This is a genomic window from Thalassotalea sediminis, assembly GCF_030295915.1.
Taxonomy (GTDB): Bacteria; Pseudomonadota; Gammaproteobacteria; order Enterobacterales; family Alteromonadaceae; genus Thalassotalea_C; species Thalassotalea_C sediminis.
Genome location: NZ_AP027361.1, coordinates 2,998,922 through 3,056,592, shown reverse-complemented (window position 1 = coordinate 3,056,592; position 57,671 = coordinate 2,998,922). Strand labels below are relative to the sequence as shown.

Below are 57,671 nucleotides of genomic sequence, written 5' to 3'. Positions count from 1 at the left end.
TTTTGTAGTATGAAACAGGGCGAATAACATCATGTGTGTAGCGCTTAGATACGTCGTCGTTGTTTACATCAGGGTCCGCAATCATTGGCTCTGAGATCGCATCTAAATCGACTGTAACTTCAGCATAGTATTTGGCATTGTCATCCGGTGATAATGCAGGTTGAACACCAGATTTAATCTCTTCAATACGTTTGTCAGCTAGCTTGATCAAGCCTGCTAGCATGTTAGCTTCGTTATCCATACCTTTGTTTATCATGATTTGGATACGGCTCTTCGCTAACTCAATTGACTTAATCAACGTTTCATCATTTGAGATACAGATAGAAGCTTTCGCTTTCATTTCTGCTGTCCAGTCAGTAAATGTAAACGCTTGGTCAGCCATAAGTGTGCCAATGTGTACTTCAATAATACGACCTTGGAATACGTTTTCACCGCCAAACTGTTTAAGCATTTGCGCTTGCGTAGCGTGAACAACATCACGGAAGTCCATGTGTGACTTCATATGACCTTTAAATACTACTTTAACAGAGTCAGGAATTGGCATAGCAGATTCACCAGTAGCAAGTGCGATAGCAACCGTACCTGAATCAGCACCGAAGGCGACACCTTTAGACATACGAGTATGTGAATCACCACCAATAATGATTGCACGATCATCTACCGTGATGTCATTCAATACTTTATGAATAACATCAGTCATCGCATGATAAACACCTTTTGGATCACGCGCGGTGATAAGGCCAAAGTTATTCATGAAGCTCATTAACTTAGGAATGTTTGCTTGTGCCTTACTATCCCATACTGACGCTGTGTGACAACCAGACTGGTATGCACCGTCTACTAATGGTGAAATGGTCGACGCGGCCATTGCTTCTAGTTCCTGACAGGTCATTGGCCCTGTTGTATCTTGAGAACCAACAATATTCACTTTAACACGAACGTTAGAACCAGCGTGAAGTGGTGTATCAGATGCTACACCAACCGCATTACGGTTAAAGATTTTTTCTACGGCTGTTAAGCCTTGACCTTCATGTGAAATTTCTTTCGATGGTGCGTACACTTGTGGTGCATCAATACCTAATGTTTCAGCAGCAAGCGTTTGAAGCTTCTTACCAAATGTAACCGCATAAGAACCACCAGCTTTCATGAATTCCATTTTTTGCGGTGTAAATGCAGAAGATACATCCACTAATTCTTCATCTCCTTTATAAAGCTTCTTCGCTTTTGTATCGATAGTTAGTATGGTGCCAGTTGCCACTGAGTATGCTTCTTCAAGTATTGGGTCACCATTTTTGTCAGTGACTGTATTACCATCTGCATCTACTTTCTTCACCCAGTTTTTAAGGTCTAGACCAATACCGCCTGTTACATCAACGGTTGTTAAGAAAATAGGCGCGATACCGTTGGTACCTGCAACAACTGGTGCAATATTAATGAATGGAACGTACGGAGATGCTTGCTCGCCTGCCCATAGCGCTACGTTATTAACACCTGACATACGTGAAGAACCAACACCCATTGTACCTTTTTCGGCAATAAGCATAACTTTTGCACCAGGATGTTTAGCTTGTAACGCTTTAATTTCATCTTGCGCTTCTGGTGTGATCATACATTTGCCGTGTAATTCACGGTCAGCACGTGAGTGAGCTTGGTGACCAGGAGAAAGTAAATCAGTTGATATATCACCTTCACCAGCGATATATGTTACTACTTCAATTTTTTCGTCAATATCTGGTAGTTTTGTAAAAAACTCTGCTTTTGCATAGCTTTCTAGGATGTCTTTTGCAACAGCGTTACCAGCTTTATAGGCAGCTTGTAAGCGTGAAGTGTCAGCTTCATAGAGGAATACTTGGCTTTTTAATACGGCAGCAGCAGGTGCAGAAACCGATGGATCATCACTCAATGCCAAATCAAGTAATACTTCAATTGAAGGGCCACCTTTCATATGAGAAAGTAATTCAAACGCAAATTCCGGTGTAATTTCGCTAACCGATTCTTGGCCGAGTATAATCTCTTTTAAGAATTTTGCTTTTACACCAGCAGCGCTAGTTGTGCCTGGCAATGTGTTGTAAATGAAGAACTTTAATGAGTCTTCACGATGCTCATGGTTTTGATCTTTAATTTGTGCGATGATTTCTGATAACAATTCTGCACTATCGATAGGCTTAGGTGCCAGCCCTAAATCGGCCTTACGGCTTTCAATTTCTTTGATATATTCTAAATAAAGACTCATTTAATACTCTCTTTAGCTTTTTAATTTGCCAATAACGTGTAATCAGCAGACAATTAATTGCCTATAGTTTACCTGATTTTTGCCTTACTTCGAATCCCTTGTGGCAATAAACACCATTCATCACATTTATAGTTAATAGAAACTCTAATTATAATGGTGATATTATCCACAATACATTGCAACTCATACGACCTAAACAGCGTCATCACGTGCGCTTATTATTAAGTCACTTAAATTTAGAACAATTCATTATTTTTTCCACTTGAGTTTTTGAAATGCAGGGTTGCTGCATTGTGAGCGTATTCGTGGCCTGATATTCAGTGTTATAATAGTTACTCTGTTAAGTGACTAACCTTTTTAAGAGATGTTCATGAATCATCAGTCGAACAATCCATTACACGGCAAAACGCTAGAAGCTATTTTAAATGAATTAGTCGAGAAAATAGGGTGGAAAGCGATGGGAGAAAACGTTGATATTCGTTGCTTTAACAATGACCCTTCAATTAAGTCTAGTTTAAAGTTTCTTCGTAGAACACCATGGGCGAGAACAAAAGTTGAAGCTATGTATTTAAATGTTTTTCATGGTTTTCGTTGGCCTGATACCAATTCGCATAAGTAATTAATTTCTTAGCAAGTGTTTAACGGCTTAGTGTCGAAACATTGATTTTAATTCGTAGTTTAGGGGATGTTTTCTTGCATTCACTAATAAGCTACATGCAAGTAGCGTCATTGTTAAAATCGTAATTCATTTTAAACGCTTTATGCGTATATTGTTTATAAAATACAAACTGTATAGGTTTTATTTTTAGTTTTTTGTATATGTTAGATTGTCAGGTGTTGGTTTATTGTATGACCTAATGTTAACCACCGCTGGATTTGAGAATGGAATTACTCGCACTTGCTCTTTTTGTTATATCGTCATCAGGTACGCCTGGCCCAAATAATGTGATGTTACTTACCTCAGGCGTAAATCACGGTTTTCGTAAAAGCTTACCTCATGTCTTGGGGATCAATATTGGCTTTCCTGTTATGGTTATTGGCGTTGGCTTTGGCTTAGTGGCGTTATTTAAGCAATATCCGCAGTTATATATCTTAATTAAAAGTATTGGTATTTTGTACTTACTGTTTTTAGCATATAAAATTGCCACACTTTCTACTCAACTTTCTGCACAAGAAAAGAAAAGACCTTTTACGTTCATGCAAGCGGCGTTATTTCAGTGGTTTAACCCGAAGGCTTGGGTTATGGCAGTAAGCGCTGTTATTGCTTTTTCTTCAGTATCTAACAGTGCTAGCTCAGACGTATTTTCAATTGCTGCCGCGTTTTTGATTTTTGGGTTGCCTTGCTCATTTTTCTGGTTAAGTGTAGGGCTAGGGATGCAGTCGATATTGAATAAACCGAGAATGGTAACTTGGTTTAATCGATTAATGGCATTAGTTTTAGTTTTGTCTATTATCCCAATGATAGAGTCGACATTATATACGTAAGTTGTTTGCATTATCTGCACGAAGGGCGTACAGATAATGCAATGTTCTAACGCTACTGCTTATCCGCCTACAGTAAGCTTACCACCTTTACCTAAACCACCTTCTACTTGTTGTGCTTTGTAGTTACGTAGTGATTTAACCATGTGGTTATATGAATCTGCAAACGCAGCAGTAATTACCTTACCTTCAGGTGTATCACTGTAGCCACCAGCACCTACTAGTGCTCCAAAGAAACCAAGACCAAATGCTTTGAAGTCCCAGTTTTGAGCATTACCTACTGATGAAGAAACCTGTACGCCTGAGCGGTTATCAACTAAAAGTAATGTTGTTGCTGCCTCATTGCTCTTCGCACCACCAAGCAAGAAACCGCCTATGCCACCAACAAGGCCGCCTAAACCACCAGTTCCTTTTTCGCTAAATTGAATAGAAGGTTGCATGGTATAATCAGCTGCAACTAATTGACCTTTACCAAAGTTGCTATTAGTGCGAAGCTCACCAGAGTTCATTAATTCACGTTCTTTCGTCATTGAACTCATCGCTTTACCGCGTTCAACTAGCACAAAACAGTTTGATTGCTGAATCATCGTGCGCAGAACAGGAATGGTACTACCAAGGTTTGGATAATGACGTCGATAATACCCCCACCAATCTTCATGAGTGTCTTCAAATATTGATAATGTACCTAGCGTTTCAGTACAGTTTTCTAACGCACTGTTTTGACCCGATGCAGAGCCACCAGCAGCACCTCCAGATACTGTATTGCCTGATGAACCACCCATAGTAGGTCCTGTACTCATACAACCTGATAGTCCAGCACCCATTGCTAGTGATAACATCATTGTACTAAGAATTTTTTTCATAATAGCTCCGTTAATTATTCTTCCTATAGCTTTCGGGGGCTTTCGCTGAACAACAATGAACGCGCCCAATTCTACTGCGTCTATATTAGCCTTATTAACCACTTAATCGCCAGTATTTTTTTTAGCAAAATTTATGATAATAAATCGTAGTAAAACAAGGTTATAAAGTCATTTTTTATAGGGAAACTATTTGGAACATCATTGGAAAGTATTTTCTTTATTCCCGCTTAGTATTTATCGAATCGACAAAAGTATCTTTACCATCAAGCGGAAACTTTTCAATAACGTTATTAAGCGATTATAAGTGTATTGAGAAGGTTAGTAATTTTACTTCCCCATTTTCTTTTTCAGCTTTTTCATGTGTGATTTAAATGCCTTGTCGAATTCTGAGGGACCACAATTAAAGCCCTCCCGTGACGTTAAGCCATCCATGCCGATAGACGTTAGATCGCGTTCGACAAAACAAGTGCCGTTGTCTCCTTTTATCATTTTTATGCCGCCGCCAAGTGTTTGCGTAGCATTTTTACGTTTCTCATCTTCACTCATTACCGCGGTAGAGTGGGGAACAAGTGTAGGCTTAGGGTTAAAAATGGAGCCCTTTGCATTGCCGGTATCTTGTTGTGTAAGACTATCGAACATTGCTTGGTCACGCTTTTTATTGATTGCATCAATGGCAGTAAATGTTTTTGTGCTTAGCGCACTCTCTAATACTTTTTTATTGGATAGTAAGTTTGATTCTTTACTGTCGGTTACGGCTTTAACATTTGTCGTTGAAGGTTTTTGCTCGATTGTTTCGACTGGTTTGTTAACTTGTTGGGATATTTCTTCGCCAATTTTTTTCTTTGTATTAACAGTATAATCTGGATCAACTGGTAATGTTTTATGCACTGGTTCTTTGTTTAATTCTGCATTACTTACTTGTTCTGCAACAGGAGCTTGGTATAAAAAGCTTTTAATCGGTGTTGTTTTTGTTTGAACATTTGATGTCGAAATCTTCGTTTGATTCAACATTACAAGTAATGCGATATGTACAACGATTGAAAGCCATAAAGCGGGGGAAATTCCTTTTAACACAATTACAGTATTCTCTAATGAAGACTCTTCAATAGACCCTTAATGCCTCGTTTTGTTCCACCTGAAGTAATAATAAGTTATTAACTGTCTATAAAATAGTCGGTTAGACTTTAACTACTGCCTTTTACGGTTAAATTGGTTAAAATACTACACGCTTTACAGCAAGTGACGGAAAGCAAAATAACGCGATTGTGTTGGTTTTCTTCTATACTTATATTAATTCTTTCAACGTGTGAGTTGGCAATGGAATACGAGTTTATTGATGATCCTATTACGGGTCAGGCGAGAGCCAAGTTTTCATTAGAACATCAACTATTAGGGCCATGGCTTGAAACAGAAATTGGCCATGACATTGATAAACTATCTAGCGTGTTGGCTGCTGTAGATGCGGTATCAAATGGTGTGGAACAAGAGCTTATTGTAACCGGGAATGAGTATTCGTTGACGATTAACCGAGATGACGCCATTGTAAATATGAATGTTATGCTAAATGGTGAAATTGTTATGCCCGATAACCTGACTGCAGATGCCTTACAGTTTGATTTTCAAGACGGGGTGAGTTGTGGAGTTGACGATTTTCGTCACTTATTATTGTCTTGGGCAAAATTTACCAAAGTTACTTAACCTTTTCTAATGTACATTTTGTAATTATCTTCTTAAATTAATTGATATTTTCACTCCTCAAGCGAATAATAAGCAGAGTTAAATTATTCCTAATATTAGAGTGTTTTATGTCTACTGAGCCTAAAACTCCGCAACGTGCGCCTCGTACGGTGCGATTACGTTATGTGTTATTACCTATTGCTATTATTCTAGCGGGTTTGTTTTTTCTGATCTTAATGGCCGTTCTGGCTCCTAAACCTGCGAAGAAACCCGTCGAAGTAAAACCACCACTCGTTCAGGTACAGGCCTTAAAAAAAGAAGATGTTATTTTCAATATTCACTCTCAAGGTAATGTTTTACCTCGCACGCAAAGTAATCTTGTTTCCGAAGTGAGTGGGCAAATTATTGATGTATCTAGTAAATTTAATGTTGGCGGTTTTTTTAAAAAAGGAGAGCAAATACTTGCTATTGATGACATTAGTTATCGAGTGGCGTTGATACAGGCGAGGTCTCGTTTAGATACAGCACATGCAAGCTTGCTAGAAGAGCAAGCTCGCGTTGAACAAGCTAAAGAAGAGTGGTTATTATCAGGTAAATCGCTAGATAAGGCGCCTGTTATTGCATTGAGAACACCACAGCTGAAAAAAGCGAAAGCTGAATTGGCAGCAGCGAAAGCGAATGTTGAGCAAGCGGAATATCAATTAGCGAAAACAAAAATTATTGCGCCATATGACTTGCTTATCGATAAAAAGCAGGCGGATATTGGCCAGTATGTGTCTATGGGCAGTATGTTAGCAAATGCTTTTGCTGTTGATTATGCGGAAGTTAGGTTGCCTATAAAGCTTCAAGATGCATTGTTTTTAGCGCTACCCAAAGTAGGTGAAACGGCAACAGAAGGTGCAGAAGTAACATTGACTACGAAGATTGGTGAGCACTCACTTATATGGAAAAGTTCGATTACTAGGGGAGAAGGGGTCGTTAATAGGCAAAATCGTGTGCAGTATGTTATTGCGCAGGTAAATGATCCTTATGCTATTGATACCGACACTTCACATAAAGTACTGCGCATTGGTACCTTTGTTGAAGCTGAAATTAAAGGTAAAATGCAACACGATATAATTACGATACCAAGATCAGCTATTAACGGCGCAAATACGGTTTATTTAGTGAGCGAAGACAATAAGCTGCATATTCAACCAATCAATGTACTGTATTCAGATGTCAATAATAGCTATACGCAAGACGATATTGATTTGTCGATGAGATTGATAACAACTAAATTGTCGTCGCCTATTGAAGGGATGACATTGCGTATTGATGAGATTGAAGCTGCGGGAGGCGAATAATGTCTCAGGAGCAAAAATATCACACTGGCACTATTGCTTGGTTTGCACGTAATGGTGTTGCCGCTAATTTATTGATGGCGTTTATTTTGATTGCAGGATTTTTCTCTTATCAATCCATCAATAAGAAAATGTTTCCTGACTTTAATCCAAATAGTATTCAAGTGATGGTGCCACATTTAGGCGCATCGCCTGAAGAGGTTGAAGAGGCTGTTGTATTAAAAATAGAAGAGTCTTTGGAAGATATTGACGGTATAAAACGTATTACTGCACGAGCTCAAGAAGGCATTGCTATTGTAACCATCGAGTTGCAATCGGGTGTATCTATGTCTGAGAAACTCGATGAAGTGCAAATGCAAGTCGATGCAATTACGACGCTTCCTGAACAAACTGAAAAACCAATTATCACTAAACAAGAGTTTAAAGGCCAAGTAATGTGGCTTTCTGTCAGTGGCAGTATGTCGCGTCGTGCGAGGCAAAACTTGGCGCAAGATATACGTGAAGAAATTATGTTGTTGCCTAATGTGAATAATGCACAAGTTGTCGGCAGCCGTGATTATGAAATTAGTATTGAATTGTCTGAATTACAGTTACAACAATATGATTTAACGTTTGATCAAGTGACACAAGCGATTAGAAAAGCTTCAATTGATTTACCCGGTGGACGAATTCGCTCTGAAGGTGGCGACATCTTATTACGCACTAAAGGTCAAGCGTACACAGGTAAAGAGTTCGCAGAAATTGTATTGAAAACAAATACCGATGGAACGCGCGTTAAAGTCTCTGATGTTGCGAATATTGTTGATGGTTTTGTAGAAATTGAAGATTTTGCTACCTTCGACGGTGAAAACACCACTAGTATTATGGTGCAATCTACTGGCGATCAAAACGACTTAGCAATAGCGGCAGAAGTTAAAAGCTATGTTGTTGAGAAAAATAAACAATTACCGCAAGGAGCACATCTAACGGTTTGGGGAGATACGTCTTATTACCTGTCAGAGCGACTTGATATGATGATATCCAATCTCATGTTAGGGGCCTTGCTCGTTTTTTGTGTATTAACCCTATTTTTACGCATAAAAATTGCATTTTGGGTAATGCTAGGTATTCCCATTAGCTTTTTAGGGGCCTTTTTATTAATGCCTTTAATGGGAGATTGGTCGGTCTCAATTAACATGCTGAGTCTCTTCGCATTTATTATGGTACTTGGTATTGTTGTTGATGACGCTATCGTAATTGGCGAAAGTGCCTATTCAGAAATACAACGATATGGACATTCAACGGATAATGTTATTCGCGGCACATTACGGGTCGCTATGCCGGCAACATTTGGTGTGCTTACAACCATTGCAGCCTTTGCACCTTTATTAATGATTGATGCGACATTTGCCGCTTTCTTTAGAGCTATCGCATTAGTTGTTACCTTTTGTTTAATTTTTTCATTAATAGAGTCAAAGTGGATACTGCCGTCACATTTGGCACATATGAAATACACTCCTCTTGATGAAAAAACAGCGAATAGATTTGAACGCTTTCAAATACGCTTTAAAGAAAAGTTAGAACATTTTATTCACCATATTTATCAACCAAGATTACGTAAAGCATTACAATATCGCTATAACACCATGGCGTCGTTCGTTGCTTTGTTACTGGTTTCGGTGTCGTTGATCGTAGGGTCATGGGTGAAGCTCGAAGTCTTTCCAAATATTCCGAGTGATTTTATTCAAGGCAATATCACCATGGTAGATGGAACTCCAGCGGCAGAGCGTAATAAAGCCATTGAACGTATTGTAAACGCTATAGAAACGTTATCTGAGCAACACAAAGTAGACGGTGTTAGTTTTCTTAAACATACCATGGTGTTTACCCAAGGAAATACTCAAGCGACGTTTGTATTGGAGTTAGTAAAGGCCGAAAAGAGAAACTTGGATGCTTATGAAGTTGAACGCATGTGGCGTGAAGAAATTGGCGAAATTGCAGGAACTAAGGAACTAAGGTTTTTTGCCGGTACAAATGTTGGTGGTGGTGCGGCGATTGAATTTCAATTGACAGGTAAAAACGATGCACAACTCGAAGCTGCTGCGCTTGAAATTCAAGATAAGTTGTCTGGCTATGATGGTGTATTTGATATCCGCAATTCATTTAGTCGTGGTAGCCAAGAAATACAACTGAGCATTAAACCTGAAGCACAAGTGTTGGGCATTACATTATCAGATCTTGCTAGACAAGTTCGTCAGGCCTTTTATGGTGATGAAGCCCAACGAATTCAGCGTGGGCGAGATGAACTCAAGGTGATGGTACGATACCCGAAAGAAGATCGGTTATCTATTAGTGATCTTGAAAATATGTGGATCAGAACGCCAAGTGGTGAGCTTGTTCCGTTTTTCCAAGTTGCTGATGTTGCAATGGGAAGAGGCTTTTCTTCAATCACAAGAATTAACCAAAAACGTTCAATAACTGTATCAGCAGATATAGACCCAGAAAAAGTTGAATCTAGAAAAGTTATCGCCGAAATGAACGGTAAGTTTATTCCCGACATATTATCTCATTATCCAAGTGTGCAATACGGCGTGGAGGGAGCGAGCAAAGAGCAACAGGATTTTCTTAGACAACTTGGTTTTGCTGCCATTGGTGCATTGTTTCTAATCTATGTGCTTATTGCCATTCCGACAAAATCATATACTCAGCCAATTGTGATAATGTCAGTTATTCCTTTTGGCATTATTGGTGCGATTATTGGGCATTGGATTTTGGGTAAAAGCATTAACATGATGTCACTGTATGGCCTTATCGCTTTAACGGGCGTAGTGGTTAATGATAGTTTGATTATGGTTGATTTTATCAATAAAGCGAAAGCATCAGGAATGAAGATGATCGATGTCGTTTGCCAAGCAGGCACGCAACGATTTAGAGCGATATTATTGACATCACTTACAACATTTTTTGGGATATTCCCGTTGTATTTTGAAACCAGCCTTCAAGCGCAATTCATTATTCCTATGGCGATCTCACTAGGTTTTGGTATTGTATTTGCCACAGTAATAACGCTATTTTTAATACCAGCGTTATACTTGATTAAAGAAGATATTAGGCATGTATTTAATAAAAATGCAGAAACTACGTCAACTAAGGTAACAAGCTAATGTCAGGTAAATTAGCATTGCTAACCAGTTTATTATTCTCGTTATTGATAGTAGGCCAGGCCAGCGCGTTTGACTCACACCCACTTGATGTTGACAAGTATGCAGGTAAATTTTCAACGTCACCTGTGGCTTCTGGTATCAACGTACCTTGGTCAATGGTGCAGTTGCCATCGGGGCAGTTGCTCGTTACCGAAAGGGCAGGTTTATTATATTTGGTGGATGTAGAAACAGGTAAAAAAAGCGAAATTTCTGGTTTGCCTGTTATTGATGCCAACGGGCAAGGTGGATTGCTCGATATCGCTTTATCACCAACGTTTGACCAACAACCATGGCTGTATTTGACTTATGCAAGCCCCGAAGGAAAAAGGCAGGGTAGCCATACCGCGTTAGCAAGAGCTAAGCTAAATTTGAATGCAAAAGCATTGGAAGAACTTGAAGTCTTGTATAAAGGCGAGAAAAATTCTGTACGCGGTCAACACTACGGCAGTAGAATAGCCTTTGATGATCAAGGATACGTGTACTTTTCAATAGGTGACCGTGGTGCTAGAGATATAAACCCTCAAAATATTGCCCTTGATGGTGGCAAAATATATCGACTACATTTAGATGGTCGTATCCCTAAAGACAACCCTTTTGTTCATGTCGATAACGCAAAAACAGCTGTTTATTCATTAGGACACAGAAACCCACAAGGCTTGTATTTTCATCAAGCAACAAAGCAACTTTGGTCACATGAACATGGACCACGTGGTGGAGATGAATTAAACCTGATCCAAAAAGGTCAAAACTATGGTTGGCCAATCGTTAGTTTCGGCGTGAATTACAATGGTTCTATTTTTACGCAATTAACCGAAAAAAAAGGGATGGTGCAGCCAACTTTATATTGGAAGCCGTCGATTGCACCTTCAGATCTAATTTTTGTTTCTAATGATAAGTATCCTAGACTGAAAGGGCAATTACTACTGGGATCATTGAAATTTGGTTACATTGTTGTTGTCGATGTTTTAACCAGTGCTAAGGTTAAACAATACAAACTTTTATCGAATTTAGGACGCGTAAGAAGTTTACTTGAAGGTATTGACGGTACAATCTATCTAGGTTTAGATGGTAAAGGTATATATAAACTCACCCTTAACGAATAACATTAGGACGTGGTCGTGGATGAATTGTCGTTAATACGAAAAGTAAGTCGACGTAATATTATTGCATTATGCGTTTTGGCATTGTTAGCAACTTCCTCCTATATTGTTATAAGTAAAATGATTGAACAGCAACAATATGATGCGCGCGTCATAAATATTGCTGGCATGCAACGTATGCTTTCGCAAAAGATAACCCTGCGAGTTCACCAATACATCAATGCTATTGAAAAGCAACAAGATCCCAGCTTCATTCTTGAGTCTCTGCGTTTAGCTTCTGAAAAAATTACTGATAATCAGCAGTACTTGACCAATACAATGTTAGCAAACGAAGCTTTATTTTCCTCGCAATTGCGAGCTATGTATTTCGAACCACCGATTGATTTAAATAAACGCATTGCTCAATTTACAGAGCATGCTGAACTTGTTGCTAACATCAAAAATAGTGAAGAAATTGAAAGGTTTATCAAGTTAAATTTTGCACCGTTAGCTGTTGAAGAGCTACTTAGTGATTTAGATCATGCGGTATCCATAGTAGAGCAACAAGCGCAACAACGCGTGAATACTGCCACAACCTTTGAAACAATTACTTGGTTCATCTCTATTATTGTTTTGATCATTGCCTATTTTATATTGTTTAAGCCTATTCAAGCGATTATTCAACGCAATTATATCGCGTTGTTGCGGGCAAAAAATGAAAGTGCTGAATTTCAATTTGCTATTGACCAGCATGCGGTGGTTTACCGCGTTGATTTAACGGGAAAATTGACTTATGTGAATAATAATTTCATCAACGTTTATGGTTATGATGCACGTGAAGCCAGCGGATTAGATGTACGTACTATTTGTGACAAGAGTTACACTGAACAAGAGTTTTCAGACATCTTTAACACCTGTAGGCGAGATAACTATTGGCATGATGAGTCGATCAACCTAGACAGCAAAGGACGAACCTTATGGTTTGATACAACGATAGTTGCGCTTAAAGATGCACAAGAGCAAATTATTGATTTTATTGTTATTCAAAATGATATTGCAGAGCAAAAACAAACTGAATTAGCCTTGAGCGAGCTACACAGAATCACCGCTAATACCGAATTATCTTTTAGAGAAAAAATCGACGAATTACTAACCTTAGGAACGCGATTATTTAACTTACCTATTGGTATCGTCAGTGAAATTGAAGATGAACAGTACACGGTTCTTCATTGCACCTCGCCAGGTGATGAATTAATTCCTGGCACAAAATTTACCTTTGCAGATACTTACTGTTGGCATACTTATTTAGCCAATACCCCGAAAGCTTTCCACCACGTGGGTACAAGTGAAATTCGTCATCACCCTTGCTATGAAAACTTTTCATTGGAAAGTTATATTGGTGTTCCTATTTATGTGGAAGGTAAGCGTTTTGGTACTTTAAATTTTTCAAGTCCAGATGCTTCGGCAAAACCGTTTAGTACGCGCGAATTAGAGCTCATTCAGTTAATCGGTAATTGGCTTGGCGCAGAGTATACAAGACAAAGACAACAAAAGCGTATGCTTGTTCAGCAAAGTACGATGGAACAAATGGCACAGCAAGCAAAAATTGGTGCCTGGGAAGTAGACTTATTGAACAACACTTTGCATTGGTCATCGATGACAAAAGCAATTCATGAAGTAGATGACAATTATCGCCCCAGTTTAAAAGCTGCGTTGCAATTTTATAAAGTAGGGGAGAGCCGAAATAGTATTGAAAAAGCGATGCAACAAGCGATATCTGAAGGCGGATCATTTAGTGTTGAATGTCAGCTTGTTACGGCTATGGGTAATGAAATATGGGTTGCCGCTAGAGGAACTGCTGAATTAGAAAATGGTACTTGTACTAAGGTTTTTGGCTCTATTCAAGATATCACAGAGCGCATAGGAGCTGCTGAAGAGATAAAACGCTATAACCAACGAATGACACTTGCTGCAGATTCGGCGGGTATTGGCGTTTGGGAATACAACATCACTTCTGAAGAGCTCAAGTGGGACGATTGGATGTACAAGCTCTATGATGTAAAACGTTCAGAATTCTCAGGTAATGTTAGTTCTTGGCGAGAGCGTGTACACCCTGACGATCTCGAACAAGCAAATAATGCCTTAGCATATGCGCTCGAAAACGGTAATCGATTTGATGTTCAATTTAGAATCGTATTAAAAAATAAAGAAATTCGCCATATTAAGGCCGCAGCAATTGCAGTGTATGACGATAGTGGCGCCCCTTCTTCATTGATTGGTGTTAATTATGATATTACAGAACGTGTAAAAAATGAGAATGCGTTGAAGCAAGCTAAACTTCAAGCAGAGCAAGGCGCAAAAGCCAAAAGTGAATTTCTGGCAAGTATGAGCCATGAAATTCGAACTCCAATGAATGGTATAATTGGTATGCTCGACCTATTACAAGACACCCCTCTTGCAGATGACCAATATCAACGTTTATCAATAGCGCAAGAAAGTGCACATTCATTGCTTACGCTAATAAATGATATTCTCGATTTTTCAAAAATTGACGCCGGTAAATTAGAGTTGGAACATATTGAATTCAACATTATTGATACGGTGAGTAGTTTTGTACAATCGATGTCTTTGCAAGCACAACAGAAAGGACTAGAACTGATTCTTGATGCAACAGGTGTTGAGCAATGCTTGGTGATGGGTGACCCAAATCGCATCCGACAAATTCTTATCAACCTTGTAGCTAATGCAATCAAATTTACAGATGATGGAGAAGTTATACTAACCGTGACATTAAACGACGTTTCTGTGCATCACTGGCAAGTATTTCTTTCTGTTAAAGATTCAGGTATTGGCATACCTAAAGCAAGGCAAGGAAGATTGTTTGATGTCTTTGAGCAACTTGATGCTTCTACAACGAGACAATACGGCGGTACTGGATTAGGTCTAGCTATCGTCAAGCGGTTGTGTGAGCAGATGAATGGAAATATTCGCGTTGTCAGTGAACAAGGTGAGGGCAGCGAGTTTATTTGTGAGCTTCAATTATCTAAAGCCAAAGAGATAAAACCAGTAAAGCCTGAATTAGAGCAACCTTTATTTGTACTAGTGGTAGATAATAACCGTTCAAATGGTGAAATGATTTGCCGCCAATTTGCAAAGTGGAGCATTGAAGCTGAATTTGTAAATAACGCTGAACAAGCAATGCTGAAATGTAATCAACGTATTGCAGCAGATAAAGCGCTTTTTGATATTATGTTGATTGATATTGAAATACCGCAGATTGATGAACATCACCTTGTTGAATTAATTGACGCTGATAGTCGATTTGATCAAATCAAACTAGTTGTTATGACGCCGATAAATATGCCAAGCAGTGTTATTTCACTGATGGCGTTAAACCTTCACAAACAGGTAACAAGACCGATCACGCCAAAAACGTTATTGTCGATTATTAGTAGCGAGGAAACGGTAACTGATGGAGGCTTTGAAAGTGAGTTATTACAGCTTAGTGACGAAGGTACAATTGAGGAAGTTGCGAATAAGTCTCCGATTCTGCTTGTTGAAGATAATCGAATTAATCAAGCTGTTGCAAAGGGCGTATTAACAAAGCTAGGCTATAAGAGTGAAGTTGCTAAACATGGCATTGAAGCGCTAGAAATGTTAAATAATCAAGAGATAAAATTCGGATTAATTTTAATGGACTGTCAAATGCCTGAAATGGATGGCTATCAAACTACTGAAGCTATACGCTCTGGTGAAGCGGGCGTGGACTATCAAAAAATCCCCATTGTAGCTATGACGGCAAATGCCATGGTGGGTGATAGAGAAAAGTGTTTAGCGGCAGGTATGGATGACTATATTGCTAAACCTATTAATCAAGAAAAAGTACAATTAGTACTAAATCGTTTTCTTACCTAAATAGGTTACCTCATTGCGTCTAAGCACTTTCTTGTAACGATAAGCTGTCTTCAAGTAAATCGATATACTGATCTTCTTCAAAGTCTAAACAAGCTAAGACGTCATTTTTAAGATAAGCCCAATCTGTTGTATCACGAAAATGCTTTTGCTGATAAATAATGTTTTCTGCCATTTTTAGTATAGAAAAATAAACCTGAGCGCAACGTTTATTATTGGACAATAAAAACGTGCGATCATGATGACATAAGATTAATTGGCATAGGTCTTTGGGTAAACGCCACGACGACGCGACATAATACCCTAACGTCGCATGGTTAACTTGATATAGCGAGTCTTCAATGTCCGTTAATGTTTCACTTGGTGTGTTATGGGCATATTGATATATCTCTGAGTAATTTTGGTACTTCATTGCCATGACAGGAATACCGCAGTCATGAAACAGCCCTAAAGAAAACAACTTATCTGTTGATATAGCCAATTTAATGTTTTTACCAATAAGTACAGACATATTGGCAATGTGTTGCGCGTTATCCCAGAACTCTTCTAACGCTATACTGGAGTCGCATTGGTTAAAGCATTTTCTCATGAGAATGCCTGTAACGAGCGTAGAAATACCCGTAATCCCAATATATTTTGCTGCTCGGTTAATGTCTGCTATTGATCGTGATAAACCATAAACCGGTGAATTTACGGTTTTTATAATGGTTGAAGAAACGGCTACATCTTGAGAGATAAGGGCTGAAATTTCATTAATATCTGGCTCCTCTTGGCTCATTAATTCTTGTAGGCGCAGTAATAGATCTGGTTGTGGCGGAACTGAAAAACCACGTTTTATGTCCATTAGTATTTTTTCATCAACTTGAAGCATAATGTTATTCTTTTGAATTGTTCTTGTTTTTAATATGCTTTTCCCCTCATTATGTCATGCATAATTGGAAAAACGCCTGTCTGTACAAAAAATCAACGTTTTACTATCGCTTATTATTTGTTTTGAGACAATTAAAAATTGGTGTTTTCTTATAAAAAAAAGTAGATAAAAGTAGCTAAAATATGAAAAAAAGTACCGAAAAACATAAACTTTATAATACGCTTACATGCTTAATAATGACGTTAGCACTAGTTTTTCCTGCCTATGGCGGTGACTACGATTGGCAGGTAAATACTTTAGCTAAAACTCCTTCGTTACGCGGTAGCGCATTAGTTGACGGTAAGATGTGGGTAACCGGCAGTAAAGGGAGCATATACACGAGTGAAGACGGTGGCCTAACGTGGTTAGACAAGTCTGTTGCACAGCACTCAGCGCTAGATTTCAGAGATATTGAAGTATTTGATCAAGATACTGCGATTATTATGAGCGTTGGTTCTGGCGATTCGTCTAAGTTATTTAAAACGCAAAATGGTGGCGATAGTTGGCAGTTGCTCTATCAAAATAAAGAAGCGGAAGGCTTTTTTGATTCGATTGATTTTTGGAATAAACAAGTAGGCTTATTACTTGGGGATCCTGTTGATGGCTTTTATGTAGTTAAGAAAACAGAAGATGGTGGTAAAACGTGGCGACGTATTACCATAAATAAGTTACCGGAACTTCGAGAAAAAGAAGCGGCATTTGCTGCAAGTGGTAATACGCTGCTTGTGGGTAATAATGGTAAGGCTTGGATCACAACAGGCGGATTTTCTGCATCAGTTTATGTGTCAAATGACTGGGGCGAGTCTTGGCAACGACAACCCGTTCCACTTTATCAAGAAACGCAAACGGCCGGTGGTTATGGGCTTGCTATTAATGCAAAGCAAGAATTATTTGTACTGGGGGGCGATTATCAACAACGACCCGCATCATATTTAAACATAGCGAGATTTAATAAAATTTGGCAACCGGTTGACGCAGGAAAGCGGGGCTTGAGAACAGCGATGAGCTGCTCGTCAAGTGTTTGTATTGCTACTGGCAAAACAGGCAGTGACTTATCATTTGATCAAGGGGCTAGCTGGCAGACATTTGACAATAAAACCGCTGAGAGCGGCGATCAAGGGTTCTATACCATTGCCAATGAAGGCGACATATTTATTGCAGCTGGTGCCAATGGTAAGGTCGCAGTAGCAGCATTTAAATGACCTCGTTTTAATTTATAAGTAGCTGCAATTAAGCTAGGGTCTGTTGACCTTTTGAGATTAAATTTTGTTCGAACTAAACGCTTTTTGTTCAAGGCGTGAGCAATGTCGCATGGTTATTCCATGTAAATTGCGAACAACGATGAAGAAATAGCGTTTAGCTGAACCCAAAGGGCAGCGTTTTTTGTTATTTATACGTCGTTATTGCTTTTTCATGTGGAATAACCACATATTAATTGCAATGCCTTGTCTAGATACCAATAAATTGTTGCAAAAATAAACGCGAAAGATCAACAGACCCTAACGTGAATCATGGTTAAATTGATTCACGTTTTCTTCGCCCTAATAGCTCAAGTACTAAGGACAGCAAGCTACAGATTAAAATTGCCAAATATAAATGTGGTTTATTCGGTATTTGCTCCGAGTCGTTTATGTAGAAGCTCACCGTGCGCTGCGCAGTTTCTTGGGCACTATTTTCAACTAACAATGAGAATGATATTGATGTCTTTTCAGCAAGAGAAGGGGCTTTGAACTTCAGGCGGTTATTCGTTGCTTGAAATTTTACACGAGGGCCTGATGTTTGTTGCCAAGTATAGCTAAGCGTTTGATGTTTGCTATTGTTTACCTCTGCAACAACCGTAACCGTTTGCTCCGTAAATGCATTATAAGCCTTGATTGAATGGATTGTTGGAATACTCTCTTCGCTGATGGCTAACGGTTTTTGACTATTGGTCTTAACGCGCTCTACCAGTAAACTTGCGACTGCTAATGTTAAAAAGCTAATTAATAAAATGCCAAATATACGTGTAAGATGATATTGGTAAAAGTTAGTTAACGTGTTTATTTTGTTCATAAATTTAGTTACTTTCTTTTGGTTAGTGTGTTTTGTTTTTTACAAGCTCAATTAAAAGGGGCCAGTAGTGTTCTTTGGATCGTGCCAATACGAATGCCAGATACTATTTCCATGTAAATAGTAAATATCATTTTGATGAAATATTGCGCGGTCATCCCAAGATGATGTATAGCGATGATGAGGTTTATTTGTGTTATTGCTAGGATAAATGCTGCCAATAACATTCAATTGTGCATTTGTGTCCTTACCCGTAATCTCAAAAAGAGATAAGTAGTTTTCTGGTGCCCAAATATCGATGCTTTCATTTTCTGTTGTTGTACTGGTCACATGCCACCTCTCAATCGGGATGCCAAACCGAAAACTGTTATCTTCACCATGTGTTAGCATGGTTAACGCATGATAATTGAATTCTACCGGCGTATAAGCGTTGGCATGAATAATTGAGTTTATTTCGATAGGTGCGTTAATATTACTGACGTCAAATAAGCTAATTTTTGCGCCTTCAATGACAGGTGTCTTATCAATATCGGTGTCGTTCTCTAAGCGGCTTGGATCGATATTTTGGCCAATACCAAGCAGTAGGTTCTCTGATAAAGGGTGCAAATATGATGAGTACCCAGGAACTTCAAGCTCTCCGCTGATGTACGGTGCATTCGGGTCAGTTAAATTTAGGACATATAAAGGGTCTGTTTCCAAAAAAGTGACAACGTAAGCAATATTGTCAACAAAGCGTACTGCCTTAATGTTTTCTTGCACAATACCGTTATCGTTAACCTTGCCAATTCTTTTTGGCGTCGTGTCGTTGGGTAATTGGGAAATGATTGTCAGCTCATTGTTATGCTTTTTTAAATCTTCAAGAATGAATAATGTGTGTTCAAACCCTTGTTGTGTATCACCTTGCGTTGTTATTACGCGTAACATCGATTGATATTCACTAAAACGTAAATTAGTCAGGTTTTGACCAAAACTACCAGGGAGCTCTTTAGAAGCTTGATAGTTAAATTGGTTATTATCAATTGAAAACTTATGGACGACAGATACATAGTCATTATGGGTGCTTGATGATTCTGGCGAGAATGTCGTTCCGTATAAATAAATTGCATTGGGCGATGCATAGAGCCCTTGGATATCGCTGTTTACACAAACAGAAGTTATATCGTTTGGTTGCGTAATATCAATAACGGTAAGCGTTACTAAACCATCAAAACCATCACTCCTTTCAGCCGATGCTGGAATGTAACATTGCTCCGTACTGACTAATGACTGACTGATCCCTTGACTATTGGTTATTTTGGGCAGTAATGCTTCAATAGGTGTTGATAATACTTTTCGGTAATTTTCTAGCTGTTGATCATTAGTTTCTGCATAAGGCAACCCCGGAATGTAGGGTGAATAGCTACTTACAAAATACAGTTTATTGCCTATTTGACGGCTATCAATGACGCGTCCATCAATAGTAAAACGATGCGTTAACTGAACGTTATTTAGGTTTGACGTATTTAATAACGACAACGTGAATGTTTGTTCGACAGGAAAAAATGACTCTTTAGCAAATAAATTCTCCGTTGTATAGATAGAATAATGCAGGCTATTAGCGAAGGCCGCTAAGTGATTATCATGTAAATAAATGCTATCAACGGTTGCATCTTTAAGCTTCAATGAAACATTAGCTTCGGGTGTAATATCACCTTGTGAGTTTCGTGTAAATACGCGAATTTGAGGAGAACTATTGGTTGTTGATTCTTCGCTATAATAGGGGTTAGTAGCAATAAAAAGTCGTTCACCGTCGTATTTTATTCTATCGCCTTCTTCAACTCCTTCTTCTTGAAAAAGAGTTGTCGAGTAATTTACATCTGTTCTTGAATGACTATCAGCACTTAGTGATTCTAAAGGGTATTGCTGACGACTTATACTACGCAGATAAATGCCATGGCGAAGATGTCTTTGAAAAAATCGATTGTCTACTTTTTTTAAAGGCGATGTTGCCATTTTGATTTCATTTAGCGTAGGTACTTTGTCTACATATTGCGTTACTTCAACTTGTGCTTTGTCGGTATCACAACCGGTAATAACGCTAATACTGATGATAAGTAGTAGTTGTTTAACCATGATGTTGTTCCTTGCTAACAGAATAAGAGTAACTTCTATCGTGCTACTATGACGTAAGTTACAATTTTCTACTGTTGCCAATTGCTAATAAATGTAATCAGGTGTAATCCACGCTAGTATTTATTAGCGCCTATGATAAATTGAGCAAAAATTTGGGGAGTTTGTCGTTGAAGTACCTGGCATTTCTAATTTGCTTATTTTCATTTTCTTCTGTCGCTGATTGTCAGCCAAACAGAGAATCTTGTGTGCCTGTTTCACAATGGCAGTTTTCATTAGCTATTGGTGGTGGTGTTCATACAAATCCGTTAAATGGCGGCGACAATATTCCGCTAGTTATTGTTCCCTCTTTGAGCTATTACGGTGAATCCGTATTTTTTGATAATGGTGTTTTAGGGTATGCCATCATTGAAAATGAGCACGTAGCTATTAGTGCTATTACCCAGTTTAATCAAGAAAAAGCTTATTTTACGCGTTGGCATCCGAAAAATATTTTCGTGACAAGTGCAATCAGTAATACATTCTACGGTGCAACTAAAGAAGCGATAGACATTGATCAAGTTGATAAACGTGACTGGGCACTCGATGCTGGCGCACAGTTAAATTGGTTTATTGCTGAGCACACTGATGTTGTTGCAAAATTATTGTGGGACGTAACAGGCGTTTATCAAGGGTATAACGCGTATATCAGTGTTAATCATCAAATAAAATTACCCTTGAACAGTTTTGCATCATTTGGTTTAGGCGCTCAAGTAAATAGCGCAGATCTGGTAAATTATTATTATGGTATCAAACAACGTGATGCCTTTTTTACCCAAGTAACCTTTAAAGGCAAAACCAGTATTAATCCGATATTTCGTGTTAAATTGACTAAAGTGTTGTCAGAACAGTGGCGTTTATCTTTCTATTGGAAACGTAAATTGCTTGATGCAAATACAGCCAATAGTCCACTTATTAATACTAAACAAGTTGATACTGTGTTTCTAGGGATGGAATATGAATTCTAAGCGCTGCTACAGCGTGTGCTGTTTCGTGGTTCTTCATATATTATTAATAGGCTTTGCTCGTGCACAACAGGTACAGTTATCTATTTCTCCTACGGTGTGTATTGTTAACAAAATGGGGCAGCCCTGCGCCATGAATGTCAAGGTAGCGTGGCGTACATCTCGCGTAGGTGACTATTGCCTGTTTCGGGATGAACAGCAATTAAAGTGTTGGCGTAACGCAGATAATGTGACGACGAACTTTGAAATAAGTTTGCAAGAAAACATGTTATTTACACTGCGAGATAAAGAAACCTTATTAGCGCAAAAGCAAATTAAAGTAAATGCGAGTGCCCCAAAAGCATATCGACGAAGGCTACGTGCAGACTGGAGTGTTTTTTAATGGCTAATATTTTATTGGTTGAAGATGATGAACGTTTAGCGAAATTAATTAAAGACTTTTTAAAGCAAAATGGTTTTGATGTTACGGTACTTCATCAAGGTGATCATGCGATTGATTATATTAAGAAAAGTCCGCCTGATTTAGCCATTTTGGACGTTATGCTTCCGAAAGTAGATGGTTTTTCAATATGTAAAGCAGTACGAACGACCTACCACCAACCGATATTATTTCTTACCGCGAAAGATAGCGATTTTGATCACGTGTTAGGGTTGGAAATAGGCGCGGATGATTATTTAATTAAACCGATTGAACCGCATGTATTGCTTGCAAGAATTAATACCCGGTTAAGACGGCAATCTTTGCCAGAACAACCCATTGAAAGTTTATCTTTTGGTGAATTGTTTATTGATAAAACCGCCAGAAAAGTGATGCTGGCTGAGCAAGATATCGAGTTAACGAGTCATGAATTTGAATTATTGTGGTTACTTGCAGAGCATGCGGGAGAGCCTCAAAGTCGTGATTTTATCCATCAAAAAATGATTGGTCGCGAGTACGATGGATTAGATCGCAGTGTTGATGTTAGAGTTTCGAGGCTCAGAAAAAAATTGCATGATAACTTAGCACAACCTTATCGGATAATTACCGTATGGGGTAAGGGGTACATGCTAAGTAAAACCGCATGGTAATCTCAAATACCGTGATTAACTATGTGTTAAAGCACTAACACTGTAAGGGTAATTTTGAACCGTCTCTTTATTCATTTATTTGTTGTTATTGTACTTGGCCTCGTTTCAATTAATTGGCTTTCTGAGTTTTTATGGCAGCAATTGCATTCCGGAGATAATCTTGAACAGCAACAGCTTGCAAACACGTTATCTGTAATTGTTAGCCAACAAAGTCAGTTAGAGCGATCGCCTGAGGTTTTATCAAGTCAACTTGGATTTAACGTTGAAATCATGTCAATTGATGATGTTGCATGGTTACCAGAGCAGGAAGATAAACTTCGCCAAGCAATCCCTGTTGTGACTTATACCGTTGATGATCAATTAATGCTTTACATCAAGGATAGTAACTCTTCCATGGTATATGCATTTGGGCCTATCCAAACAAATGCGAGTTTGCCTCAAAAAAACTCGTTAAAAGTCCTTTTGCTTGTTCTATCATACCTTATGTTAGCAGGCATTATTTATTTATGGACCAGGCCACTATGGCAAGATTTAATTAAACTAAATCAAATGGCGGCGCAAATAGGGAAAGGTAACTTTGTTATTTCTCTGCCAGATCATAAACGTTCACCGATCAGCAATATAGTGATGACTTTTCACACCATGGCTGAGCGAATTATTCAATTAATCTCTGATCAACGTCAGTTAGTTAATGCCGTTTCACATGAACTACGTACACCTCTTGCTAGATTAAGCTTTTCTTTAGAAATGCTTAAAAACGTGCCAAAACAGCAACAAGTCGACATGAAAAAAGATGTTGCTGAAATGTCTACATTGATAGATGAAATGCTCGGTTACGCAAGGCTTGAAAATATTGATGAGCATACGAACAAAGAAACAATAGATCTGGTGAAACTCATTCAAGCGAGTGTTGAAAAAAGCCAAAGGCTAACGACTAAAACAATTGATTGTCACTTACCAGACATGTTCAGCTATCAATGTAATGAACAATTAATTGAAAGGGCAGTGCAAAATTTATTAAGTAATGCATTACGGTATGCCAATACTCGCGTTTTAATCAAACTGACGAGCCAAAATGACTCGCTATATATATGTGTTGAAGACGACGGAGAAGGCATTGCGCCAGAAGAAAGAGATAAAATATTTGACGCATTTTACCGTGTTGAAAAAAGCCGAAATAAAGATCTTGGTGGTTTTGGCTTAGGGTTAGCGATTGTTGATCGTATTTGTCGCACTCATAAGGGGAGTTGCCACGTAAAAGACTCTTCATTGGGAGGGTGCAAATTTACCATCACCTTACCTTGCTAAATGATATCTTTGTGATGAACAAGTTACGCTTCTTCAATGAGACAATAAAAGTCGAAGGCGTTGGCCGCACGTTCGCCATTTGATATATAGGTCCCTAAAATAAACTCGTAAGGCATGTATAGGTATCCCGATAACCCAAACTCTGAACCATAAGAGTTACGAATGAGCAACGCTTGTTTTTCGTCGTCAAAGCCTACGGCACAAACAGCATGGCCGCCAATACGTAATTCATCTTCACTTGGCATTGGCATAATGCCTGAAGATGGAATTTCGAAGAAACTACGGGGCTCCATAAAGCCAAATATTACCGGTGTTTGGTTACTCAGGGCGTGTTTAATTTCATCTATACCATGCTCAATGCTTAAGCGGCAGTATTTAACTTGCCTAAATGTTTTTGCTTGTTCAATTGCCTTTGGAGACGGTTTCTCATTCATTAATTTTCGAATGATCGCTTGCTTTTCTGTCAGTACTAACTCAAGGTTTTCTGTGATCTCTTCAAGAGATGCGGTTTTTATTAATTGATATAACGATTTAGGAACATGCGTTTCTGGATAGGGCCATAAGTCAGCGCAACATACACCAAAAAGCTGTAAAGCTTGAAAACCATCACTTATTAATACCGGCGTATTTTGTAGTTCTTTGCCTGCCAATAAGCGCTCATGATAGTAAATATACATAGCAGACGCTTTAGATATTTGACTGCAATCATCGAAGAACTCGTTGTTTTGTCTATTTAGGGTAATTTCCATCGCTGCTGATAATGCACAACCAGTACAGGCATTCAGTAGCCCTTGGTCCATAACCGGTGACAAAATAAACTCCCGAAGGTCAACGCGATCTTGAGTACTTGCTTGCCATTGGGTTGAATGACAATGTTGTTGATATAATGGCGAAGCACAGCATTTTTGGTTTGGCACGACACTTCGGCAGTATAAATGTTGCATGGTATTTCCTTATGTTGAATTGAGCGTGGATCCGAATCAAAGCGATATTTGCTTTGCTAGAGTTAACATACACTTGCTAATCATACATTTTTTTATCTCGACTAAACAAAGATCACTTTAATGAATAGTGGATGTTTTGTAGTTCTTATGTTGTATTATAATCTTTGAAATTCAAAATATTACACTAAACAAGGATCGTAATTGAAATCGTTTAACTTTAAATTGATATACGCACTTGCATTGTTTACGCAAGTGTTTGTCGTTCATGCGGCTGATTTTCCAACTAAGCATGAGCGGGAAGCCATTGTTAAAAGTTTATTGAATGGTATAGAAAGTGTTGATGGTGTAACAATTGAATTACGCGATAGTACGCGCGTAGTTAAATGGGAGAACTTCAAAAAAATAGCTACACGAAATGTAGTGTCGGCATCTGATTGGAGTAGCTTGTATAGTGCGATTAATAATATTCATGATGGTATTATCAATCGCCATTCTTATATTCAAGTTGAAGAAGGTATCAGAAAACATGTAAAAGCCATTGCTAAATGGCCACGTTATAAACTTGGTTATACCTGGCCACACATTACCTTTTTTGACTTAGATAATAAGCAAACGATTCTTTCATTAAATGGTACTTCGGTGATTGATCTCTTCGATGAGTTTTTTAACTTATATTGTAATGACGTGCATGATATTGGTTGCTTGAAGTTATTCTCTGTTGCAATAGGGCGCGGTTATCGCTTCAAAGACAATGCTGAAAAACTAGATGTTACTTTTAAAGATGGCAGTAAAAAACAAGTTTTAACACCTCAAAAATTAAAGAAAATTGCAAAAAAAGGTGAGCCAAAACAATGCGAAAACTTATATACCAATTTACCTAAAAATCTTGTTTTTAAAGGTGATCAAAGTTGTTTATTTGAAATTGATAATCACTATTTATTGAAGATTAGATATTTTGGTCGTTGGGGTACTGAGCAAAACGATATTTATTGTCAAAAAGTTACCACAGAAGGAATGTGTTCGGATATTTTGGCTATTAAAAATATACTAAGCCAGCAAGCTGCTAAACCTTTGATTATAGACCTTCAAAATAATGGCGGTGGCTCTGAGAATACACCATGGATTGCTGCATTAACTACGAATGGATTCATGGACAATGTCGTTTTATATAGAAATTTAGCGCTTTTAAAAGATAAAGACATTCGAAAAGATTCATTTTATGACAATGAATATGCCGAAAATTGGTATCAAAAAATTAAAGTCAATATGAGTGAACAACACAGATACTTGCCGCCACGCGCAGATTTTTGCCGAGGTTCTAAGGAGTGCGCACTAGAAAATATTCCTTCAGCGAAGTTACCGATAAAGTATCGTGCTTTAACTTTAGTTATAAATGAAGCATGTGTGAGTTCATGTGATGATTTTGTGTGGCGAACAAGGCGATATGCTCAAGCGAAAACTGTTGGGCAACTGCCTGCAACGGATGGTGCTTACGCGAGAATTAAAGGGTATATCTATGTTGATAAGCGAGGCAATATTGGTCATGCGCACGTTGGTGAAAGCCAAGACGTACCTGCTGAGGCTGAAACACTTTTAGTGAGCTATCGTATTCCAATATCTAAAACTATTGATGTAGATGGCAATAACTTAGATGGGGCAGATAATGTTTTGGATGTCGCCATTCCAATTACTAAGGAAAACTATAATAACATTGAAGATATCAACGTTAAGTTTGCGTTGGGCTTGTGAGTACACTTACAAGCCTCGAGTGATATAACAGTAAAATGACCAATATCTTATGCTGTTATCTAGTTTATCCGCAGTTTGCCGATATAATAGTACAAATGCAGTGTTGTTTTTGAAGTGGTAACCTCCTTGTATCAGAATATCAATGTTGATCACTTACCTGTGATCTCAACAACAGTAGAAGTCACAGGATTTAATTACTCTCCAGATATTATTTGGATATTTGATCTAGACCGTCATGGTTTTTGGTGGGGGAACACACGAGCGCTTGAATTTTGGGGGCTAGAAAGTGTTGAACAACTGATCAATAAAGACTTGTCAGATGATACAGAAGGGGCTCGCAAACGCACGGAACAAACGTTTGTAAAAGCAGCCGTTGAGGGGCAAACACAAGACCCATGGACGACGTACCCCAATGGTCAACCCAAGCTAATGTTAATGCGTCATGTCGCTGTACTATTAGGCGAAGAAAAACATCGAGGCATTATTGCCTTCATCAGTGAGCAACTAGACCATAATTTGCAGCCTGAAAATTTGCTTTTTGCCGAAGCTGTGCGCTATACGTCAGCAGTGGTCAGTTGTTATGACTTAACTGGAAAACGGCTTTTTGAAAACCCGGCTTTTACCTCATGTTATGACACGGCAACGCCGACACAATCTGTTAATGATTTTGTTGTGCGCTTTTGTGATACGGCTCAAGGAGAACAAAGGTTAAAGCAGGCACAGCAGCAGCAAGATTGTCAGCATGAACATTTAATGCAAACTAAACAAGGCCTTAAACGCCATAATGTTGATGTAAGATCGAGTCGTCATCCATTAACTGGAGATTACGTTTTCTTAGTAACAGAATATGATATTACCCAGCTTCACGATACGATCACCGAGCTAAAGCAAACCAAAGCGACACTTAAACAATTAGCACACTATGATCCATTAACATCATTACCAACGGTATGGTTGTCACGTGAAAGGTTACGAAATGCTTTAGTAAAAGCAAAGCGCGATAAAACAATCGTTGCAGTTATGTTCATTGACTTAGATGGCTTTAAACAAGTTAATGACAACTACGGCCACGCAACAGGGGATAAACTGCTTACGCTTGTAGGAAAAAGGCTTGCTAGTATATTTAGGGAGTCAGATAGTGTCGGTCGTATCGGAGGCGATGAATTTCTTGTATGTCTTCCAGAACTCTCTACAAAAGATAATTCATATGACTTAGCTAAAAAAACCATTGAAGAGTTATCGCGTGAATTTAACATTTTTGACGATAACGGGCGTAGCCAACATGCAAATATTAGCGCAAGTATCGGTATCGCTTTTTATCCGGATGAAGGGCAAGATGTTGACTCATTAATTAAAGTGGCTGACAAGAAAATGTATCAAGCGAAAAATAATGGCAAAAATAAGTTCGTTGTTTAGTGTTTAGTTGCTCATATTTGACCTTGTACTTTTAAAGAATAGGTTTGTATTTCACCTGACAGGCAGTTATGAGCGAAAAGCAGACCTTAAAACCTCGTTTGTGAGTTGCACTCCTTATCTCGCGTAGGGGCATAAAGGACAACCTCTTCGAATTTCCTTAATTTATTGGTTTGCACGAAAGCAAAGAAATTTAGTATTTGGGTAAAGACGCTTGTGGAAGTAAGCTACTGATTGAGTCGTCTTGATCACTAGTTGAACTGAAGTTGTAGTTTTCTGTATGTATAGCTTATTGTAGTGGCAAAGCGCACGCTGTTTAACCATTTACGTCGATTGTCATGGCTTTATGAGCAAAAGAAAGGCCATTCTAGTTGGACAGCCTTACTTGGTGATTATCGACTACGTTGGAAGCAACGGTACTTTGGAGGGCACCCGTCTGCTTATTTATGTGATAACAACGCTTTTGCTACGATGATAGATGACGCTTACGACGTAATCCTATCGCGACTAACGACACAGCAAACAGCAAGGCTGTCGCAGGCTCGCTGACAGGCTGGGCTTCATTGGCAGGCTTGACTTCGCGGACTAACCACGTGCCTGTCGCTGCGTAGGTAGATTTCACATGCGAACTCAAACCAGTGTTAATTAGATCGAAGTTAGAGTCGCCGCCCAGATTGCGGTAATATCCGTCGAAAACATTCGCTGCTTCGTTGTACCGACCTGATTGGAGGGTAAATGAGTGGCTGCTCGTGCGTCCATATGTGTACCCACTGTTCTTACTTTGCGGATACACGTCCACGGGGCAAGAATTAGTATCATTGCAAAATCCTTCGTGGTACGTGTCGCCAAAAGCTTTTATAAAATCATTTACTATTTCTACGTTCCTATTGAAGTTATAGATTTGATCGTCAACTAACGAAAGACCGAAAAAACTATTGAACATGTTAACGACACTGGTATCTGAAACGGTACTCCATCCGCCTCGATAGCTATCGTACAACCCGATAACATCTGCCACAGCACCTGCGCTACCGTTGAGGGGGGAGGAATTGTCTAGTAAATTATTATCGGCTAGGTCGGCTACTAATGATTTGTACGAAATACCATTGGTTACGGTTAAATCTAACCACTGCCACACAGAGCCGTCTTCGCGACTTTCGTATACGGTTGGCCCAAAATTTATGAAATTACCACTAACACCAATCATGGTTGAATGCGCTGTACCCGAAACGATTAAGCAAAGCGCGGCTATCATTTTTTTCATCATAATGACTGAGTCCTTATTGTCTTATTAGGCATGAAAATACATCCCTTTATTGAGTTTTATACCGCAGTACCAGTGATCTAAACAGTAAATTGCTTGTCCGGAAATGCAATTGCAATGCCAAGGTGAAAATTGATTTGTATAACAGCCTTTTATCAAATCGCTGGACGTGCGGATTTGTATATTTGTAAAGTATACCGACAGTTTTTATCCCATACATTAAGTTAGGGTCTGCCTAAGCTTTCACAAGACGAACAAAACAAGGTGCAATATTCCATATTCTCAAAGTCCGCTTTGTGCCTAGGGACTCATACAAGCAATGTTCATTGACGATCCGCTATATCGCAAAAGTGATCATTCGACTACAGGTTTCTGATTGTCCGTTACTGGCACATATGCGACAGCCAGATTTGATTGATTTCTATAGATCGAGTCTGTCAGTTCAAGTAATAACAGATTCGTTTAATGCTGATTAGTTCTAATGCAAACAGATTTTCACTAAAGTTTTGTTAATTCGGAAATTTTTCTTAATGCTTGCGCTTTAAATGACTTACCAATATTGATCTCTCGTTCATCGATTAACGTTATTTTATTTCCTTCAATAAAACGAATATGTTCAAGGTTTACCATGGCCGATTTGTGCACTTGTAAAAAGGACGAGTCTTTAAGTTGCTCTACAAAGCTTGACAGTGTTCTTGGTGTTAAAACGCTTTTACCATCACGCCAAATCTTCACGTAATTTCCGTAAGCTTCAAAACAACTAACGTCTGCTAAGTTTATTTTAAGTTGCTTTTTATCTACTTTAACAAATATCTGCTTTATGGTTTTGGGATTATCTGTGTGCGTTGCTTGTTGAACTAATTTATAGTGATTAAGTGATTTGTTGCAAGCCTGAAGAAAGCGTTCAAATGAAAAGGGCTTTAAAAGGTAGTCACTTACATCTAATTCATAACTTTCTAATGCATGCTCTTGATAGGCACTAGTGATAACAACCTGTGGTTTTTCTTTCAAAACTTTAAGCAAGTCTAGACCCGAAAGCATTGGCATATTAATATCCAAAAATAGCAGGTCAACCGATTGCTTGGAAAGAAAGTCAAGCGCTTGGGTGGCAGAATAACACTGTCCAACAACGTTGATAAACGGAACGTTGTCACAAAAGCTCTGTAAAATATCGTGTGCTAGGGGTTCGTCGTCAATGATTAAAGCGTTAAGCTTATCCATTATTTTCTAACTCCACAGTTAAGGTTACTAAAAACTCATGTGGTTGTGCCGAAATATTCAATTGATGCTTATTAGTGTAATCAAGCGCCAATCGACGTTGTAAATTTTCAAGTCCAAGGCCACCGTCTATTTGTTTTTCTTGTGGTTTTGATTGACTGTTATTCAGTCTTTCATCAATGGAGTTATGACATTTTACACTAAGCTCATTGCCCTCAAGTGACAAATCGACAGATAACCAAGCGGGCTTATCCGTTGCATCAATACCATGTTTAAAGGCGTTTTCTATGAGTACGATTAAGAGTAATGGAGCTATTTTAAATTGGGTATTCTCTGCTAGTTTTTGGTCAATATTAATGGTTAATGTCGCTTTATGGCTGACGCGAATTTGTTGTAGTGCAATATAGTCAGTTAAGTAAGCAATTTCGTCTTTTAAACTTACACGATGATTACCACCTTTATACACGACAAATCGCAACAGGTTGGATAACTGTAGTATACATTGCGGTGCTTGCGCTTTTTTAGTTAACACCATTGAATATAAGTTGTTGAGGGTATTGAACAAGAAGTGAGGGTTAATTTGTTGTTGTAACCACTTCAACTCTGCCTCGGTATTTTGCTGTTTTAATTTCAGTACCTCAGCGACTTGGTGTTGCCATTTAAACGCCAATATCAACGGTAAACTAATTGCCATGATAATAAATGCTATGCGTAAATTCCAACTATCAAATGGGTCGCTGTTACCACTGGGCAGTAAAGTAAATTGCGTGCTATTTATGGGTAAAAACAGCGCGATTTGACTGAGTAAAGGCGAAGCAATTAGGGTAAAAATACAGGCAGTCCATAAATAGTGAAATACGCCAAAACGGGCCATTACTTTGTTGATCAATACATGGTGGTTAACCCAGTAGAGGAAATAGCCGCATAAATAAAAGCTAAGAAACTGTATAAAATACGCTAATAATTCATCAAATCGCAGCAAGTTTCGCTTTAAATCAATGATAACGTGAATGGGTTGGTTCTCCATCGGATTATCTACCGAGTTAAATACTAATGACCAAAATAAACTAAAAAGTATGACAATGGCTAACAGGATGTTGTCCATGGTGAACTTATCTTTAAGGCGAGTTAAGTTCATTGGTTTAATGTATCGATTTAGTAATGTAATCGCTTCTATTGCAAGCAAACAAACAAATATTAGTAATGTGTTAAAAAAGGTCGCCGCATACGCAATGTAGTTCTCGAGTAAAATAATATGTAGCAGTGGCAGGCCAATGAATCCAACTACCCACCAAGTATATGCTACGACTTTACGGTGCTTTAAGCTTTGATACTTACATAACAGTGCAGGTGAAATGAGAATCGTCAATACGCATACTCTTTCAGTAAAGGTTATCCAATTAAGCTCGTTAACGGTTAAAAAGGCATAAGATACGATAAAAGCAAGGTAGAGACTAAACGGCATATATGGAGAAAAAAAATAAGAGAAGAATGTTTTTGAAAAGGAACGAGAAAACATAGCTGCCTGATAGAATAAGTATTAATAATAAACCAAACATTAGTTTGCGCTGTTCTTTGCTATATGTCAGTACATAAATGACAAAAAGCACTATTTTGATGTTCAACGCACCAAGGAGCTCGGTTACTGTCGATTTTGACATTCATCATTAAAGATTCGACCTTGGTCATTGTTTGCTCGCAAAGTCCGTAACAGTTAATAACAATAACGCCATGTAACACTGAAAGTGGCGAATATATGCTAACAATAACTGACTTATGTAAGACTTACGCAGAGAAAAAGAGTCAAAATATTCCTGCATTAGATCATGTAAATTTATCAATTGGTTCTGGCATGTTTGGACTTTTAGGGCCGAATGGCGCTGGTAAGTCGAGCTTAATGAGGACTATTGCAACCTTGCAAAAGCCTGATGCTGGCACGATAACATTTGCCGGCGAAAATATTATTGAACACCCTGAGTTTATGCGTAAACAGTTGGGTTATTTGCCTCAAGATTACGGTGTTTATCCAGGAGTATCTGCTTATGAGTTACTTGATTACCTAGCAAAACTAAAGGGCGTGACTGATGGTAAAAAGCGCAATGCTCAAATCGATAAGTTACTAACACAAGTCAACCTGACACAGCATAAAAGTCACGCCGTTAGTCGATTTTCAGGGGGCATGAAGCAACGTTTTGGTATAGCACAGGCATTATTGGGCGATCCTAAAATGCTGATTGTTGACGAGCCTACAGCAGGGCTTGATCCAGAAGAACGCAATCGCTTTCATAATTTACTGGTTGAAATAAGCCGCGACAAAGTGGTGCTGTTGTCAACGCATATTGTTGAAGATGTCAGTCATCTTTGCCCAAACATGGCGATACTTGCCGCGGGAAAAATTGTTAAACAAGGCTCTCCTGCACAATTGATTGAACAAGTTAAGGGCAAAATTTGGCAGATAAAAACCAGTAAAGCTAACCTCGAAGGCGTTATTCCCAAGACGCAAGTCATCAGTCAACGGTTATTCGCTGGAGAGGCGACCATTCATGTTTATAGTGAGCATCAACCTAGCCCCGACTTTCATCAAGTATCACCTGATTTAGAAGATGCTTATTTTGCAGCGTTACATTGCAATACTTCTGAATTACAAGACATTTAGTAAGGAATTAAGTATGAAAAGTTTACTAATTGCCGAGCTAAAATTACAACGTCGCCACTGGCTTTGGTTGCTTGCTATGGTGTTATCTTTTGCCTTTGGTACTTTTGTTATAAATAAGCAAACACCAGATATGGATATTCAGATCAGTGGCGCATATTTTCTGATCAAAACGTTTGCTATTCAACTTTTACTATTGCCTGTTTTGGTCGCGATATTTTCAGCGCAAGCGACTATTAGAGATTTTGAAAGTGATATGGCAGGTATTGTGTATGCAAGCAGCACTAAGCTAACACAGGTACTTATTGCAAGGTTTATAGCGTTTTTTCTTCTCTGTTGGTGTGTTTATCTGAGTTTTGGCGTTGGCATTTTCGTTGGTTTAACAACGCAACCGTCCATTTCTTTAGTCTTACCTCTTGCCAGCCTTGGTTGGGCGTTACTTGTGTTAGCGTTACCTAACGTTTTATTTGTTTGTGCAATATTTTTTGCGATTGGTCTATATGGTAAACGCAGTATTTATTTGTATTTAAATGCGTGTTTATTATTCTTTGCCTACCAATTCTTTTTAACCATCAATGGTTCACCGTTAATGGCTAGTAGAGTCGCTGTTTCTGCTGAATTGGCTTCATTATATTCGTGGATAGACCCTTTTGCTTTAAGTACCTATTTTGAGCAAGTAAAGCAATGGCAGCCTTCAGACAAAAATACGCTTTTGCCAACTTTTGACAAGACTTTAGTTACCAATCGTCTACTGGTTGTTTTCGCCGCGTTGGTCGTCACGGTTTATACCATAATGCATCATGTGAGAAATTTTAAAATAGATGCGATGAAAGATGAAAGCATGTTGATACCGAATTGGATAAAGCGCTTGACGTTTTCTTTAACGCGTTCGTTTGCGCTTCCTTTTATTGCTCGACTTCGAGCTAAATTGCCCGCGTATAGTGTACTTACCATCGCACATAAAGAATGGCAGCTGAGCGTTAAAACCAAAACATTTTTTGCTATGTGTTGCGCATTAGTGTTTTTAATAACGAGCGAAGTCTACTTTGGCTATATACATCTTGAAAACTTAGGCACGTCGGCAATTGCCTCTACGATGATCACCGTCAATCGATATATTGCCGATATTTTACCGCGGTTTGGTGGTTTATTTATGTTGTTTCTTGCTGCTGAATTGTGCTGGCGTGATCAGCAAAGTAAGGTTAAATCACTCATCGATAGTACGCCTGTCAGTAATGCAGCGTTGTTTTTTGGTCGTTTAATAGCGCTGTGCTTTGTCCCGTTATTTTTTATTACTTTGAGTATTGTTGCTTCCATCATTATGCAGTCTGCTCATGGTGGAGACATTAGTCTGAGTGTGTATTTGTCGATGTATTTTTATTTTGGATTGCCGATGATTTGGTTAGCAACGCTTTGTGTCGTGATACACGCATTGTTACCCAATAAATACTTAGCACTGGGTATCACCTTTGCCTTATTTGTCTGTTTTGAAACTAGCATGCTGCAATCTTTTGGTTTAGAGCACCCATTATGGACACTCGGGCAATTGCCGCTCTTAAGTTTCTCTGAGTTTGTTGGCTTTGGTGGTGAAATCGATGCATTAGTTGGCTACTTAATTTTTAGATATAGTTTACTTATTGTTTTATCACTTATTGCGTTTAAATTTTTCCGTCGTGGTGAGGAGTTATCATCGGCCTTTACTTCGCCTATGTTATGGCATCGTAATGAGAAAGCGATATTCGTTTGTTGTTTAGTGGCTATTGTTATAACGCTTGGTAACATCGTATATCAGACTTGGTACATAGGTCATTACCAATCAAGTAATGATCGGCATGTGTGGAAAGCAAGTTATGAAAAAAAATATGCTTACTTAAAAGATCAAGCGTCACTGTCTGCCGAACAAGTTACAACAGTGGTTGAGTTGATGCCTAATGAAAGACGTTTGACAATTAATGCTGAATACCAGTTAGTTAATCGTAGCGAAAACGCTATTACGCAGTTGGTATTTTCTACTCCTTTGCCTTTTCATTACCGAAATATTCAAGTAGAGAATGCTAAGCAGATGTCGTATGACCAAGCCCATCAAACACATATTTATGCATTTTCTCAGCCGATTCAGCCAGGTCAATTTACTCAGTTACGTTTTACTGCGGATTATCAGCAAAATGGATACTTAGGTGTACCTGGAGATAACTTTTTAACCCGTAATTACAGTTATATTCGTTTCTTACGCTATCTACCATTTTTTGGCTATGTTAAGCACTATCAATTAACCAATAAGGGTTTACGCGAAAAGTTCGCTTTACCTAAACTTACGCATACCACACTTGAACAAGATCTTGAAAAATATCAAGGTGATATGTCAGAGCTTTATGATTGGGCAATGTTAGATACTACCATTGTAACGAATGAAGACCACATTGCATTTGCACCAGGAAAATTGGTTAAACAATGGCAAGAGGGAAGCAAAAAAGCGTTTCAATATAAAACACAAGGAAAAGTGCGCAATATCGGGCATATTGTTTCGCACAATTTCCCCGTTAAAACGGAAAAAGTTGCTCATACAACAGTTGACGTTTACTACCCCGAAAACAAAGAAGACTATGCCGAACGTCATTTAAGTGCTATTCGTGATGCCTTGCATTATGGTAATGAACACTTTGGCTCAATAATGACTAATAACTTGCGTTTAGTGCCTGTTGCAGGTTTTTTCCCTTCTACTGGTTATGCGTTACCGCATACTATTTTCATTGGTGAAGGCGTTGGATTTCACGTTGATTTAACGAATAAAGCGGGCTTTGACCATTTATACCGTCGAACGGTGCATGAAGTCGCGCATCAGTGGTGGGGACATGGCTTGAATGGCGCTGCAACAGAAGGAGAAGCGGTATTAGTAGAAACACTGGCGAAGTATACGGAAATGGTATTATTAGCACGTAAGTATGGTGACGACTACGTAAAGCAGCTTATTAAGTATGAGCAACAACGTTACTTTTCAGGTCGTTCGCGTACGAATATTAATGAATTGCCCCTTTATCGAAGTGATGAAAATTATCTCATCTATTCAAAAGGTGCTGCTGCTATGTATGCACTTAAACAGCAACTGGGCGAATCGGCGATCAATAAGGCGTTAAAAAAATTAGTCGCGTTACATTCGTATCCAAATAAACCAGCAACTACATTAGATTTTATTGCCTACCTACAGGAAGATAAAACCGCTGAACAGCAGCAGTTGATAAATAATTGGTTTAAAGAGGTCATTGTTCATGATGTTGAAATTACTAAAGCAGAGTTGAGCAATGCTGAACATGGCTACGTTGTCAGTATTTGTTTGCAAGATAATAAAGCAGCGCTGTCTCGGGTAAATGTAAGTGTGTTTACTGGCAAGGAAAAACAAATAGATAGCATGAATATTGCCACGAATATTAAGAAAGGGGTTAACACGTGTGTTAAGTGGCAACTAGCAACAAAACCACATTATATTGAGCTTGATCCATCGCTGTTATTGCTTGATAGCAATAGAGAAAATAATCGGTATATTTTTGGTTTGAAGTAATAAAGGTAGCGCACACCACTAAAATTAATTAACGTGGTGTGGCTATTTCAAATAGGGTACCAGTAGACGCATTGCTTACTATTTATTTTATTAGTAGGGGCCAAGCGATTAAGCCAATTTCTGCTACAGATAGCAGTGTTTCTTTTGATGCGCCATCACGGGCTTGAATAGACATCCCTTGTTGAAGGGTAATGTAATACGTTGCAATAGCAAGACAGTCAATTTCAGATTTAAGTCTACCGTTTTCAATATCACGCTTTAGCAAGCTAATAAGGTTTTCTTTACTTTCTGCACGACACTCTTGCAACAAATGATGTATGGGTAGGTTTGTGTCATCTGGATTCATTGCACCTAATATAATCAAACAACCTTTTGGCTTATTTGCTTGGGTAAATTCCTCTGCACTCAATGTTAATAGCGTTTTTATGGCTGCTTCGGCAGAACTTTCTCGCATGGTTTCCTGCCATATTTTACTACCCTCTGATGTGCGATATAGCGTTATTACCTCATTGAACAATGCTTCTTTAGATCCAAAAGTTGAATAAATACTGGGGGTGTTAATGCCCATAGCGGCTACGAGATCCGCCATGGAAGTATTATCGTAACCTTGCTGCCAAAAAGTCATCATTGCATTACGTAGAGTTTTTGTTCTATCAAATTTACGTGGTCTTCCTCGTGTACTCATACTTTAGCTCTTAAGATTTAAAAAAATATTTACATAATGATCGTTACAAAAATAAAAGCAAGTGCTAGTATATGTTTTTGTAACGTTCGATACATATATATTAACAGATAATAGGAAAGAATATGCAACGATTAAAAAATAAAGTAGCACTTATTACAGGGGGAAGCCGAGGAATGGGCGCCGCCATTGCCGAACGATTAGCTCAAGAGGGGGCTAACGTGGTGATTACCTATGTAAATAATGAAGAAAAAGCACATGGTGTAGTGGCTAAACTGAGAGATATTGGTGCTAAAGCGATTGCGATTAAAGCTGATAATGCCGATCCTCAAGCAATAACATCTGGAGTTGATGCAACAGTCGCAGCGTTTGGTCAGCTTGATATTTTAGTGAATAATGCTGGCATTTTTAATCCTAAACCAATAGAAGCAGTGACATTAGAAGATATCAATCAAATACTAAACATCAATGTACGTGCAGTAGTGCTCGCTTCTAAGGCAGCCGCTGCGTATATGAAACCAGGAGGTAGAATTATTTCTATAGGCAGTAACCTTGCAGAACGTGCAGTAATGCCAGGGTTAAGTTTATACAGCCTCAGTAAAGCTGCGCTTATTGGATTTACTAAAGGGCTAGCACGTGATTTAGGTCAACAAGGTATTACGGTGAATATTGTTCATCCTGGTTCTACAAATACAGATATGAATCCGGCAGATGGTGAATACAGTGATATGCAACGCAATGCTATGTGCATACCACAATATGCTGAGCCTGATGATATTGCGGGTGTAATCGCATTTATTGCAAGTGAAGAAGGGAAGTGTATGACAGCTTCTGAGCTAACTATTGATGGTGGCGCAAACGCGTAATAGCGGCAGAGGTGATTAAAGTGAGAAATCAAACAAAAGTAATGCGCCATAATAAATTCGCGCTTTTGAACCTTCTTGCTTTTTTATCTTTTGCGGTCGTCACAACAGAATTTGCCATGGTAGGTTTTTTGCCTGAAATAGCGGTACAGCTAGATATTTCATTGGCGAAAGCGGGGAAGTTTGTAACTTGGTTTGCATTAGGGGCCGCGGTGGTAGGTCCTTGCTTAACGTTATTGGCAAAAGCATTCGATGCTAAGCGTGTGTTAGTGCTTGTTGTTATTGCTTTTACCTTGGCGAATGTTGTTATTGTTACATTGCCCCACTATCAGGTGATTGTGGTAACTCGATTTATTCAGGGCGGTTTTTTACCGGTTATTTTAAGTATTATAGCCATGATTGCTGTTGATACTTTCGGTGATAACCGTCAATACTGGGCAATCTCACGTGTAAACGTGGGGGTGGTGATTGCTACTGTAATAGGTATTCCACTTAGTGCTTTTTTGGCGTTGAAATATAATTGGCAGCTTATTTTTTTGCTGCTGTCAGTATTGGGTTTTTTTGCCATTATTGGTGTTGTTATTTACTTGCCACACGTAACACCAGAAAAACAAAAAACTAAAAAGAATAAATCGCCTTTAATTCTACAACCTTTGTTTTTATTACACCTTTTGATATCAATGTTCTTATTTACGGCTTTGTTTACCGTATATACATATATAACGCCTTTCATCTTAGCTATAACAACCTTTAATAATGAAGCAGTTGGATGGTTGTTGTTTATCTTTGGCGTTGCTGGTGTGGTAGGTAATTGGGTGGCTGGACAACTCTTTTTTCAGCGAATTATCCAACCAAGCGTCTATCTTAGTTTACTATTCTTTTTAGTTGTTATGCTATTTACTCACATCGGCGCATACTGGAAATTTTCAGCGCTATTTATTTTGGCGTTATGGGGCGCAGTGCATATGGCAGCGTTTGTGATCACACAGGTTAGAATAATTCAGGTAGCTCACGAAGATAAAGCGTTTGCATTATCACTTAATATGGCAGTATGTAATTTAGGCATTGGTTGTGGGGCTGTTGTTGGTGGCTGGGTTTCTAGTCAATATGCTGTAGATAAGGTCGGTAATGTAGCGGCAAGTATCGCATTGGTAACTGCCTTGGTTGCATGGTTATGTCAAATACAGAGAAAATAACCAACACTACGTTACCTCTTTTTAGTTTCTTTGGGTAAACTATATTCATCAAACGTGGTGCGGCGAGTCGCTAATATTTGCTTTGCTATTCTGAGTCTGTAAGTACTTCGGTTAAACATTTGCCATTGTTTTTTGCTTTATATAATGCAATATCTGCTTTTTTAATAGATTCGTTAATAGGCTGCTTTAACATCACTTGGCAAATGCCAGCTGAAAAGCTGAAAGGAAACTCGTGATTGTCAATTATTACCGGTTGCTCCTTAAGCATGGTGCGTAATCGCTCAATAACAATATAAGCCTGACGTGCTGTTTTATGTTGAAAAACAACAATAAACTCCTCGCCGCCAAACCGACAAAAGAGGTCTTCAGTTCTGATTGTGTGTTTCGTTAGTGTAGAAAAATGCTTTAATACCTTATCTCCGCCGTCATGTCCCAAGTTGTCATTTATTGCTTTAAAGTTATCAAGATCTAACATGGCAATGGCAAGAGGGGCTTTAACGCGGCTGTGTAAACTTATCACTTTATCAATTGAGTTGAAGAAGAAGCGACGATTATAGGTTTGTGTTAGATCATCCAAAAATGCCATGTTTGTCAATTTATCTTCTAACGCGGCTTGTTCTTTGGCTTTGAAACGGTAGGAGCAGCAATCAGCGAGTACTTCGGCAAAATGTACTTCATGCTTCTTCCATTTACGTAGTCGTTTTGTTTGTTCACAACACACCACACCTGCGGGAAAGCCATTCTCAAAGATAATGGTATCTAGCATAGACTTTATATTTTGGGGTTTTAGGTATGTTTCGTTGAATTCTAACGTACGTTGGTCAGTTGTTGCATTATTGGCTATGATAGCTTCGCCGAATTTAATGGCATCGAAGTAGGCGGGATAATCTTGTTTTAGTAAAATAGGAAGTTCGCTTGGTACTTCACTTTGATGCCAGTCGGTATTTGCTACACACACTAACTTTTTTGGTTTTAATAACCAAACCGTTATTCTGCTAACATTTAATACTTGTTGTGCCTCATGTAAAATGTCTTTCATAAAGACATGAATGGGTGATGTTAGATCAACTTTTAATGACGCCATTCTCCGTATTAAATGGGTGTTTGCTTGTAATAACTCGTTGCTGAATTTAGTCAAGTGTAATTGAGTACCCTACAAACAAATGATGAGTCTAAGTATAATCATCATTTGCTGTTTTGTTCAAATAAATCAGTTGATGATGAGTTATTTATTAAAGCGTTATCGTTAATTGTGATTATTGGTGTAATGAAAGCAGCGTCTTGTTTTGTGTCATACTAAACTGCTTGCTCTACTGCTAATGGTGGATCTGACCGCATTACTTTGTTTCTGCCAGAAGATTTTGCTTGATATAGCGCTTTATCTGCAGCATCAATAGCTTTTCTGATGGTATCTGCTGATAAGTCTAGTTGATGAACACCAACGCTCACGGTAAAACTAATGGCGTTATTTTGATCATTGATAATCACTTCTTCACTTGCTGCTTGTCTAATGCGTTCTGCGACTTTCCACGCGTTGTTGGCGTCACACCCCGGTAATAGTAACAAAAACTCTTCGCCACCATAGCGACAAGCAATATCGACATTCCGCTGGTGTTGTTTGATCAATGAAGCGAAGTTGACAATAATTTCGTCACCCAATAAGTGGCCATAATTGTCATTAAATGCTTTAAAGTGATCGATATCAATCACCATAATGCTGATAGGTGACTGTTGTTGTTTGGCATCATGTACTAATTGTTGTGCCGCCGTTTCAAAATAGCGACGGTTAAATAAACCCGTCATTGGGTCGGTATCAGCGAGTCGTTTAAGCTCCTCTTGTTTCCCCTTTAGGCGTTCCAACTCTTTAATACGATAGGAAAGTACAAAGGCCATCATTAATGCTTCGAGCAGTATGCCTATACCTACGCCGTGACTATTAATTTGGTTGTAATCGCTTAACCCTTTGTAATAAAACACTGCCAACATGTTGAAAATAATAAACATTGAGTGACCTAAAAAGAAATATTTCGCTAAGGGTTCACGTTTTCGCCATAAAGAAATTGATACCCCAAAGGTAATCAACATCATAGTGGCGGCAAGTGTACTCGCGGGCTTTAAGGCAGCAGTGATATCAAATAAACTATATATAAAGTCGCCAACGAGCAGTGCGAGTAATAAACTTAACGCAAGGTGTTCTTTCGGGTATCGTTTTCGCGTGTCAAAAATAAGCATAATAAACAAGACAAGAAAGCTAGGCATACTCAGTACGTTGGAATTTAGCTGGAATACTTCAGCGCTAAAAACACCAAAAAAATTAGCGGCGACACCATAAGATAACGCAACCCAAATAGTGCCTGAAATTAGGTAGAACGCATAAACAATGTTTTCTATTTTACGTGCAGAAATATACAAGAAAAAGTTATAGATCATTAACGCCAGCATCATGCCGACTAATAGAGCAATGTATTTACCAGTGCCTACTAATGCTTGTTTAGAAGCTTGTTCATCAAATAAGCTTAATTGGTACCATTGATGGGAAAAAGAGGTGTTTTTTACATAAATAGTCTTAGTTTCTTGCGGCGCAAGTTGAAATGGAAAAACGGCTGTTCCTCCATACATTAATGGTTTATCGCCCGACTTATGTAATGGGATATCAATATGATTTATTAATTGTTTTTGTTGGGTTTCATAAAAGCTAACATGTTTTAAGTGGTACGCATGTGGGTGATGTATATAGAGTTTAAGTGATTCATCTTGTTGATTGCTTACCACTATTTTCGACCATGTTACCATTGCATTTGTGCCTAACGATAACTTACTCAGCGATGGGGTAAATTGCTGGTTAATAACGTCATCAAAGTGCATTTTTTCAGAGCCGTCAACGTAGTAACTCATGGGGAATTCTGCTAATTCGACCTTTGATGTGTTAATGTTAACCGTTTGTTGTTGGTTATCGGTTTCGGCATTAGCTAAGGGTAAAGTAAGAAAAAACACCAATAACAAAATGAAATACCACTTGATGCTTTTTGTTTGAACGTCCATGACCTTTCTCTATTATTTAAGTTTTTATTTACAATAAGAATTTTCACCGTTTTATCTGCTAAAGTCGAGCATAATATGTTCGTTTAACCAGAGAAAGCGAGAGAAAACGAGGTTAAAGGTCGTGTTAAGTATAAGACACACTTTAGATGGGTAAAAATAGGTATGAGGGCAAGTATCTCGGGTTGCCGTTGCGTAGTTATGATGGCTGCGTGTTATAGTTTAAATTGACTTACCAGTTTACTTAACATTTCATATTCTTTCTCCACAGCATTACAACAGTCAGATGCTTCTTTTACTGAGTTGTTATTGTCTTCGGCAAGTACGTTTATTTGTTCCACTTGTTCTGCCATATCTTTTCCTACCATTGACTGCTCCATCGTAGCAGAGGCAACTTGGCTATTTTGCACTTCAATACTGGCAACTTGCTCAGAAATCATTTGGAATGTTTCACTTACCGATTCTGCACATATTAATGTTTGTTCAACCATATCTGCAGCACGAGTCATTACAGATACTGATTCATTTGAGCCTTGCTGTAATTCTTCAATAATGGTTTGTATTTCTAACGTTGATTCCTGTGTACGTTGTGCCAAGGTTCTCACTTCATCGGCAACAACCGCAAAACCTCGCCCTTGTTCACCAGCACGAGCAGCTTCAATAGCAGCATTTAATGCAAGTAAGTTCGTTTGCTCTGCAATGCTTCTAATAACATCAAGCACGGTAACTATATTTGTTGCTTGTTGCGCAACCTTCTTAACGGTTTCTGTAGATGCTAGAACAGTACTTCCTAATTCTTTTGTAACCGATAAGCTTTGTTCGAGTGTATCAGTACCTACTTTCACTTGTTCTACAGCAATAGCACTAGCTTCACTAGACAATGTCGCTGATTCTGCAACACTTTCTGACGTTGTAGACATTTCTTCAATCGCTGCGGAGAGTTGAGTTGTTTTATCAGATTGCTCTACTGACTTTTGCTCAACCCAATTAAACTTTTCTCTTAAGCGTTGGACTTGCTCATCCAATATGTCAGAGGTTTTTCCCATACTGGTTAAAGTTTTATGCATGATATTCATCATGCTATTAAAAGAGCGTGAAACCTGACCTATTTCGTCATTTTCATTTTTATCACCTGTTTCTTTAACACGGCGCGTAAAATCAAGTGTTTCAGCGACTTCATTAACTGATTTGTTGAGGCGTAAAATCGGTTTAGCCAAATAATTTCCAAGCCATAATGCGGTCAATATACCTAAAGCCACTAAGACTAATGTACTGCTGAGAGAGGTAAAGACTAGCGATGAGCTTAATTGTTCAGACGCGAGAAATGCTTCATGTTGATCAATTTCACTTAAAATCGCCCACTTGTTGCCTGCAACGTCAAATGCAGCATAAGCTGATGCAACGATTACTCCTCTGTAATCCTCTATTAAATCAAAACCACTTTGACCATTTATGGCTGCTTTTACCGCTTTAGAATCAATTCTTGCGATGCCTAATGCTGATTTTTTTGCTGAAATTAATGCGATATCTTTCGCTGGAGTTCCCGCTTTTTTCAACGCCATTAAATAATTGTCAGTATCTTCTAATAAAAATCGACTTTCACTGCGCATGAGGTAATCGCTTCCAACTAAGTAAGTTTCACCTGACTTACCTAAACCACGTGCGTCCCATTGGCCCTGATATGTCATAATGCTATTAATTTTATCTATCGGTGCTTGAAAGATAAGTGCGCCGATAGTGGCATTATTCACGACGATAGGTGAAGAGAAAAAAGCAGCGGCGCTTTCGTATGAAGGGGTATAGGGTGAGAAATCTGTCATGATAACCTCGCCTTGTACCGCAGTAATAGCTTTGTTATATGCTTGCGCTAATCCAGATGTTGAAAAAGCACCATTTGCTAGCGATGTTGCGTAATCAATTTCTTTAAAAACAGAGTAAACAACATTTCCTGTTAAATCGACGATAAAAATATCGTAAAAGCCAAATTGTTGTAAAAATTGTTGAAACTTAGGGTGGTATTTAAGGTGAACCTGATCATATGTAGAGCCATCATTAAGCGTCGTTAATTTATCTTTCTCACCCAAACCGTATTGGCTTGCTGCAATATACCGATATTGTAATGCTAGCCCAGCATCCGACAGTTTATCAACAAATTGTGTTGTATCTAATTGACGTTGTTGATTTTCAGTTTGATATTTTTTTGCGAAATCATGTTGATAAAACGATGATAATTGAGCTTGTTGCTGCGCCTTGCTTGGTAAAGTAGATTCTTCAGTATAGCGTTGAAAACTGCTGATAAACGCCGTGGTGGCATCTTCTGTCATACTTGAATTGGCCAGAGAAACAACTTGTTGGCCAATGGTGTCAAAGTAGTCAGAAATTTGCTCTTTTTTGGCGTCTCGTAAGCCTATTAAACGTTGTTCAACTTGAGTATAAAGTGCCGATGAAACATCAGTTGTAGCAATATAGGTAAGTAAAGCTGAGGTTAAAATTAACGCAACACTTACGACACCACCAACATTGAGAATAATCTTGTTTTTTAAACGCATTAAGAAACTGCCTCACAAAAAAACACTCCTTGTTCAGCAATGGTTATTACTTCAATATTAGGACAAAATTCAAATTTTGTTAGAAATACACCGGTATTTTTCTAAAATTGACAATAGAAAAACAATACTGATGTTTTTAATGTATTGGGTATGACTACTTAAATATTTCATTGCAATATTTAAGTGTTCATTTGTTAAGAAAATGTAAAAAAATTTACTATGAAAGCCAAACTGTGTAAATTAGCGAAAATGTAAGTACTCTCCAAAAAAGGATGTTCAATGAAGATTAAATTCGCCAGTATTGCCATTGCCACACTATTACTTTCCGCCTGCGGTGGAGGTGGAGGTTCATCGTCAACGCCTAAGCAAAATATTAATCCACCACCAGTAAATAATGGACCAGATGCGCCAGTATGGACAGAAGGGGAGTTTTTAGGCGCTAGTGGATTTAAAAATTACTGTGAAGCGCCGCGTTCAGGGAATGGTTTTAGTGATGTAGATGGTACGTCTATGCATGAAAAAATGTGGATTCGTTCATGGAGTAACGAAACCTATTTATGGTATGACGAAATTGCAGATGTCGACCCTACAAACTATGAAGTATTAGCCTACTTTGATACACAAAAAACAACCGATACTACATCTTCTGGTAAACCTAAAGACCAATTTCACTTTACTTATGATACAGAAGAATGGGAACAACTTAGTCAATCTGGTGTCGTGTATGGCTATGGTATTGAGTGGGCAATTATATCGCCTACTGTCCCACGAAAAGCAGTGGTTGTTTTTACGGAACCTGACACAGAAGCCCGCACTAAAAATATAACACGTGGTAGTGAGTTAATAGAAATAGACGGTATCGATTTTGTTAACACAAACTCACAAAGCGATGTAAACGCAATTAATGCGGCGCTATTTCCAGAAGAATTAAATCAGTCGCATACCTTTAAATTTAGAGCTGTTGATGGTGAAGAATTTACAGTAACTATGTCTTCTGCTTCTATTGAAACCTCGCCAGTATTAACCACTAAGGTAATTGATACGCCTACTGGTAACGTAGGTTACATGCAATTTAACTCTTTCATTGCCCCAGCTGAAGAGCAACTTTATCATTCATTTGGTGAATTTAAGCAGAATAATGTTACCGATTTAGTACTCGATTTACGCTATAACTCGGGTGGTTTATTGTATATGGCTTCTCAGCTTGGTTACATGATTGCCGGTGACAATACTAACGGTTCGCTCTTTTATCGTTTTAAATTCAATGACAAGATAAATAGTGAAGTAATACCATACTCTACAACAACCTATGGTTTTGCTGATGGCTTTCAAGCCGGTTTAACACTTCCAACCTTAAACTTGAATCGAGTATTCATTTTGACCACTGATTCTACTTGCTCAGCAAGTGAAGCTGTGATGAATGGACTGTTAGGCAGCGATGTTGAAGTGATTCAAATTGGTGGCACTACTTGTGGTAAGCCTTATGGTTTTACAGGAGAAGATAATTGTGGAACCACATATTTTACCATTCAGTTCTCTGGTGATAATGCCATGGGATTTGGTGATTATGCTGACGGTTTCTCTGCGATAAACTCGTCAAATCCATTTGCAGATCCAAATGCGCTTGTTGAAGGTTGTGAAGTAAGTGATGACTACAGTAAGCCTTTAGGTGATGTGTCTGAGCGTTTATTGTCTACCGCATTATCTTACCGAAATAACGGTAGTTGCCCTGTTCAGCCTGTAGGGGCTCCTGCGAATTACCAACGTGCAACGTTCTCGAATCAAAAAATGATCAAAGACAACAGAATTAGTACGTTATTGCGCAGCAATATTATACGAGGAATGTAACTAATGAATAAACTGATTAGTCTAGTCTTCATAATGGTCACCATAGCGGGCTGTGAAACGACATCTAAAGAGTCACTTAAGCCAGCGGTACTTGCTAAAAGCAATGCTGAAACAGTAAGTGTGATAAAAACTGCGATGAAAGAACATTTTAATGTGCCAATCAAAACGCTAGCACCTGATGTATTTTCTACATCTAGTTGGTTAACGCTAGAAAGAGCAAACAACGCTGTCTTAGGCGTTGTTACTGAAATGCCGCTTAAATTGCGCCTAATGACGGATAACCAACAAAATTGTTATCTATCAAAACAAGATGAAGAGAAAACCGTTCAACTCTTTCAACTAAGTTGTAAGCTTGAGAGCGATAATAATTAACGATAGAGTTGGCGACTAACGATTTACTTTTCTCTAAGTGCTAATAATAACATACGCTTAGTGCCCCTTTAATAATAGGTGTGCTAAGCGTATTGCACTTAAATCCCTGCTCTTTTTTATAGAAACTAAAACGTTATCAGCCATAATGTGGCTGATAACGTTTAAAGGGTTGATTCAATATCTGTTTATTGTTGCACTAATAATTTGGTAATTAATTCGCTGGGCTTGGTTTGGTCATAATCAATTTGAATATCTAAAGTAGAGCGTTCTAAATTATGACCTCCTTTAGGTCGACTCAGCAAAAAGCGAGGAACCACTGCCAGCAAGTTTGAATGCGTTAATGTAAGGTATTGCGTGCCACCAGTTTGGCCACTTTTTCCCCCCGTTTTATCACCAACTAATTCGCCAAAGCCATAATCTTGTATTACGTTCATAAACAAAATTGATGATGAATAAGTATAGGGGCCAACCAATACTGATACTTTGCCGTTAAACATTAACGGATTGTCATGTTGAACTTGTCGTATCGTACTTATTTCACCTGTAACCACATCGCCAGCTTTTTGCCCTTCTTTTTCTCGCCCCGCTAATACTTTAGCTTTGTAATTGGAGCCTGTGCGCCATGGTTTATCGGCAATATTAGCTAATATACCTTTTATCCAAATATTATCGTCTCCACCGCCGTTTTTTCTGATATCAATAATTAAGTGGCTTAGGTTTTGTTCTTTAATTGTTTGAAATGCTGATTGCAAAAATTTAAATACTCTTGCTTCATCTTTCCTCCAACTGAAGGTATTAAGCGTAAGCAGGGCCGTTTTATTGTCTAACACGCTAAATTTAAAGTTAGCGTCAAAACTATCTTCATTGCTTTTAACTTCATTACTAGCGTCAATGGTGAGGCTATTTACGCTATGTTTACCTTGGTTAACCTCTAGTGCGAACTTTTTGTGTTCACCAAAATACAGCCAGTAGTAGAAATAAAATCTAGAGGCAAGTAGAGCCTTTCGTTGATTGTTGCTATCTCCATGAGTTCGCTTAAGTAATTGCGATAGTATCGTATCAATGGCAATGCCATTTATTTTGGTGATCACATGGCCAGCCAAGTTTGACGCTTGACCATTTAGTTTTTCCTTAATGAGCAATTGTTCATCTTGAAAAACCACCTGAAATGGAAAAAAAGTGCCATCATTTTTTAAGTAGTCATCGATCAATACTTTTCTTTTAGAAGGGGTTAGCGAGACATGCCCATCAGAAATAATGCTATTGTAGGTCATCATTTCTAACCAAAATTCTCGCACAGAAATGGGCTTATTTATACTGTTTTTGAATTGGTTAACTTTTTGGTAAAAAGCATCAATATCTTTGGTTGTGTATGATAAATCAGGGTGCGTTTTATCAATAAAATCCAACCATTGCTCAATATCTTTTCTTACTTCGCTTGGTTGTAACATCGAATGATACTGTTCAAGTGTTGTCGCAAATAGGCTGCTAGAGTTAAGCACGACTAACATGATGATTAATCTTTTAAACATTCTTTTCTCTTTATTTTTGAGTTTATACATCAGTAACAATGAAGCCATTGTACTTAATGATAATGTGGCATAACATTAATCTAAACTTACTTTAAAGTTAAGGTTTGACTTAATGATTAATAGCGATGATCTGCGTTTTTTTCAAATGATCGCGAGCCACACCTCTTTGGCTGCCACAGCACGCGCGATGAATGTAACACCGCCGAGTATCACTCAACGTTTACAAACAATTGAGCAAAAGTTGAAACTAAAGCTAGTGGAGCGGCACGCTCGAAATATTACCTTGACTGACGAAGGGATATTGTTAGCGGATCGAGCGGCGATTATTCTTGCGGAAATGGATGATCTTAATGAGTCATTATATAGTCAACGTCATGAAGTAGCAGGCTGTTTAAAGGTTTTAGCGCCACTGGGATTTGGCCGTGATTACATCGCACCATTATTAACTGAGTACCAACTACAATATCAACATATGTCGGTAGAGCTTGAACTTTCTGACAATCCAGACTGGGCGAGCAAGCATTCTTGGGACATTATCATTTACATTGGTGAGTTACGGGATTCGTCACTAAAAATGCTAACACTCAGTGAAAACAGACGCTTTTTATGTGCCTCGCCAAGTTACCTTGAGAAATATGGTGCCGTAAATAAACCTGCCGATTTACGTCATCATCACTGCCTTGCGCTAAGAGAAAATGCTGAAGATGTAACAATGTGGAAGTTTTATAATGCAGATGCAAACATCACTGAATCAATTCGAATCCAACCTAAACTTGCTTGCAACGATGGACAAGTGATCAAACAATGGGCACTCGATGGCTACGGTATTATGTCTAGGTCTGAATGGGACGTTGCTGCTGAAATTAAAAGCGGTGCCTTAGTAAAATTACTGAGCCAATATGAATTACCAACGGCCAATATAGTCGCTTTATTAGGCACAGACCAACGTTCACGATCTGGTAGAACGACGCGGTTTTTAGAATTGATCAAAGAGAAAATAGGTCAGAAACCTTGGTACCAGTGACTCAGTTGAGCTTTAGTGAAAACCATGGCTAGCCACTGATTACTCACTAGAGTATTTCAGTTACATAAGGACAATAAACTAGATTTATTTAACCAACGCGGGAATTCCATTTACCAATTGCACTCAAAACAGAATTTCCTATGTTTAATTGTCACCGGTTCTTTTAATTACAGCTGAAAAATTTGCGATAGGATCGGCGCTAAAAACTCTGTTCAGGCTAAACGCATCCTTTATGGTAAATGTGCACTCGAGCTGAATAATGCTGCTTGGCTAATCACGCTGAAAGTATTGAATTAAATGGTGGCCCCTCCTGAACTGATCAAGGAAATTGATATCTGTTTTATTACTAAGTAAGTATTCAGTTTGTTTTGTGGTTGGCTACAAAATAAAAATGCTAAGGAGTTACTGAGTTTGTTTATTGTAACTTTATTGAGTATTACTCAATGGATTGTTATGAGGTAAGCATTAGCGTTGATTAAACCCACCAAATTACAAAAGGGTTCAGGTTCTCAATTAGGGAAAACGGGAACTTGCCATCCCTTGTGTATAAAGGGCTCCACACCAAATAGCCTTTTGAAGGGCACATTTCGACGTTATACAACAAAAGAGGAAGCTGAGCATGGCTGAAGTTGAAGCGATTAAAGAACTTGACTCTATTAAGCTAATCAGTCACTTATTAGAAATTAGATGCAGTAAGCAAATGTCTGATATTTGGAATATTGGCTTGAACCTAGCATTACGAATATCTGACTTATTGTCAATAAAGTTTAGTGATATCCAAGACGATCGATTAGTTATTAAAGAAGCTAAAACAGGAAAACAAGCAAACATAAAACTAAACAATAAAGCTCTTAAATATATAAGGAGAATTCAACAAGAGCACCCAATGCATATTTACTTATTTCAATCGTACCGAAACCAACAGGCCATTAACGGAATGCCAAAACCATTATCAAGACGGTCAGTAACCAAAGCGTTTGCCTTGGTGGGTGAAGAACTAAACCTTAAGCTAGGCACTCACTCGATGCGTAAGACTAGGGGGTATCATCTATATAAACAGACCAAAGATATTGGCAGGGTAATGAAAATGCTTCGTCACGGAAGCGAAGGAGTTACTTTGCGTTATATTGGTATCACACAAGACAACATCGATAAAGACTTTGTTGAACTCGAAATTTAAGAAATGGGGGGAGCACCCTCCATTCTATTTTTTGTAACCATAGCTATCCCTAAAAGCGAAAGAAGAGGCAGAAAAGGGCGCAACAGTTGTCATGCTAGTACCAGCAAGAACAGATACAAGTGCTTTTAATGAAAGCTTAGTAGGCGGAGAAGTAAGGTTTATTATAGAAAGACTTCAGTTTCAGCAAAATGAGTAAGAGAAAGGCCCAGCTTCATTTCCTAGTATGGCTTGTATCGTGGCTCCTGAAATAAAGCCTAATATGAGGATGGTTAGTAGGGATAATTTGAAGTAAATAAAACAATATTTGTCTAGGTTTTTAATAACCTAAACTTTATGCCCTTTAGTGCAGTTTTATATTGGTGAATTTTTATTTCTAAGTATTACATACCTAGACTAGGTCAATAAAATTTAACTTATCATGCCCTTACATTGGCTTTGTAGTGTTGTGCAATATGATTCTAAAACAAAATATGTTAGATTTCTTATTAGGAAAACATTTTAGTAAACACCGAAACATGGAGATATTATGGCAAGGGAAAAGAAGTTAGTTGTTGGTGCTATAAATATCACTATTCAGCCTCATAGTCCTCAAAAGTATTTAGAACTTTTTAAAGACACATTTAAGCTTAAAAACACAGTTAATATTTCAGGTGATCAATATGGCCTATTGGCAAATATGTATAAAGTTGATAGAGATCAGAAAGAACCTGGACCTATAACGGGTGATATTTTTAAATTTACAAATATAGATAAAAATGCTCAATGGTTTAACATTTCAACAAATGACTTTGCTAGTGAAGATGATGTTGATGATGTAAATATCCCTGAAAACTTGAAACCCAATTCTTCACGATTCTCATACATTTTTTTTCCTGAGCAACATCTTTTGTTTTATGAAGGATATTATGATGGAAATTCATTTGGCCCATCTAATGCCGAACGGTTTATCAGTAGATTATTCAATGTAGAATCTATCATTCAGAAATACGGCAAAATTGATGTTACTCATGTGCCAGAAGCTAACGCGTTATCAGAGGCTTTAAAATTACCATTTAAAGAAAGAATAGAAATGGTTGTGAAGACCCCTAATCCTGACAATCACGCTGATGCTGAAAGAAGAGTAATGCAAAGGATGCGTGCTCAAAATGTAGAAACTTTTGAACAAAAATTTAAAGCTGTTCAAGGTGAATCTATTGAAATGGATACTGATCTTGAAACTATGGCACATATATCTGCAAAAAATGGTAGCTTTTTCATTAAAGGTAAAGATCATAATTTTAAGCCTATAGAGTTCTCTACAGTTAAGCATCCTTTGAAAATAACGGAATATTATGATCCTGATGTCGAATCAGCATTTGCATTATTTCTAAGGGTCGCTTCTTCAATGAAAGATGTTGTGACTACATGGTTTAGAAGATGAACGAGAGTATCCTCAATAGATATTGGCGTACTTATGGTGGCTTTTCAGCCCTAATAAAAAGCTACTATCTTTGGATTTCTGTTGTTATTACAGCAGTACTTTTTCCGCATTGGTCATCAACTAATTGGTGGGATGATGTTTTATCTATAATGCCTAATTTATTAGGATTCTCATTAGGTGGCTATGCTATGTGGATAGCCATAGGGGATGATAACTTTAGAAAGCTCATAAGTGGTGAAGATGATGATGGTCAAGCATCGCCATATATGGAAGTGAATGCAGCATTTGTGCATTTTATAATATTACAAATATTATCGATGTTGCTGGGCCTAACAGCCAAAGCGTATTCTTTTTCAGTAGAAAATGATAACTCAGTGGTTATATTTTTTGGCGAATATTATGAATTCTTATGCCTTGCGGGGTATAGCTTCTCATATTTCATTTTTATATATGCATTACTGTCGGCTCTAGCTGCAACCCTTGCTCTGCTTAGGGTTTCTTCGTGGTATGATAAGTTTCAAAGTCAAACTCCTGAAACTAAATTAAGTACAGATGAAGAAATATTAAAAGAATTAAAAAATATTTCTCAACAACTTAAAGTCAAAAATTAAATATAAACTTAATAACAAAGAAGAAGCTAGTAAATTAATGAATGGAAAAAATAAGTACTTGTCAAAAAAACTCATCTTTATAAATTTTGATAGCAAGAGTTTTTATAAATAAAATGGCTCTTTTAAGTAATAAAAAACAAGGTTTTATTTCTCTTTTCTCTGGTTCGGGTGGATTAGATTTAGGGCTTGAAACAGCTGGTTTACATCCTTTGCTTTCCGTTGAAGTGGATAATATTTGTCAAGAAACACTTAAACTAAACAAGCCGAAAATTAAATTATCTAGCGAAGGTGATATTTTTAATATCAGCTCAAGTCAAATAATGAAAGAAGCTAAAGTAAAACGTGGAGAACTTGCTTTGCTTGCTGGTGGACCACCTTGCCAGCCATTTTCAAAATCTTCTTATTGGGCAAATCCGAATAATTCAAGGATGGATGATCCAAGAGCTAATTGTTTAATCGAATTTATGCGAGTTGCAAATGATTTGCTACCACAAGTAATACTTATCGAAAATGTAACTGGTATTGGCTACTCAAATAAGAATGATGGTTTAAATTTCATTTTTTCGGAGTTTAAGAAAATTAATGAACGAAATAGTACAAACTTCAAACCGGTAATAGAAACATTAAACACTGCTGATTTTGGGGTTCCACAAGTACGAAAAAGAATATTCATAATTGCTTGTCGTGATGGAGAAGAATTTAAATTTCCTGAACCTCGATTTAAAAGTGATGATAGTGATAATGCAAAATTACCTAACTACCGTACCGCGTGGGACGCTATAGGTGATTTGGACTCAGATATATATCAAAATGATCTTAAGTTAAAAGGAAAATGGGCTGACCTACTCCCGTCTATACCTGAGGGTAAAAACTATCTATGGCATACGGAAAAAATGGGAGGTCTACCACTATTTGGCTGGAGAACTCGTTACTGGTCATTCTTGTTGAAACTTGCGAAACATAAACCCAGTTGGACTATAACTGCTTCTCCAGGTCCTGCTACAGGTCCTCTTCATTGGAAAAATAGGTACTTATCTGTTCGAGAGCTAGCTAGATTGCAGACATACCCTGATACTTATAAGTTTTTTGGAAGCTATAGAGAACAACATAAACAAATTGGTAATTCCGTTCCTCCCGCAATAGGTGAATTATTAGGGTTAGAAATTAGACGTCAGGTGTTTAAACGACAAGTCAGAAGAAGTTTACGGCTTATCCCAAAAGCAAGAGAAGCTAGCTGTCAGACAGTTAAAACTAGTGATGTTCCAGGTAAATATCTGGATTTGATAGCAAATCATCAAGAACATCCCGGAGTTGGCAAAGGACCAGGGGCTGTAAAGGCAGTGAAATAAACTTAAGTATTTTAGGCGAATTTAGTGATAGAAAATTGCTTCATAATGAAAATGCCCCTCAAAATTGCCCCTAGAACTTGAAGATGTATTTGGTCGCTGAGAGAAAAGAATACCCTCTAAAGTGGTAAAGGAACAAAAACAATTATAGTGTGGGTTATAAAATGGAACAGAAAAATATTACATTAGCTTCCTTAGCATGGAAAATTGAAATATCTGAGTTTGAAAGGAAACGAATTAGTTGTTTATTATCAAATATAGAACATCCAGCTTCGAATATTTTTAAAGAATATATTCGTAAATACAAACCTTTTCCTAGAATTGCTAGATCTCTTCAGAAAGAAATAAATGGTTTTCGTGTAGGTTCAAAAAATTATCATAAAAAAGCTATAGATATCATTTTAAAAGAACTACAGAGCGGAGTGAGTCGAAAATTATCATGGGAATTGTACCTTAGAAGCATTGCCGAGTACTTTTATGAAAAACTTTCAGCCTTTAATACATTGATGCAAGAAGTCAAAGTAGAAGTAGATTCGCCAATAGACTCAATGTTCATTTTAAAGGAAATATGTAAACATGCGAGTGAATTTCAAGTTGATGAAAAAGCAATTACAGAAGTTTATGAGCTTTGGCCTTTTGAGCGTCAAAATAACATCTCTGAGATTTTGTCTGAGATTGGAAAGCATGCTGAGTTAGGGGAAGTACAAAGGGGGTTAAAAGAACTTTCTCAAAAACTTGATTTAATTAAAAATGAACTTCCAGCAAGGATTAAAAAATCCGTCACCTATGAGTTGAAAACTAAAAAGCTTGATGAAAATCACATTCATTTTGAAGAAAAAATAAATAAGTTAATTCCTCTACTTTTTCAAAAAGAGTTTTCAACTATTCAGGAAAGTACATCCAACCTCGTAATTAGGATGGATAAGTTAGAAAAAGAATTTTCGGAAAGTACATCTAGTATCCAAGAGTCACTCTCTGATATTTCAGATTCAGTTGAAGAGCATGTTGAATCATTTACTAATCATGTAAAAACTTTGGATAGAGACGTTCAAAAATTACAAAAGATTGAAAGTGCTACTTCAGATAACCAACCAGTAAACACTCCTTATTACGTATCTCCTAATACAATGCACTTTAAGTGGTTTAATAATAGAAAAGAAAAAGCACTTATAGAGAATATTGATGAGAAAACATTTGTAAAACGATTTTCACAGGCGTTTGATGATGTTAACGCTATGCTACCTGTTAATTACCATTCATTATTGGCATCGTCTCCTGTTATTGTTCTTAGTAATGGTGAAGTGGCGGATGCTTGGATAAATGCATTAGGCTGGGACAGTTATGCTTATCGAATAGCAGCATCGCCGACTTGGAGTTCTGTTGATGACTGGTATGAGGGAGCTGAATTTATATTTAGTGAGAAGAGTAACAAACCCAAAATACTATTGATCTATGATTTTGATTTAGGTTTAGTTGAAGGGTACTTACTTCCTATATTAAAAGTATGGAGGGCTTCTGGCTATGGTCGACCTTATGAAAAAATAATATTAATATCTTCGAATGAGAATGTTATTGAGAATAATAACTTACATGAGCCTGTTATTTGGTTACCAGAGAAGAAACTAAGCGTTGACGGTTCAAATTCTCCTTTCCTTCTAAAGCAGGCTCAATGCTCTCAATCAGGTGCTGTCTCTATAAAATCATTTGTCACTTGGTTAGATGAAAAAAATATCAAATGCTCAAGTAAACTAAGACAAAAAATGCACCAATTTTTTAAAGAATTAAAAAATATCGAAATTCAGCTTCCTTTGCATATTTTTAGAAAGAGTGACTTTTTATTAGAGCATTTGACTAAAAATGGAAATAGTAATAAGGAAATTATGGCTATTGTGTTTCAATCGCTTATTTTTCCTTGGGTTACTGCTCATTATGGAAAAGAAAAAATGAGAGAAGTTGGTGACTATTATGCCAGTGAATATTCAAAAGGATAGTCATTTACTTAATGTTGTGATTGATTTGATGGCATATTACAAACTAGGTGATTTGAGCTTATTTCATCAGTTATGTAGTAAAGTCCTTTTATTTCTAAATACATCTTATTCAGTTGAGCAAGAAAAAAAGTTTCGCCGCTTGGTACTAAGCCGTTTAACAGCTTTTGGCATCGTAGAAATATCAGCCGAAAATAGTTTAAGGAAATGGCGTTTGATCAACAATGGCTTTATCGAAATTGACAGCAATAGTTTCCTTGTTATTGGCAATATTAGCTTTCGAGAGCAAGTAATAAGTTCACTTGAAAATTGTGAGCTATTAACACAGCTTGACCAACATAAATTATATGAATTTCCAAAAGAATTCGGTGTTGGAATAGTATTAACTCTTGTCAAAATAAACATAAGTGCAGCTATTTTAAAGAGAATAGCATCAAAGCTAAATTCTTCAATATTTTGGTTAGAACAACGTACATTAGATTTGTTGTTACCACCACTGAGTTCGGTAAAAAGTAAGTTAAGTATAGAGAACTGTTTTGACGGGGTTACACAATATTCCACCTATAAAAAATTTGATTTCGAAACTTGTAAATGGATAAACATAAACGGCTCTTTAATTGAAGAGGAAGGATATTATCAATTGCCTCACTTATATGGAAATTACCGTAATATATGTATCAGAAAAGAAATGGGAGTGATGGTCACTTACGATATGAATTCTCGTAATTGGACTTATTTGCTAGCTTTATCTGTAATGCACCAAAAAATATATTGGCGATATAAAAGCAAAGTAAACAAACTATACATTCCATCTCAACAGTTTGGATTGCTACCTACTTTATTCAAACGGGCCATGTTAACAAAATCATTTAAATGGCCTAAGCATGAAAATGGCTATTATGTGGTTACAAAAATATCTTCAGATGATGTTGAATTAATACTAGAAAGATATTCGATAATAAGGATTAGTTATGAGTTTTAAGCGATTTGTAGATGTTAACAAAT

General features: G+C 37.9%; 43 protein-coding genes (2 of these 43 running past the window's edge). 28 read left to right on the top strand and 15 right to left on the bottom strand.

The genetic code is table 11. The annotated features are described in order from the left end of the window. Positions 1-2,233: the 5' portion of a bifunctional aconitate hydratase 2/2-methylisocitrate dehydratase gene (locus tag QUE09_RS14005; protein WP_286233445.1), read on the bottom strand. The gene continues 563 nt to the left of window position 1, outside the view; the window shows 2,233 of its 2,796 coding nt (coding positions 1-2,233); it begins with the start codon at positions 2,231-2,233; the stop codon falls past the left edge of the window. 370 nt (positions 2,234-2,603) lie between these two features. Here QUE09_RS14005 and QUE09_RS14000 point away from each other — a divergent pair, with 370 nt between their 5' ends. Together QUE09_RS14000 and QUE09_RS13995 are read left to right on the top strand one after the other, a co-directional pair. Further along, on the top strand, positions 2,604-2,852 hold the full coding sequence (locus QUE09_RS14000; RefSeq protein WP_286233443.1) for a VF530 family protein: 249 nt from the start codon (positions 2,604-2,606) through the stop codon (positions 2,850-2,852). Positions 2,853-3,115: 263 nt separating this feature from the next. After that, positions 3,116-3,718, top strand: a complete 603-nt coding sequence (locus QUE09_RS13995) for a LysE family translocator (RefSeq protein WP_286233441.1) — start codon at positions 3,116-3,118, stop codon at positions 3,716-3,718. A gap of 59 nt (positions 3,719-3,777) precedes the next feature. Here QUE09_RS13995 and QUE09_RS13990 read toward each other — a convergent pair whose 3' ends face one another. Next, entirely contained in the window at positions 3,778-4,578 is an 801-nt protein-coding gene (locus tag QUE09_RS13990) for a CsgG/HfaB family protein (RefSeq protein WP_286233439.1), read from the bottom strand. A gap of 327 nt (positions 4,579-4,905) precedes the next feature. After that, positions 4,906-5,652: a hypothetical protein gene (locus QUE09_RS13985; RefSeq protein WP_286233437.1), complete on the bottom strand. Its 747-nt coding sequence runs from the start codon at positions 5,650-5,652 to the stop codon at positions 4,906-4,908. A 243-nt stretch (positions 5,653-5,895) separates the two neighbouring features. Between QUE09_RS13985 and QUE09_RS13980 the strand changes: the two genes are divergently transcribed. The 5 genes from QUE09_RS13980 to QUE09_RS13960 all read left to right on the top strand — a co-directional run bounded on the left by QUE09_RS13980 (position 5,896) and on the right by QUE09_RS13960 (position 15,774). Further along, positions 5,896-6,276, top strand: a complete 381-nt coding sequence (locus QUE09_RS13980; RefSeq protein ID WP_286233436.1) for a YacL family protein — start codon at positions 5,896-5,898, stop codon at positions 6,274-6,276. Positions 6,277-6,383: 107 nt separating this feature from the next. Continuing rightward, positions 6,384-7,601, top strand: a complete 1,218-nt coding sequence (locus QUE09_RS13975) for an efflux RND transporter periplasmic adaptor subunit (protein WP_286233433.1) — start codon at positions 6,384-6,386, stop codon at positions 7,599-7,601. Further along, positions 7,601-10,741 carry an efflux RND transporter permease subunit gene (locus QUE09_RS13970; protein ID WP_286233431.1) on the top strand — a complete coding sequence of 1,047 codons (3,141 nt, stop codon included), beginning with the start codon at positions 7,601-7,603 and terminating at the stop codon, positions 10,739-10,741. Before QUE09_RS13975 ends, QUE09_RS13970 begins: the two co-directional genes overlap by 1 nt. After that, positions 10,741-11,883, top strand: coding sequence for a PQQ-dependent sugar dehydrogenase (locus tag QUE09_RS13965; RefSeq protein WP_286233429.1), 1,143 nt, complete (start codon positions 10,741-10,743; stop codon positions 11,881-11,883). The genes QUE09_RS13970 and QUE09_RS13965 overlap by 1 nt, the downstream gene beginning before the upstream one ends. A 15-nt stretch (positions 11,884-11,898) precedes the next feature. Further along, positions 11,899-15,774: a response regulator gene (locus tag QUE09_RS13960; protein ID WP_286233428.1), complete on the top strand. Its 3,876-nt coding sequence runs from the start codon at positions 11,899-11,901 to the stop codon at positions 15,772-15,774. 19 nt (positions 15,775-15,793) lie between these two features. Here QUE09_RS13960 and QUE09_RS13955 read toward each other — a convergent pair whose 3' ends face one another. Continuing rightward, positions 15,794-16,642 carry an HDOD domain-containing protein gene (locus QUE09_RS13955; protein WP_286233425.1) on the bottom strand — a complete coding sequence of 283 codons (849 nt, stop codon included), beginning with the start codon at positions 16,640-16,642 and terminating at the stop codon, positions 15,794-15,796. Positions 16,643-16,824: 182 nt separating this feature from the next. On the opposite strand from QUE09_RS13955, the gene QUE09_RS13950 reads away from it, so the two are divergent. Continuing rightward, complete coding sequence (locus QUE09_RS13950; RefSeq protein ID WP_286233423.1) at positions 16,825-17,883, top strand: WD40/YVTN/BNR-like repeat-containing protein; 1,059 nt, start codon at positions 16,825-16,827, stop codon at positions 17,881-17,883. A gap of 313 nt (positions 17,884-18,196) precedes the next feature. Here QUE09_RS13950 and QUE09_RS13945 read toward each other — a convergent pair whose 3' ends face one another. Beyond that, entirely contained in the window at positions 18,197-18,733 is a 537-nt protein-coding gene (locus tag QUE09_RS13945) for a PKD domain-containing protein (protein ID WP_286233421.1), read from the bottom strand. A 51-nt stretch (positions 18,734-18,784) separates the two neighbouring features. Continuing rightward, on the bottom strand, positions 18,785-20,842 hold the full coding sequence (locus tag QUE09_RS13940; RefSeq protein ID WP_286233419.1) for a beta-propeller domain-containing protein: 2,058 nt from the start codon (positions 20,840-20,842) through the stop codon (positions 18,785-18,787). A 167-nt stretch (positions 20,843-21,009) separates the two neighbouring features. On the opposite strand from QUE09_RS13940, the gene QUE09_RS13935 reads away from it, so the two are divergent. Genes QUE09_RS13935 through QUE09_RS13920 form a run of 4 tightly spaced genes read left to right on the top strand, consistent with a single transcriptional unit; the run spans position 21,010 to position 24,219 of the window. Next, positions 21,010-21,846 (top strand): MipA/OmpV family protein, encoded by an 837-nt coding sequence (locus QUE09_RS13935; RefSeq protein ID WP_286233417.1) that lies wholly within the window; start codon positions 21,010-21,012, stop codon positions 21,844-21,846. Next, positions 21,836-22,225, top strand: coding sequence for a DUF3019 domain-containing protein (locus tag QUE09_RS13930; RefSeq protein ID WP_286233415.1), 390 nt, complete (start codon positions 21,836-21,838; stop codon positions 22,223-22,225). The genes QUE09_RS13935 and QUE09_RS13930 overlap by 11 nt, the downstream gene beginning before the upstream one ends. Further along, positions 22,225-22,911 carry a response regulator gene (locus tag QUE09_RS13925; RefSeq protein WP_286233413.1) on the top strand — a complete coding sequence of 229 codons (687 nt, stop codon included), beginning with the start codon at positions 22,225-22,227 and terminating at the stop codon, positions 22,909-22,911. Before QUE09_RS13930 ends, QUE09_RS13925 begins: the two co-directional genes overlap by 1 nt. 54 nt (positions 22,912-22,965) lie before the next feature. Beyond that, positions 22,966-24,219, top strand: coding sequence for an ATP-binding protein (locus QUE09_RS13920; protein WP_286233412.1), 1,254 nt, complete (start codon positions 22,966-22,968; stop codon positions 24,217-24,219). 23 nt (positions 24,220-24,242) lie between these two features. Here QUE09_RS13920 and QUE09_RS13915 read toward each other — a convergent pair whose 3' ends face one another. Next, entirely contained in the window at positions 24,243-25,163 is a 921-nt protein-coding gene (locus QUE09_RS13915) for a C1 family peptidase (protein WP_286233411.1), read from the bottom strand. A gap of 201 nt (positions 25,164-25,364) precedes the next feature. On the opposite strand from QUE09_RS13915, the gene QUE09_RS13910 reads away from it, so the two are divergent. Continuing rightward, positions 25,365-26,912, top strand: coding sequence for a S41 family peptidase (locus QUE09_RS13910; protein WP_286233409.1), 1,548 nt, complete (start codon positions 25,365-25,367; stop codon positions 26,910-26,912). 126 nt (positions 26,913-27,038) lie between these two features. Continuing rightward, entirely contained in the window at positions 27,039-28,328 is a 1,290-nt protein-coding gene (locus QUE09_RS13905; protein WP_286233408.1) for a diguanylate cyclase domain-containing protein, read from the top strand. Positions 28,329-28,791: 463 nt separating this feature from the next. Here QUE09_RS13905 and QUE09_RS13900 read toward each other — a convergent pair whose 3' ends face one another. The 3 genes from QUE09_RS13900 to QUE09_RS13890 all read right to left on the bottom strand — a co-directional run bounded on the left by QUE09_RS13900 (position 28,792) and on the right by QUE09_RS13890 (position 32,326). Next, positions 28,792-29,592, bottom strand: a complete 801-nt coding sequence (locus QUE09_RS13900; RefSeq protein WP_286233407.1) for a PEP-CTERM sorting domain-containing protein — start codon at positions 29,590-29,592, stop codon at positions 28,792-28,794. Positions 29,593-30,087: 495 nt separating this feature from the next. Further along, a complete protein-coding gene (locus QUE09_RS13895; protein ID WP_286233406.1) occupies positions 30,088-30,810 on the bottom strand; it encodes a LytR/AlgR family response regulator transcription factor in 723 nt (240 codons plus the stop codon). Next, entirely contained in the window at positions 30,803-32,326 is a 1,524-nt protein-coding gene (locus QUE09_RS13890; RefSeq protein WP_286233405.1) for a sensor histidine kinase, read from the bottom strand. The genes QUE09_RS13895 and QUE09_RS13890 overlap by 8 nt, the downstream gene beginning before the upstream one ends. Before the next feature lie 237 nt (positions 32,327-32,563). Here QUE09_RS13890 and QUE09_RS13885 point away from each other — a divergent pair, with 237 nt between their 5' ends. Together QUE09_RS13885 and QUE09_RS13880 are read left to right on the top strand one after the other, a co-directional pair. Beyond that, positions 32,564-33,463 carry an ABC transporter ATP-binding protein gene (locus QUE09_RS13885; protein WP_286233404.1) on the top strand — a complete coding sequence of 300 codons (900 nt, stop codon included), beginning with the start codon at positions 32,564-32,566 and terminating at the stop codon, positions 33,461-33,463. Between the two features lie 13 nt (positions 33,464-33,476). Next, positions 33,477-37,016, top strand: a complete 3,540-nt coding sequence (locus QUE09_RS13880; protein ID WP_286233403.1) for a M1 family aminopeptidase — start codon at positions 33,477-33,479, stop codon at positions 37,014-37,016. 82 nt (positions 37,017-37,098) lie between these two features. Here the strand turns inward: QUE09_RS13880 and QUE09_RS13875 are convergent, their stop codons facing one another. After that, positions 37,099-37,701: a TetR/AcrR family transcriptional regulator gene (locus tag QUE09_RS13875; RefSeq protein ID WP_286233402.1), complete on the bottom strand. Its 603-nt coding sequence runs from the start codon at positions 37,699-37,701 to the stop codon at positions 37,099-37,101. A gap of 122 nt (positions 37,702-37,823) precedes the next feature. Between QUE09_RS13875 and QUE09_RS13870 the strand changes: the two genes are divergently transcribed. Together QUE09_RS13870 and QUE09_RS13865 are read left to right on the top strand one after the other, a co-directional pair. Further along, positions 37,824-38,564 carry an SDR family NAD(P)-dependent oxidoreductase gene (locus QUE09_RS13870; protein WP_286233401.1) on the top strand — a complete coding sequence of 247 codons (741 nt, stop codon included), beginning with the start codon at positions 37,824-37,826 and terminating at the stop codon, positions 38,562-38,564. A 20-nt stretch (positions 38,565-38,584) separates the two neighbouring features. Beyond that, on the top strand, positions 38,585-39,757 hold the full coding sequence (locus QUE09_RS13865; RefSeq protein ID WP_286233400.1) for an MFS transporter: 1,173 nt from the start codon (positions 38,585-38,587) through the stop codon (positions 39,755-39,757). An 85-nt stretch (positions 39,758-39,842) separates the two neighbouring features. Here the strand turns inward: QUE09_RS13865 and QUE09_RS13860 are convergent, their stop codons facing one another. The 3 genes from QUE09_RS13860 to QUE09_RS13850 form a co-directional block, all read right to left on the bottom strand. After that, positions 39,843-40,841 carry a sensor domain-containing diguanylate cyclase gene (locus QUE09_RS13860; RefSeq protein WP_286233398.1) on the bottom strand — a complete coding sequence of 333 codons (999 nt, stop codon included), beginning with the start codon at positions 40,839-40,841 and terminating at the stop codon, positions 39,843-39,845. A 212-nt stretch (positions 40,842-41,053) separates the two neighbouring features. Continuing rightward, positions 41,054-42,799, bottom strand: coding sequence for a sensor domain-containing diguanylate cyclase (locus tag QUE09_RS13855; protein WP_286233396.1), 1,746 nt, complete (start codon positions 42,797-42,799; stop codon positions 41,054-41,056). A gap of 212 nt (positions 42,800-43,011) precedes the next feature. Continuing rightward, on the bottom strand, positions 43,012-45,345 hold the full coding sequence (locus QUE09_RS13850; protein WP_286233395.1) for a methyl-accepting chemotaxis protein: 2,334 nt from the start codon (positions 45,343-45,345) through the stop codon (positions 43,012-43,014). A 279-nt stretch (positions 45,346-45,624) separates the two neighbouring features. On the opposite strand from QUE09_RS13850, the gene QUE09_RS13845 reads away from it, so the two are divergent. Then, the gene (locus QUE09_RS13845) at positions 45,625-47,193 is read left to right on the top strand and encodes a S41 family peptidase (RefSeq protein WP_286233394.1); all 1,569 of its coding nucleotides are present in this window, start codon (positions 45,625-45,627) and stop codon (positions 47,191-47,193) included. 3 nt (positions 47,194-47,196) lie between these two features. Then, positions 47,197-47,565, top strand: coding sequence for a hypothetical protein (locus QUE09_RS13840; RefSeq protein ID WP_286233393.1), 369 nt, complete (start codon positions 47,197-47,199; stop codon positions 47,563-47,565). A gap of 185 nt (positions 47,566-47,750) precedes the next feature. On the opposite strand, the gene QUE09_RS13835 is transcribed toward QUE09_RS13840, so the two are convergent. Then, positions 47,751-49,097 (bottom strand): S41 family peptidase, encoded by a 1,347-nt coding sequence (locus QUE09_RS13835; protein ID WP_286233392.1) that lies wholly within the window; start codon positions 49,095-49,097, stop codon positions 47,751-47,753. Positions 49,098-49,209: 112 nt separating this feature from the next. Between QUE09_RS13835 and QUE09_RS13830 the strand changes: the two genes are divergently transcribed. The 8 genes from QUE09_RS13830 to QUE09_RS13795 all read left to right on the top strand — a co-directional run. After that, positions 49,210-50,121, top strand: coding sequence for a LysR family transcriptional regulator (locus QUE09_RS13830; protein ID WP_286233391.1), 912 nt, complete (start codon positions 49,210-49,212; stop codon positions 50,119-50,121). Between the two features lie 619 nt (positions 50,122-50,740). Further along, a complete protein-coding gene (locus QUE09_RS13825) occupies positions 50,741-51,301 on the top strand; it encodes a tyrosine-type recombinase/integrase (RefSeq protein ID WP_286233389.1) in 561 nt (186 codons plus the stop codon). Positions 51,302-51,827: 526 nt separating this feature from the next. Beyond that, positions 51,828-52,721: a DUF4747 family protein gene (locus QUE09_RS13820; RefSeq protein ID WP_286233385.1), complete on the top strand. Its 894-nt coding sequence runs from the start codon at positions 51,828-51,830 to the stop codon at positions 52,719-52,721. Further along, positions 52,718-53,332 (top strand): hypothetical protein, encoded by a 615-nt coding sequence (locus tag QUE09_RS13815; RefSeq protein ID WP_286233384.1) that lies wholly within the window; start codon positions 52,718-52,720, stop codon positions 53,330-53,332. Before QUE09_RS13820 ends, QUE09_RS13815 begins: the two co-directional genes overlap by 4 nt. Before the next feature lie 113 nt (positions 53,333-53,445). Then, a complete protein-coding gene (locus tag QUE09_RS13810) occupies positions 53,446-54,681 on the top strand; it encodes a DNA cytosine methyltransferase (RefSeq protein ID WP_286233382.1) in 1,236 nt (411 codons plus the stop codon). 161 nt (positions 54,682-54,842) lie between these two features. Further along, positions 54,843-56,669, top strand: a complete 1,827-nt coding sequence (locus tag QUE09_RS13805) for a hypothetical protein (RefSeq protein WP_286233380.1) — start codon at positions 54,843-54,845, stop codon at positions 56,667-56,669. Then, entirely contained in the window at positions 56,644-57,648 is a 1,005-nt protein-coding gene (locus QUE09_RS13800) for a hypothetical protein (RefSeq protein WP_286233378.1), read from the top strand. Before QUE09_RS13805 ends, QUE09_RS13800 begins: the two co-directional genes overlap by 26 nt. Then, a protein-coding gene (locus QUE09_RS13795) for a DEAD/DEAH box helicase (RefSeq protein WP_286233376.1) crosses the window boundary here: on the top strand, positions 57,638-57,671 show its 5' end (the start). It continues 5,399 nt past the right edge of the window; 34 of the gene's 5,433 nt are visible here — the first part of the coding sequence; its start codon is at positions 57,638-57,640; its stop codon lies beyond the right edge, outside the window. Before QUE09_RS13800 ends, QUE09_RS13795 begins: the two co-directional genes overlap by 11 nt.

What these genes read in the sequence shown, in the direction of transcription:
- QUE09_RS14000 (WP_286233443.1), top strand. Translation starts at nt 2,604, where the DNA reads ATGAATCATCAGTCGAACAATCCATTACACGGCAAAACGCTAGAAGCT.
- QUE09_RS13995 (WP_286233441.1), top strand. Translation starts at nt 3,116, where the DNA reads ATGGAATTACTCGCACTTGCTCTTTTTGTTATATCGTCATCAGGTACG.
- QUE09_RS13990 (WP_286233439.1), bottom strand. Translation starts at nt 4,578, where the DNA reads ATGAAAAAAATTCTTAGTACAATGATGTTATCACTAGCAATGGGTGCT.
- QUE09_RS13980 (WP_286233436.1), top strand. Translation starts at nt 5,896, where the DNA reads ATGGAATACGAGTTTATTGATGATCCTATTACGGGTCAGGCGAGAGCC.
- QUE09_RS13975 (WP_286233433.1), top strand. Translation starts at nt 6,384, where the DNA reads ATGTCTACTGAGCCTAAAACTCCGCAACGTGCGCCTCGTACGGTGCGA.
- QUE09_RS13970 (WP_286233431.1), top strand. Translation starts at nt 7,601, where the DNA reads ATGTCTCAGGAGCAAAAATATCACACTGGCACTATTGCTTGGTTTGCA.
- QUE09_RS13965 (WP_286233429.1), top strand. Translation starts at nt 10,741, where the DNA reads ATGTCAGGTAAATTAGCATTGCTAACCAGTTTATTATTCTCGTTATTG.
- QUE09_RS13955 (WP_286233425.1), bottom strand. Translation starts at nt 16,642, where the DNA reads ATGCTTCAAGTTGATGAAAAAATACTAATGGACATAAAACGTGGTTTT.
- QUE09_RS13950 (WP_286233423.1), top strand. Translation starts at nt 16,825, where the DNA reads ATGAAAAAAAGTACCGAAAAACATAAACTTTATAATACGCTTACATGC.
- QUE09_RS13945 (WP_286233421.1), bottom strand. Translation starts at nt 18,733, where the DNA reads ATGAACAAAATAAACACGTTAACTAACTTTTACCAATATCATCTTACA.
- QUE09_RS13940 (WP_286233419.1), bottom strand. Translation starts at nt 20,842, where the DNA reads ATGGTTAAACAACTACTACTTATCATCAGTATTAGCGTTATTACCGGT.
- QUE09_RS13930 (WP_286233415.1), top strand. Translation starts at nt 21,836, where the DNA reads ATGAATTCTAAGCGCTGCTACAGCGTGTGCTGTTTCGTGGTTCTTCAT.
- QUE09_RS13925 (WP_286233413.1), top strand. Translation starts at nt 22,225, where the DNA reads ATGGCTAATATTTTATTGGTTGAAGATGATGAACGTTTAGCGAAATTA.
- QUE09_RS13915 (WP_286233411.1), bottom strand. Translation starts at nt 25,163, where the DNA reads ATGCAACATTTATACTGCCGAAGTGTCGTGCCAAACCAAAAATGCTGT.
- QUE09_RS13900 (WP_286233407.1), bottom strand. Translation starts at nt 29,592, where the DNA reads ATGATGAAAAAAATGATAGCCGCGCTTTGCTTAATCGTTTCGGGTACA.
- QUE09_RS13895 (WP_286233406.1), bottom strand. Translation starts at nt 30,810, where the DNA reads ATGGATAAGCTTAACGCTTTAATCATTGACGACGAACCCCTAGCACAC.
- QUE09_RS13890 (WP_286233405.1), bottom strand. Translation starts at nt 32,326, where the DNA reads ATGTTTTCTCGTTCCTTTTCAAAAACATTCTTCTCTTATTTTTTTTCT.
- QUE09_RS13885 (WP_286233404.1), top strand. Translation starts at nt 32,564, where the DNA reads ATGCTAACAATAACTGACTTATGTAAGACTTACGCAGAGAAAAAGAGT.
- QUE09_RS13880 (WP_286233403.1), top strand. Translation starts at nt 33,477, where the DNA reads ATGAAAAGTTTACTAATTGCCGAGCTAAAATTACAACGTCGCCACTGG.
- QUE09_RS13875 (WP_286233402.1), bottom strand. Translation starts at nt 37,701, where the DNA reads ATGAGTACACGAGGAAGACCACGTAAATTTGATAGAACAAAAACTCTA.
- QUE09_RS13870 (WP_286233401.1), top strand. Translation starts at nt 37,824, where the DNA reads ATGCAACGATTAAAAAATAAAGTAGCACTTATTACAGGGGGAAGCCGA.
- QUE09_RS13860 (WP_286233398.1), bottom strand. Translation starts at nt 40,841, where the DNA reads ATGGCGTCATTAAAAGTTGATCTAACATCACCCATTCATGTCTTTATG.
- QUE09_RS13855 (WP_286233396.1), bottom strand. Translation starts at nt 42,799, where the DNA reads ATGGACGTTCAAACAAAAAGCATCAAGTGGTATTTCATTTTGTTATTG.
- QUE09_RS13850 (WP_286233395.1), bottom strand. Translation starts at nt 45,345, where the DNA reads ATGCGTTTAAAAAACAAGATTATTCTCAATGTTGGTGGTGTCGTAAGT.
- QUE09_RS13845 (WP_286233394.1), top strand. Translation starts at nt 45,625, where the DNA reads ATGAAGATTAAATTCGCCAGTATTGCCATTGCCACACTATTACTTTCC.
- QUE09_RS13840 (WP_286233393.1), top strand. Translation starts at nt 47,197, where the DNA reads ATGAATAAACTGATTAGTCTAGTCTTCATAATGGTCACCATAGCGGGC.
- QUE09_RS13835 (WP_286233392.1), bottom strand. Translation starts at nt 49,097, where the DNA reads ATGTTTAAAAGATTAATCATCATGTTAGTCGTGCTTAACTCTAGCAGC.
- QUE09_RS13830 (WP_286233391.1), top strand. Translation starts at nt 49,210, where the DNA reads ATGATTAATAGCGATGATCTGCGTTTTTTTCAAATGATCGCGAGCCAC.
- QUE09_RS13825 (WP_286233389.1), top strand. Translation starts at nt 50,741, where the DNA reads ATGGCTGAAGTTGAAGCGATTAAAGAACTTGACTCTATTAAGCTAATC.
- QUE09_RS13820 (WP_286233385.1), top strand. Translation starts at nt 51,828, where the DNA reads ATGGCAAGGGAAAAGAAGTTAGTTGTTGGTGCTATAAATATCACTATT.
- QUE09_RS13815 (WP_286233384.1), top strand. Translation starts at nt 52,718, where the DNA reads ATGAACGAGAGTATCCTCAATAGATATTGGCGTACTTATGGTGGCTTT.
- QUE09_RS13810 (WP_286233382.1), top strand. Translation starts at nt 53,446, where the DNA reads ATGGCTCTTTTAAGTAATAAAAAACAAGGTTTTATTTCTCTTTTCTCT.
- QUE09_RS13805 (WP_286233380.1), top strand. Translation starts at nt 54,843, where the DNA reads ATGGAACAGAAAAATATTACATTAGCTTCCTTAGCATGGAAAATTGAA.
- QUE09_RS13800 (WP_286233378.1), top strand. Translation starts at nt 56,644, where the DNA reads ATGCCAGTGAATATTCAAAAGGATAGTCATTTACTTAATGTTGTGATT.